General features: G+C 52.6%; 53 protein-coding genes, 5 tRNA genes and 1 other RNA gene (2 of these 59 cut by a window edge). 21 read left to right on the top strand and 38 right to left on the bottom strand.

Annotated elements, in window-relative coordinates; genetic code table 11:
* Positions 1–1,759 carry the 5' portion of an excinuclease ABC subunit UvrB gene (uvrB, locus tag OGY71_RS19325; RefSeq protein ID WP_003831523.1) on the bottom strand. It extends 263 nt beyond the left edge of the window, so the window shows 1,759 of its 2,022 coding nt (coding positions 1–1,759); its start codon is at positions 1,757–1,759; its stop codon lies beyond the left edge, outside the window.
* A gap of 768 nt (positions 1,760–2,527) precedes the next feature.
* On the opposite strand from uvrB, the gene OGY71_RS19320 reads away from it, so the two are divergent.
* Positions 2,528–3,250 (top strand): ABC transporter ATP-binding protein, encoded by a 723-nt coding sequence (locus tag OGY71_RS19320; protein WP_003831522.1) that lies wholly within the window; start codon positions 2,528–2,530, stop codon positions 3,248–3,250.
* Here OGY71_RS19320 and bioD read toward each other — a convergent pair.
* From bioD to bioB, 4 genes are read right to left on the bottom strand one after another with little or no spacing between them, the layout of a single operon-like run.
* Positions 3,216–3,914, bottom strand: a complete 699-nt coding sequence (bioD, locus tag OGY71_RS19315) for a dethiobiotin synthase (protein ID WP_063940666.1) — start codon at positions 3,912–3,914, stop codon at positions 3,216–3,218. The two genes, OGY71_RS19320 and bioD, sit on opposite strands and share 35 nt — an antisense overlap.
* Entirely contained in the window at positions 3,907–4,662 is a 756-nt protein-coding gene (gene bioC / locus OGY71_RS19310; protein ID WP_003831518.1) for a malonyl-ACP O-methyltransferase BioC, read from the bottom strand. The genes bioD and bioC overlap by 8 nt, the downstream gene beginning before the upstream one ends.
* Positions 4,646–5,803, bottom strand: coding sequence for an 8-amino-7-oxononanoate synthase (bioF, locus tag OGY71_RS19305; RefSeq protein WP_003831517.1), 1,158 nt, complete (start codon positions 5,801–5,803; stop codon positions 4,646–4,648). Before bioF ends, bioC begins: the two co-directional genes overlap by 17 nt.
* A complete protein-coding gene (bioB, locus tag OGY71_RS19300) occupies positions 5,800–6,840 on the bottom strand; it encodes a biotin synthase BioB (protein WP_008784180.1) in 1,041 nt (346 codons plus the stop codon). Before bioB ends, bioF begins: the two co-directional genes overlap by 4 nt.
* A 76-nt stretch (positions 6,841–6,916) precedes the next feature.
* Here bioB and bioA point away from each other — a divergent pair, with 76 nt between their 5' ends.
* Both bioA and OGY71_RS19290 read left to right on the top strand, forming a co-directional pair.
* Positions 6,917–8,206, top strand: coding sequence for an adenosylmethionine--8-amino-7-oxononanoate transaminase (gene bioA, locus OGY71_RS19295; RefSeq protein WP_175310245.1), 1,290 nt, complete (start codon positions 6,917–6,919; stop codon positions 8,204–8,206).
* Positions 8,207–8,263: 57 nt separating this feature from the next.
* Positions 8,264–8,740 carry a kinase inhibitor gene (locus OGY71_RS19290; RefSeq protein WP_286613556.1) on the top strand — a complete coding sequence of 159 codons (477 nt, stop codon included), beginning with the start codon at positions 8,264–8,266 and terminating at the stop codon, positions 8,738–8,740.
* Positions 8,741–8,835: 95 nt separating this feature from the next.
* On the opposite strand, the gene hutH is transcribed toward OGY71_RS19290, so the two are convergent.
* From hutH to hutI, 5 genes are all read right to left on the bottom strand, one after another.
* Positions 8,836–10,356, bottom strand: a complete 1,521-nt coding sequence (hutH, locus tag OGY71_RS19285; protein WP_149335601.1) for a histidine ammonia-lyase — start codon at positions 10,354–10,356, stop codon at positions 8,836–8,838.
* A 1-nt stretch (position 10,357) separates the two neighbouring features.
* Positions 10,358–12,043 carry a urocanate hydratase gene (gene hutU / locus OGY71_RS19280; RefSeq protein ID WP_164562989.1) on the bottom strand — a complete coding sequence of 562 codons (1,686 nt, stop codon included), beginning with the start codon at positions 12,041–12,043 and terminating at the stop codon, positions 10,358–10,360.
* A gap of 136 nt (positions 12,044–12,179) precedes the next feature.
* On the bottom strand, positions 12,180–12,899 hold the full coding sequence (locus OGY71_RS19275; RefSeq protein ID WP_003831502.1) for a histidine utilization repressor: 720 nt from the start codon (positions 12,897–12,899) through the stop codon (positions 12,180–12,182).
* 87 nt (positions 12,900–12,986) lie between these two features.
* Positions 12,987–13,928 (bottom strand): formimidoylglutamase, encoded by a 942-nt coding sequence (gene hutG, locus OGY71_RS19270; protein ID WP_126318775.1) that lies wholly within the window; start codon positions 13,926–13,928, stop codon positions 12,987–12,989.
* Entirely contained in the window at positions 13,925–15,148 is a 1,224-nt protein-coding gene (hutI, locus tag OGY71_RS19265) for an imidazolonepropionase (protein ID WP_286613555.1), read from the bottom strand. Before hutI ends, hutG begins: the two co-directional genes overlap by 4 nt.
* Positions 15,149–15,372: 224 nt before the next feature.
* Here hutI and OGY71_RS19260 point away from each other — a divergent pair, with 224 nt between their 5' ends.
* Positions 15,373–16,656, top strand: coding sequence for a putative acyl-CoA thioester hydrolase (locus tag OGY71_RS19260; protein WP_286613553.1), 1,284 nt, complete (start codon positions 15,373–15,375; stop codon positions 16,654–16,656).
* 95 nt (positions 16,657–16,751) lie between these two features.
* On the opposite strand, the gene OGY71_RS19255 is transcribed toward OGY71_RS19260, so the two are convergent.
* From OGY71_RS19255 to OGY71_RS19245, 3 genes are all read right to left on the bottom strand, one after another.
* Positions 16,752–19,016: a hydratase gene (locus OGY71_RS19255; RefSeq protein ID WP_267440463.1), complete on the bottom strand. Its 2,265-nt coding sequence runs from the start codon at positions 19,014–19,016 to the stop codon at positions 16,752–16,754.
* A gap of 69 nt (positions 19,017–19,085) precedes the next feature.
* On the bottom strand, positions 19,086–20,519 hold the full coding sequence (locus tag OGY71_RS19250; RefSeq protein WP_267440464.1) for an anion permease: 1,434 nt from the start codon (positions 20,517–20,519) through the stop codon (positions 19,086–19,088).
* Positions 20,520–20,599: 80 nt separating this feature from the next.
* Positions 20,600–21,652 (bottom strand): 4-oxalomesaconate tautomerase, encoded by a 1,053-nt coding sequence (locus tag OGY71_RS19245; protein WP_063940674.1) that lies wholly within the window; start codon positions 21,650–21,652, stop codon positions 20,600–20,602.
* 181 nt (positions 21,653–21,833) lie between these two features.
* Between OGY71_RS19245 and OGY71_RS19240 the strand changes: the two genes are divergently transcribed.
* Positions 21,834–22,784: a LysR family transcriptional regulator gene (locus tag OGY71_RS19240; RefSeq protein ID WP_149335605.1), complete on the top strand. Its 951-nt coding sequence runs from the start codon at positions 21,834–21,836 to the stop codon at positions 22,782–22,784.
* A gap of 56 nt (positions 22,785–22,840) precedes the next feature.
* Here the strand turns inward: OGY71_RS19240 and pgl are convergent, their stop codons facing one another.
* Positions 22,841–23,836, bottom strand: a complete 996-nt coding sequence (gene pgl / locus OGY71_RS19235) for a 6-phosphogluconolactonase (RefSeq protein ID WP_020996535.1) — start codon at positions 23,834–23,836, stop codon at positions 22,841–22,843.
* 165 nt (positions 23,837–24,001) lie between these two features.
* On the opposite strand from pgl, the gene OGY71_RS19230 reads away from it, so the two are divergent.
* Positions 24,002–24,820: a pyridoxal phosphatase gene (locus OGY71_RS19230; RefSeq protein ID WP_003831476.1), complete on the top strand. Its 819-nt coding sequence runs from the start codon at positions 24,002–24,004 to the stop codon at positions 24,818–24,820.
* Here the strand turns inward: OGY71_RS19230 and modC are convergent, their stop codons facing one another.
* From modC to OGY71_RS19210, 4 genes are all read right to left on the bottom strand, one after another.
* Complete coding sequence (gene modC, locus OGY71_RS19225; RefSeq protein ID WP_003831474.1) at positions 24,821–25,879, bottom strand: molybdenum ABC transporter ATP-binding protein ModC; 1,059 nt, start codon at positions 25,877–25,879, stop codon at positions 24,821–24,823.
* A gap of 2 nt (positions 25,880–25,881) precedes the next feature.
* Positions 25,882–26,571: a molybdate ABC transporter permease subunit gene (modB, locus tag OGY71_RS19220; RefSeq protein WP_008784169.1), complete on the bottom strand. Its 690-nt coding sequence runs from the start codon at positions 26,569–26,571 to the stop codon at positions 25,882–25,884.
* Entirely contained in the window at positions 26,571–27,344 is a 774-nt protein-coding gene (modA, locus tag OGY71_RS19215) for a molybdate ABC transporter substrate-binding protein (RefSeq protein ID WP_003831470.1), read from the bottom strand. Before modA ends, modB begins: the two co-directional genes overlap by 1 nt.
* A gap of 184 nt (positions 27,345–27,528) precedes the next feature.
* Complete coding sequence (locus OGY71_RS19210; protein WP_003023026.1) at positions 27,529–27,678, bottom strand: AcrZ family multidrug efflux pump-associated protein; 150 nt, start codon at positions 27,676–27,678, stop codon at positions 27,529–27,531.
* 129 nt (positions 27,679–27,807) lie between these two features.
* On the opposite strand from OGY71_RS19210, the gene modE reads away from it, so the two are divergent.
* The 7 genes from modE to gpmA all read left to right on the top strand — a co-directional run bounded on the left by modE (position 27,808) and on the right by gpmA (position 35,598).
* Positions 27,808–28,596, top strand: a complete 789-nt coding sequence (gene modE, locus OGY71_RS19205) for a molybdenum-dependent transcriptional regulator (RefSeq protein WP_003831465.1) — start codon at positions 27,808–27,810, stop codon at positions 28,594–28,596.
* A gap of 67 nt (positions 28,597–28,663) precedes the next feature.
* Entirely contained in the window at positions 28,664–30,136 is a 1,473-nt protein-coding gene (modF, locus tag OGY71_RS19200) for a molybdate ABC transporter ATP-binding protein ModF (protein WP_003831463.1), read from the top strand.
* 218 nt (positions 30,137–30,354) lie between these two features.
* Complete coding sequence (gene galE, locus OGY71_RS19195; protein ID WP_286613552.1) at positions 30,355–31,371, top strand: UDP-glucose 4-epimerase GalE; 1,017 nt, start codon at positions 30,355–30,357, stop codon at positions 31,369–31,371.
* 9 nt (positions 31,372–31,380) lie between these two features.
* Entirely contained in the window at positions 31,381–32,427 is a 1,047-nt protein-coding gene (galT, locus tag OGY71_RS19190) for a galactose-1-phosphate uridylyltransferase (protein WP_286613551.1), read from the top strand.
* A gap of 3 nt (positions 32,428–32,430) precedes the next feature.
* Complete coding sequence (galK, locus tag OGY71_RS19185; RefSeq protein ID WP_126318789.1) at positions 32,431–33,579, top strand: galactokinase; 1,149 nt, start codon at positions 32,431–32,433, stop codon at positions 33,577–33,579.
* Entirely contained in the window at positions 33,573–34,613 is a 1,041-nt protein-coding gene (gene galM / locus OGY71_RS19180) for a galactose-1-epimerase (protein ID WP_286613550.1), read from the top strand. Before galK ends, galM begins: the two co-directional genes overlap by 7 nt.
* 232 nt (positions 34,614–34,845) lie before the next feature.
* Entirely contained in the window at positions 34,846–35,598 is a 753-nt protein-coding gene (gene gpmA, locus OGY71_RS19175) for a 2,3-diphosphoglycerate-dependent phosphoglycerate mutase (protein WP_003022999.1), read from the top strand.
* 108 nt (positions 35,599–35,706) lie between these two features.
* On the opposite strand, the gene aroG is transcribed toward gpmA, so the two are convergent.
* Positions 35,707–36,759, bottom strand: a complete 1,053-nt coding sequence (gene aroG, locus OGY71_RS19170) for a 3-deoxy-7-phosphoheptulonate synthase AroG (RefSeq protein WP_003831449.1) — start codon at positions 36,757–36,759, stop codon at positions 35,707–35,709.
* A gap of 317 nt (positions 36,760–37,076) precedes the next feature.
* Between aroG and OGY71_RS19165 the strand changes: the two genes are divergently transcribed.
* Entirely contained in the window at positions 37,077–37,451 is a 375-nt protein-coding gene (locus tag OGY71_RS19165; RefSeq protein ID WP_003022994.1) for a YbgS-like family protein, read from the top strand.
* 113 nt (positions 37,452–37,564) lie between these two features.
* Positions 37,565–38,506: a CDF family zinc transporter ZitB gene (gene zitB, locus OGY71_RS19160; protein WP_063940679.1), complete on the top strand. Its 942-nt coding sequence runs from the start codon at positions 37,565–37,567 to the stop codon at positions 38,504–38,506.
* Here the strand turns inward: zitB and pnuC are convergent.
* From pnuC to cydA, 19 genes are all read right to left on the bottom strand, one after another.
* Positions 38,503–39,222, bottom strand: coding sequence for a nicotinamide riboside transporter PnuC (gene pnuC, locus OGY71_RS19155; RefSeq protein ID WP_003831446.1), 720 nt, complete (start codon positions 39,220–39,222; stop codon positions 38,503–38,505). The two genes, zitB and pnuC, sit on opposite strands and share 4 nt — an antisense overlap.
* Positions 39,223–39,248: 26 nt before the next feature.
* Positions 39,249–40,292 (bottom strand): quinolinate synthase NadA, encoded by a 1,044-nt coding sequence (nadA, locus tag OGY71_RS19150; RefSeq protein ID WP_286613549.1) that lies wholly within the window; start codon positions 40,290–40,292, stop codon positions 39,249–39,251.
* A 281-nt stretch (positions 40,293–40,573) separates the two neighbouring features.
* Positions 40,574–40,706, bottom strand: a non-coding RNA gene (locus OGY71_RS19145) — RtT sRNA.
* Positions 40,707–40,728: 22 nt separating this feature from the next.
* A tRNA-Lys gene (locus OGY71_RS19140) sits at positions 40,729–40,804 on the bottom strand.
* Between the two features lie 32 nt (positions 40,805–40,836).
* Positions 40,837–40,912: transfer RNA gene (locus OGY71_RS19135), tRNA-Lys, on the bottom strand.
* A gap of 45 nt (positions 40,913–40,957) precedes the next feature.
* Positions 40,958–41,033, bottom strand: a tRNA-Lys gene (locus tag OGY71_RS19130).
* Positions 41,034–41,036: 3 nt separating this feature from the next.
* Positions 41,037–41,112, bottom strand: a tRNA-Val gene (locus tag OGY71_RS19125).
* 36 nt (positions 41,113–41,148) lie between these two features.
* Positions 41,149–41,224, bottom strand: a tRNA-Lys gene (locus OGY71_RS19120).
* Positions 41,225–41,389: 165 nt separating this feature from the next.
* The gene (gene cpoB / locus OGY71_RS19115) at positions 41,390–42,181 is read right to left on the bottom strand and encodes a cell division protein CpoB (protein ID WP_003831441.1); all 792 of its coding nucleotides are present in this window, start codon (positions 42,179–42,181) and stop codon (positions 41,390–41,392) included.
* 9 nt (positions 42,182–42,190) lie between these two features.
* The gene (gene pal, locus OGY71_RS19110) at positions 42,191–42,709 is read right to left on the bottom strand and encodes a peptidoglycan-associated lipoprotein Pal (RefSeq protein WP_003022983.1); all 519 of its coding nucleotides are present in this window, start codon (positions 42,707–42,709) and stop codon (positions 42,191–42,193) included.
* Between the two features lie 34 nt (positions 42,710–42,743).
* Positions 42,744–44,036, bottom strand: a complete 1,293-nt coding sequence (gene tolB, locus OGY71_RS19105; RefSeq protein WP_003022981.1) for a Tol-Pal system beta propeller repeat protein TolB — start codon at positions 44,034–44,036, stop codon at positions 42,744–42,746.
* 128 nt (positions 44,037–44,164) lie between these two features.
* Positions 44,165–45,421 carry a cell envelope integrity protein TolA gene (tolA, locus tag OGY71_RS19100; protein WP_008784157.1) on the bottom strand — a complete coding sequence of 419 codons (1,257 nt, stop codon included), beginning with the start codon at positions 45,419–45,421 and terminating at the stop codon, positions 44,165–44,167.
* Between the two features lie 64 nt (positions 45,422–45,485).
* Entirely contained in the window at positions 45,486–45,914 is a 429-nt protein-coding gene (gene tolR, locus OGY71_RS19095; RefSeq protein ID WP_003022978.1) for a colicin uptake protein TolR, read from the bottom strand.
* A 3-nt stretch (positions 45,915–45,917) separates the two neighbouring features.
* A complete protein-coding gene (tolQ, locus tag OGY71_RS19090) occupies positions 45,918–46,610 on the bottom strand; it encodes a Tol-Pal system protein TolQ (RefSeq protein WP_003022976.1) in 693 nt (230 codons plus the stop codon).
* Positions 46,607–47,011 carry a tol-pal system-associated acyl-CoA thioesterase gene (gene ybgC, locus OGY71_RS19085; RefSeq protein ID WP_003831439.1) on the bottom strand — a complete coding sequence of 135 codons (405 nt, stop codon included), beginning with the start codon at positions 47,009–47,011 and terminating at the stop codon, positions 46,607–46,609. The genes tolQ and ybgC overlap by 4 nt, the downstream gene beginning before the upstream one ends.
* Positions 47,012–47,286: 275 nt before the next feature.
* Positions 47,287–47,580 (bottom strand): cyd operon protein YbgE, encoded by a 294-nt coding sequence (ybgE, locus tag OGY71_RS19080; RefSeq protein WP_003831434.1) that lies wholly within the window; start codon positions 47,578–47,580, stop codon positions 47,287–47,289.
* On the bottom strand, positions 47,580–47,693 hold the full coding sequence (gene cydX / locus OGY71_RS19075) for a cytochrome bd-I oxidase subunit CydX (protein ID WP_003022970.1): 114 nt from the start codon (positions 47,691–47,693) through the stop codon (positions 47,580–47,582). Before cydX ends, ybgE begins: the two co-directional genes overlap by 1 nt.
* A 14-nt stretch (positions 47,694–47,707) precedes the next feature.
* Positions 47,708–48,847 carry a cytochrome d ubiquinol oxidase subunit II gene (gene cydB / locus OGY71_RS19070; protein ID WP_003831431.1) on the bottom strand — a complete coding sequence of 380 codons (1,140 nt, stop codon included), beginning with the start codon at positions 48,845–48,847 and terminating at the stop codon, positions 47,708–47,710.
* Between the two features lie 15 nt (positions 48,848–48,862).
* Positions 48,863–50,431: a cytochrome ubiquinol oxidase subunit I gene (cydA, locus tag OGY71_RS19065; protein ID WP_003022965.1), complete on the bottom strand. Its 1,569-nt coding sequence runs from the start codon at positions 50,429–50,431 to the stop codon at positions 48,863–48,865.
* A gap of 1,217 nt (positions 50,432–51,648) precedes the next feature.
* Here cydA and glmS point away from each other — a divergent pair.
* The 6 genes in view from glmS to OGY71_RS19035 are tightly spaced (at most 18 nt apart) and all read left to right on the top strand, a layout consistent with a single transcriptional unit that may run on beyond the window.
* Positions 51,649–52,098: a methylaspartate mutase subunit S gene (glmS, locus tag OGY71_RS19060; protein WP_286613548.1), complete on the top strand. Its 450-nt coding sequence runs from the start codon at positions 51,649–51,651 to the stop codon at positions 52,096–52,098.
* The gene (gene glmL / locus OGY71_RS19055; protein ID WP_003831429.1) at positions 52,098–53,486 is read left to right on the top strand and encodes a methylaspartate mutase accessory protein GlmL; all 1,389 of its coding nucleotides are present in this window, start codon (positions 52,098–52,100) and stop codon (positions 53,484–53,486) included. Before glmS ends, glmL begins: the two co-directional genes overlap by 1 nt.
* 18 nt (positions 53,487–53,504) lie before the next feature.
* A complete protein-coding gene (locus OGY71_RS19050) occupies positions 53,505–54,950 on the top strand; it encodes a methylaspartate mutase subunit E (protein ID WP_003831428.1) in 1,446 nt (481 codons plus the stop codon).
* Positions 54,950–56,191 (top strand): methylaspartate ammonia-lyase, encoded by a 1,242-nt coding sequence (locus OGY71_RS19045; RefSeq protein ID WP_003831427.1) that lies wholly within the window; start codon positions 54,950–54,952, stop codon positions 56,189–56,191. The genes OGY71_RS19050 and OGY71_RS19045 overlap by 1 nt, the downstream gene beginning before the upstream one ends.
* A 3-nt stretch (positions 56,192–56,194) precedes the next feature.
* Positions 56,195–57,565, top strand: a complete 1,371-nt coding sequence (locus tag OGY71_RS19040; protein ID WP_003831426.1) for an acyclic terpene utilization AtuA family protein — start codon at positions 56,195–56,197, stop codon at positions 57,563–57,565.
* Positions 57,562–57,671 carry the 5' end (the start) of a DUF4387 domain-containing protein gene (locus tag OGY71_RS19035; RefSeq protein ID WP_003831425.1) on the top strand. The gene runs 208 nt beyond the window's last position, so the window shows 110 of its 318 coding nt (coding positions 1–110); its start codon is at positions 57,562–57,564; its stop codon lies off the right edge, out of view. Before OGY71_RS19040 ends, OGY71_RS19035 begins: the two co-directional genes overlap by 4 nt.

Raw genomic sequence — 57,671 nt, 5'->3', positions numbered from 1 at the left:
GCGGCGTAATACCGTGCTCTTCGTTGTAGAGCTGCTGTTTCTCACGACGACGTTCGGTTTCACCAATCGCTTTGGCCATTGAGGCGGTAATTTTATCACCGTAAAGAATCGCCTTACCGTTGATATTACGCGCCGCACGACCGATGGTCTGGATAAGCGAACGTTCAGAACGCAGGAACCCTTCTTTGTCTGCGTCCAGAATCGCCACCAGGGAGACCTCAGGCATGTCCAGGCCTTCACGTAACAGGTTGATACCCACCAGCACGTCAAACTCGCCCAGACGCAGGTCACGAATGATTTCCATACGTTCCACGGTATCGATGTCAGAGTGCAGATAACGCACCCGCTCGCCGTGTTCTTCGAGGTATTCTGTAAGGTCTTCCGCCATCCGTTTGGTGAGCGTGGTGACCAGCACACGTTCGTTAATCGCCGCACGGGTGCGGATCTCAGACAGCAAATCGTCAACCTGCGTCGCCACCGGGCGCACCTCAATGACCGGATCCAGCAGGCCGGTCGGTCTTACCACCTGATCGACCACTTCATCACCGGATTTCTCCAGCTCATAGTTGCCCGGCGTCGCCGAAACGTAGATGGTTTGCGGGGCCAGCGCTTCAAACTCTTCAAATTTAAGCGGACGGTTATCCAGCGCCGACGGCAGACGGAATCCGTATTCGACCAGGGTTTCTTTACGCGCCCGGTCACCGCGATACATGCCGCCAATTTGCGGAATAGTGACGTGGGATTCATCCACAACCAGCAGGCCATCGGCAGGCAGGTAATCAAACAGCGTCGGCGGCGGCTCGCCCGGACCACGCCCGGACAGATAGCGGGAATAGTTTTCAATCCCCGAGCAGTAACCCAGCTCGTTCATCATTTCCAGATCGAACTGGGTACGCTGACTTAAGCGCTGTTCTTCCAGAAGTTTGTTATTTGCCAACAGGACTTTTCGCCGCTCTGCAAGCTCAACCTTAATTTCTTCCATCGCCTGTACAATACGTTCGCGCGGCGTCACGTAGTGCGTTTTAGGGTAGATGGTAAAGCGCGAAATAGTGGATTCGACCTGCCCGGTAAGCGGGTCAAACAGCGACAAACGTTCGACCTCTTCATCAAACAGTTCCACGCGCAACGCGATGTCGTCAGATTCCGCCGGGAATATGTCGATCACTTCACCGCGCACGCGGAAGGTCCCGCGCTGGAATGCCTGATCGTTGCGGGTATATTGCAGCTCCGCCAGACGACGCAGGATCGCGCGCTGGTCGATAATCATCCCCACCGTCAGGTGCAGCATCATTTTCAGGTACAGATCCGGGTCACCCAGACCATAAATCGCGGAAACCGACGCCACGACAACGACATCCCGTCGCTCAAGCAACGCTTTGGTCGCTGACAGTCGCATCTGCTCAATGTGTTCGTTAACCGAGGCATCCTTCTCGATGAAGGTGTCAGAACTTGGCACGTAGGCTTCCGGCTGATAATAGTCGTAGTAGGAGACGAAATATTCCACCGCGTTATCCGGGAAAAACTCTTTCATCTCACCGTACAACTGTGCGGCAAGCGTCTTATTGGGGGCCAGCACCATGGTAGGTCGCTGTAAGTCCGCAATCACGTTCGCGATGGTGAATGTTTTCCCCGACCCCGTCACCCCCAGCAGCGTCTGATGCGCCAGTCCATCCTCCAGACCTTCTTCCAGGCGACGAATCGCCTCAGGCTGATCGCCAGAGGGTTTAAAAGCGGAATTTAGTTTGAACGGTTTACTCATGAGCAGCTACCTGAAGCAATGGGCGGGCAGGTGTGTAATTTTACTCGCAGCCGTATATTTTGCCAGTAAAATATACTGGATGGAAAAACAGTAACGCGCCAGAATATTTCTGTTACCCCAGCAAAATGGCCGTGACTACAGGCTAAAATTTGTCCGCAGGCAAGATAAAACACCAGCAAAAATGTGTTATCCCCAAACCAATGACTTTTTTAACATTTGTCAAGCTACCCGATGAAAGTTTTGTGGCAACACATGACACTTCTGCGACAGCCATTGCATTTATCTAACACACTGTAATTTAATGATTATTATCTCAAGCCGTCTTTCGCATCAATTTAGTCGCAGGCCGCGTCTTCTCTCGCTTACCTTGTGTTTTCTAACTCTAATACACAAGGTTATCCACAGGAATAGTGGATAACTGCCTCCAGCCCGTATGGACTGTAGCCTGGCAAAAACGTCCTGATGGTCTTTTCTGGTGGGATAAAAAAAAATTATCGCTATTTTTTGATATTTATCAGCTAACGAAGCGACCTGGAATGGCCGAGATCTTGCTCGCATTTTCATCATTTTCCTGCCTGCACCATCACAACGCCACCAGGCACTGACAATGTGCACACTGCGGCGCTCATCCACAACAAGCCAGATACCGCAACCCGCTCAATACACTATTCTGCTGTATTTTCCCCTCATTCCGCTTCTGGCAAGAGATTTGCAGTTTTCTCCCGACCATCAGCCCGCGAGGCGGATATCATCATGAGGGAGAAATCTATGTTGAGTCTTCGTGCAGTGAATCACTATTACGGTAATCAACACTCGCTTTGGGATGTCGATCTCGACCTGTTGCCCGGTAAATGTACCGCTGTGCTGGGTCTTCCAGGGATGGGAAAAACCACGCTGGCCAATTGCATCACAGGCAATTTACCGATTGAGAGCGGAACCATGTTCTGGCATCAGGCTGGCGCACCACCTTGCGATCTGCTTCAGATTCCGGCGGCAAAGCGCATTGCGCTGGGTATTAACTGTGTATCACAGGAACGGCGAATTTTTTCGCAGCTGACGGTAGAGGAAAATCTGCACATTGCGCGCCAGGCGGTTGAGAAAAGCGAAACGATGAACAGCAGCGATATTTACCGCCTGTTTCCACAGCTGTTTGTACTGCGTCAGGCCAAAGGGGTGGCATTGTCGGAGGAAAATCAGCACCAGCTTGCACTCGCCAGTGCGTTAGTCACTCGCCCGCGCCTGCTGATTCTCGATGAGCCGACGCGAGGAAGTGGCCAGGCATATATCCACAAACTGGGGAATCTGATAGTGAGGCTAAGCCAGGAGCTTGGCATCGCCATTATGCTCGCGGAGCAGAGCCTGCCGTTTATTCGTCGGGTCGCTGACTGCTATTGCTTGTTACATCGTGGACGCAACGTGGCTCAAGGGCAAATAACACAATTCAGCGACCCGCTAATCAACGACTGGTGGATGCCAGAGACAAAACGCTAAGATCGATATAACGACCTGTCGCTGCTCGTTCCGGCTCTTCTGCCAGCCAGGGAATTTCCCCCAGTAGCGGAGCCGCAAGCGCACGCTTTAGTGTCGCCATATATTCAGCATGACGCTTACCGGGTGGCTGCACATCATTGGCAACCCATCCGGCGAGCGTCAGCCCGGCCTGCTGCACCGCCTGGGCGGTCAAAATGGCATGATTGATACAGCCGAGCTTAACGCCAACCACCAGAATCACCGGCAGTTGTTCCGCTTTTACCCAGTCAGAAAAACTCAGCGTTGGCGAAAGTGGCGTAAACCATCCGCCTGCGCCTTCCACCAATACCCAGTCAGCCTGTTCTTCAAGCAAGCGTAAACCCGCAGACATCACTGAGGCCTGAATGGGGCGCCCTTCGTCAGCACTGATGATATGCGGTGAGGTAGGTTCGGCGAAGGTATACGGATTGATGGCCGCATAATCCACTGCCACAACGCTGTTGCGCTGTAGAGCCAGCGCATCGCTGTTTCGCAGACCTTCAGCCGTCATTTCACTGCCTGACGCCACCGGCTTATAGCCGACCGTTCGCAACCCCAGCTGTCCCGCCGCCTGAAGCAACGCACAGCTGGCGATAGTTTTACCTACTTCGGTGTCCGTCCCGGTGACAAAATAGGTGTTAGTCACGTTGAATCACTCCCAAAAAAAGATGATAGGTCAGCGGATATTTCCCCTGCTGACAGGGCCAGGCGAGTTGTAGCTGACGCAGTTGCGAACGGGTCAGCACACGCTGTTCGCGTCCGTCGTGCAAATGCGTCGCGCCAATACCCTTCAGCGAGCGCATGGCGCTCAGCGCATCGTCAAACCACAGCGTGACGGCATGAGACTGGTATTCAACGTCCCAGCCGCACAGCGCGTTTTCCAGTTGCTCCACCGGCAAAAAACGGTTGGCGTGCTCCCGATCATCAACTGCTCGCCACGCCTGACGAAGTTCAGGCATCGACCCTTGCGCCAGGGTACTAAACGCCACCGTCCCGCCAGGACGCACCACCCGATATAGCTCGCGTAACGCGCCGCGCAGGTCGTTGCACCACTGCACGGCCAGATTGCTCCAGGCCAGGTCGAAAGTGGCAGCGGCCTGCGGAATGGCTTCGATATCCGCCAGCAGATAGTGATGGGCAACATCGTGACGCTGCGCTTCGGTCAGCATTTGTGCCGACAGATCCAGCGCACAGACCTCGCTCCCCTGCTCCCGCCAGTAGCGACTCATACGCCCAGGCCCACAGCCCGCGTCCAAAACCCGTGAGAACGCCCGGCCATCGAGTCGTGCCAGTAACGCATCGGCGCTCTGACGCTGAAGCTCCGCATGTTGCTCATAGTGCGTGGCCGCGCGACCAAACGCAGCGGCAATCGCCTGCTTATTGACCTGCGCCATGCAGCACCTCCAGTAAGTTGTCGATATCCTGGACTTCATGCGCCTGGGTCAGCGTAATCCGCAGCCTGGCCGTCCCAACCGGCACCGTCGGTGGACGAATCGCCGTCACCCAGCATCCCTGTTGCCGTAACGTCTGTGCCAGTTGCAAGGCTTTATGATTGTCGCCAACGATCAGCGGTTGAATAGCGCTGTCTGAATGCGCCAGCGTCAAATCCGTGGTATTCAGCCCTGCGCGAAAACGCTGGATCAGCATCGCCAGCTTTTCTCTGCGCTCATCGCCTTCGCTGCTGCGGATCACCGCCAGCGCGGCGCGCAAGGCCTGAGCCTGGGCTGGCGGCATGCTGGTGCTGTAGATCAGATGACGGGCAAACTGCAGCAGATAATCGGCCACGCTATCAGAACACAGGATCGCCGCACCGCTGACGCCGAACCCTTTGCCAAATGTCACCACCAACAGCTCAGGTTTCACCTGCTGTCGAGAGCACGAACCACGTCCTTCCTCACCGCTTACGCCAATCCCATGCGCATCATCCACCAGCAGCCACGCGCCCTGCCGTTTCGCCACCACGTGGATTTCTGCCAGCGGCGCGCTGTCGCCATCCATGCTGAACACGCCTTCGGTGACCACCAGCTGCTGCCCCGGACAGGGGGCTGTCAGCAGACGATCCAGATGTTGCGAGTCGTTATGGGTAAAGCGACGTAACACGGCAGGGCTAAGACTGGCAGCCTCCAGCAGCGAGGCATGGCTGAGCCTGTCGGCAACAATCTTGTCATCTTTTCCCATCAGTGCGGCAATGACCGCCTGATTGGCGGCAAAACCAGAGATGAACAACAGCGCCCGGGAATAGCCGAGCCACTGCGCCAGCTCTTCTTCCAGCGCCTGATGAGCAACGGAATAACCGCTGACATGACCCGAGCCGCCGCTGCCGACGCCAAAACGCTCAGCGCCCTGCTGCCACGCGCAGATAATCTGCGGATGGTGGCTTAAGCCGAGGTAGTCGTTGCTGGAGAAATTCAGATACTGGCGACCATCGGCCTGCAGCCAGCGCCCGGCACCCTGCGTCACTGCATAGCGCTGACGCAGGGCATCAGCACGACGACGCGCTGTTAGCGCATCGTCAATTTTTTGCTGCCAGGTCATACGGTTGCCGCGTTGTAGTAATCGTCGGTATCCGGGGTACGCAGCGCCTGCTCCAGACGTTGTTGCTGTTCGTTATCGCCCGCTAGTACCGCAGTTTGCTGCGGGTTAAGACCCAGCTTGCGAAATAACAGCAAATCTTTGTCTTCGTTCGGGTTCGGGGTGGTCAGCAGTTTGCAGCCGTAGAAAATCGAGTTGGCCCCGGCCATAAAGCACATCGCCTGGGTTTGTTCGTTCATCTGCTCGCGCCCGGCAGAAAGACGCACGTATGAGGTCGGCATCATGATACGCGCCACGGCGATAGTACGAATAAAATCAAAAGCATCTACGTCGTCGTTATCGGCAAGCGGCGTGCCCTTCACTTTCACCAGCATGTTGATCGGCACGCTTTCCGGCGGCGTCGGCAGATTCGCTAATTGCAGCAGCAGACCCGCGCGATCGGTCACCGTTTCGCCCAGCCCAACAATCCCGCCGGAGCAAACTTTAATGCCCGCCTCGCGCACTTTATCCAGCGTGTCCAGGCGCTCCTGGTACGAGCGGGTGGTGATGATATTGCCGTAAAATTCCGGCGAGGTGTCGAGGTTGTGGTTGTAGTAGTCCAGACCCGCATTGGCCAGGCGCTGGGCCTGAGATTCGTCCAGCGTGCCCAGCGTCATACAGGCTTCCAGCCCCAGTTCTTTCACGCCCTGCACCATCTGCTCGAGGTACGGCATATCGCGCTCATGCGGGTTTTTCCACGCCGCGCCCATGCAAAACCGCGTTGAGCCGGCCTGCTTCGCCTTGCGTGCCGAGTCCAGTACCTGTTCAACCTCCATCAACCGTTCTGTTTCCAGACCGGTTTTATAGCGGGAGCTCTGCGGGCAGTATTTGCAATCTTCCGGGCAAGCACCGGTCTTAATCGACAGCAGCGTACTAACCTGTACCTGCTGCGGATCGAAATGCTGACGATGAACCTGCTGCGCTTCAAACAGCAGATCCAACAGCGGTTTTTCAAATAATTCGGTGACTTGCGACATTGTCCAGCGAGAAGAATGAGCCATATTGGTATACGTTTCGTTGTTAGTTTGGTGTAGACTCGTAAACCTAAATCTTTTTAATTTGGTTTACAAGTCGATTATGACAACGGACGATCTTGCGTTTGACCAACGCCATATCTGGCACCCATACACCTCCATGATCTCCCCGTTGCCGGTTTATCCGGTGGCGCGTGCCGAAGGTTGCGAACTGATCTTAGCCAGCGGTGAGAAGCTGATTGACGGCATGTCATCCTGGTGGGCGGCAATCCACGGTTACAATCACCCGCAACTGAACGCCGCGATGAAAACGCAGATTGATACCATGTCGCATGTGATGTTTGGCGGCATTACCCATGCCCCGGCCATTGCGTTGTGCCGCCAGTTGGTGGCGATGACCCCAGAGGCGCTGGAGTGCGTTTTTCTCGCGGATTCAGGGTCGGTCGCCGTAGAAGTCGCAATGAAAATGGCGCTGCAATACTGGCAGGCTAAAGGTGAATCCCGCCAGCGTTTCCTGACATTTCGTAACGGTTATCACGGTGATACCTTCGGCGCGATGTCGGTCTGCGATCCCGACAACTCAATGCACAGTCTGTGGAAGGGGTACCTGCCGGAGAACCTGTTTGCCCCAGCCCCACAAAGCCGCATGGGCGGCGAGTGGGACGAACTGGATATGGTGCCTTTTGCCCGTCTGATGGCCGCGCATCGCCACGAAATTGCGGCGGTGATCCTAGAGCCAATCGTACAGGGCGCTGGCGGTATGCGCATGTATCATCCCGAATGGTTAAAACGCATCCGTAAGATGTGCGACCGTGAAGGGATCCTGCTGATTGCCGATGAAATCGCCACCGGATTTGGTCGTACAGGCAAGCTGTTTGCCTGCGAACACGCCGACATAACCCCGGACATTTTGTGCCTGGGCAAAGCGTTAACCGGCGGTACGATGACCCTTTCTGCAACCCTGACCACACGTCAGGTCGCAGAAACCATCAGCAATGGTGAAGCCGGATGCTTCATGCACGGCCCAACCTTTATGGGCAATCCGCTGGCCTGCGCCGTCGCCTCCGCCAGCCTGTCGTTAATCGAAACCGGCGAGTGGCGCGCGCAGGTAGCGGCCATTGAAGCGCAACTGCGGGCAGAACTCGCCCCGGCGGCGGACTCCAGTTGGGTCGCGGACGTACGCATGCTCGGCGCCATTGGCGTAATCGAAACCACGCATCCGGTGAATATGGCAGCGTTACAGAAGTTCTTTGTCGAACAGGGCGTGTGGATAAGACCGTTTGGCAAGCTCATCTACCTGATGCCGCCGTACATCATTCAGCCCGATCAGTTGCGTCGTCTGACGCAGGCCGTGAACGAGGCTGTGCGCAATGCAACATTTTTTAGCGATTAATCAGCGGTAAGCTCTACGGTTTCTGGCTACACTTTTTGGCTAACGAGAGGAGTCAGCATGAAACTAATCAGTAACGATTTGCGCGATGGCGATAAGCTTGGGCATCGCCACGTCTTTAACGGCATGGGGTATGACGGGGATAATGTTTCCCCACATCTGGCGTGGGATGACGTACCCACAGGAACCAAAAGCTTTGTCGTGACCTGCTTTGATCCTGATGCGCCAACCGGCTCCGGCTGGTGGCATTGGGTGGTGGTAAATCTGCCGGCTGATACCCGCGTACTCCCACAAGGATTCGGCTCCGGGCTGGTTGCACAACCGGATGGGGTGATTCAGACCCGTACAGATTTTGGTAAAGCGGGTTATGGCGGCGCTGCGCCGCCGAAGGGGGAAACCCACCGCTATATCTTCACTGTTCACGCACTGAATGTGGAGCGTATTGATGTCGATGAAGGTGCCAGCGGCGCGATGGTTGGATTTAACGTCCATTTCCACTCGCTCGCCAGCGCCTCGATTACCGCGATGTTTAGTTAAGCTGTGTTGTGCCGGATGCCGGCTTAGCCTCATCCGGCCTACAAAGCAGACAGTAGGCCTGATAAGATGCGTCAGCGTCGCCATCAGGCAATTTTCTACAGAAATTCAGGCAACAATTTCAGCAACGTTCCTTGCGCTAACAATTCGGTCGCGCACTCAATATCCGGGGCAAAAAAGCGATCCTGCGTGTAGTGAGCAACCTGCTCGCGCAGCGCCTGTCGCGCCTGCTCCAGCAACGGGCTGGAGGTTAACCCTTCACGCAGGTCAATCCCCTGACACGCCGCCAGCCACTCCACGGCAATCACGCCGCGCGTATTTGCCGCCATCTCCCACAGTCTGCGCCCTGCCGCCGGAGCCATAGACACGTGATCTTCCTGGTTAGCAGATGTCGGCAAGCTGTCCACACTGTGCGGATGCGCCAGCGCTTTGTTCTCGCTCGCCAGCGCGGCGGCAGTTACCTGAGCAATCATAAAGCCGGAGTTAACCCCGCCATTTTTCACCAGGAACGGCGGCAACTGCGACATATGTTTGTCCATCATCAGCGCAATGCGCCGCTCTGATAACGAGCCGATTTCCGCAATCGCCAGCGCCAGATTATCTGCCGCCATCGCCACCGGTTCAGCATGGAAATTCCCACCGGAGATCACATCGCCCTCTTCGGCAAACACCAGCGGGTTGTCGGAAACCGCGTTGGCTTCAACCAGCAGAACATCCATCACCTGGCGCATTTGTGTCAGACATGCCCCCATCACCTGTGGCTGACAGCGCAGAGAATACGGGTCCTGCACCTTTTCACAGTTATGATGCGACTGCGAAAGCGCGCTGGAATCGGTCAACACATGACGGTACAGCGTTGCGGCATCAATCTGCCCACGCTGCCCTCGCGCGGCATGAATACGGGCGTCAAACGGACGACGGGAGCCCAGCACGGCTTCTGTGGTCAGCGCCCCGCACACCGTCGCAGACGCAAACAGTTCCTGAGCTTCAATTAACCCGCGCAATGCAAAGGCGGTGGAAGCCTGAGTGCCGTTAAGCAGCGCCAGTCCCTCTTTCGCCTCCAGCGTGATCGGCTCCAGTCCGGCCTTTTTCAGCGCGTCGGTCGCCGGGAGCCATTCTCCCTGCCAGCGCGCTTTCCCTTCGCCCAGCAGCGTCAGAGACATATGTGCCAGCGGCGCCAGGTCGCCCGATGCGCCCACCGACCCTTTCGCCGGGATCAGTGGATACACCTCGGCATTCACCAGCGCAATCAGCGCTTCAATCACGCTCAAGCGGATGCCGGAAAAACCGCGCGCCAGGCTGTTGATTTTCAGCACCATAATCAGGCGAACCATTGCGTCATCCAGCGCTTCGCCAACGCCTGCCGCATGGGAAAGCACCAGCGAACGCTGTAAATTCTGCAAATCTTCCGTGGCGATACGGGTCTGAGCCAACAGACCAAAGCCGGTATTAATGCCATACGCCGTACGGCCTTCAGCGACAATATTATTGACGCAGGCGACGCTGGCATTGATAGCATCAATCGCCCCGGCATCCAGACTCAGTTTGACCGGCTGCTGCCAGATTTCACGTAGCTGGGTAAAACTCAGATGGCCCGGCGTGAGTGTCATGGTGTTCATATCAGCGTTTCTCCTGCGTCGCGGCAACCATCGGCAAATTCAGCCCTTCTTCAACTGCGCACTCCACCGCAATGTCATACCCGGCATCAGCGTGACGCATCACCCCGGTAGCCGGATCGTTATGTAATACCCGGGCGATGCGCGCCGCGGCTTCATCGGTGCCATCGCAAACAATCACCATCCCGGCATGCTGGGAGAAGCCCATGCCAACCCCGCCGCCGTGATGAAGCGACACCCAGGTCGCGCCGCTGGCGGTGTTAAGCAGCGCGTTCAGCAGCGGCCAGTCGGATACGGCGTCTGAACCGTCGCGCATAGCTTCGGTTTCGCGGTTTGGGCTGGCAACAGAACCGGAGTCCAGATGGTCACGGCCAATAACAATCGGCGCGGATACTTCACCACGACGCACCATTTCATTAAACGCCAGCCCCAGCTTTTGTCGCCACTCCAGGCCGACCCAGCAGATACGCGCTGGTAAGCCCTGGAAGTTAATCCGCTCACGCGCCATATCCAGCCAGTGATGAAGGTGCTTATCATCAGCCACGATCTCTTTCACCTTGGCATCAGTCTTATAAATATCCTGCGGATCGCCCGACAGCGCCACCCAACGGAACGGGCCTATACCGCGACAGAACAGGGGGCGAATATAAGCAGGTACGAAGCCGGGGAAATCAAAGGCGTTTTCCACGCCCATCTCTTTGGCCATCTGGCGAATGTTGTTGCCGTAATCAAACGTCGGCACCCCCATTTTGCTAAACGCCAGCATCGCCTCAACGTGCGTTGCCATTGAACGTTTCGCCGCCTGCACAGTGCCCTGGGGATCGGACACCGCTTTTGCCTGATACTCTTCCCAACTCCAGCCGCACGGCAGATAACCATGCAGCGGATCGTGGGCGCTGGTCTGGTCGGTGACCATATCCGGGCGCACACCGCGCTTCACCAGTTCCGGCACAACGTCGGCGGCATTAGCACACAGCGCAATGGAGACCGTTTTACCCTCACGGGTGTATTTGTCGATACGCGCCAGCGCATCGTCAAGCGATGTCGCCTGCTCGTCGACGTAACGGGTACGCAGACGGAAATCAATTCGACTTTGCTGGCATTCAATGTTCAGCGAACACGCACCCGCAAGCGTAGCGGCTAGCGGTTGCGCTCCGCCCATGCCGCCCAGCCCGGCGGTCAGCACCCAGCGTCCGCTGAGGTTACCCTGATAATGCTGACGCCCGGCCTCAACGAAGGTTTCATAAGTCCCCTGCACGATGCCCTGGCTGCCGATGTAGATCCAGCTCCCGGCGGTCATCTGGCCGTACATCGCCAGACCTTTGGCGTCCAGTTCGTTGAAGTGTTCCCAGGTAGCCCAATGTGGCACCAGGTTGGAGTTGGCAATCAGCACGCGCGGCGCGTTGTCGTGAGTTTTGAATACGCCTACCGGTTTTCCGGACTGGACCAGCAGAGTTTCATCGGTTTCCAGTTTGGTCAGCGCGTTGACGATGGCGTCATAACATTCCCAGTCCCGCGCGGCGCGGCCAATCCCACCGTATACCACCAGCTCATGCGGATTTTCCGCCACATCGGGATCCAGATTATTCATTAGCATGCGCAGCGGCGCTTCGGTCAGCCAGCTTTTGGCCGTTAAGGTGGTGCCGCGCGGGGCACGAATATCCTGCTGACGATATTTGCTATGGGACATGACAGAAAACTCCTCGCGAACGTCGGATAGATAAGAAACATATACTTGTCTATACAAGTCATCGCAAGGGTGATTTTAACAATTAGGATACATTTTTATTATATTGCGTCAGCAATCACGGTTTTCATGTCCTGTATCAGGACATAAACCGCCCTTGCAGCCGATAGCGAGAACCTGGAAACAGCAAGCGGGCATGAGAGACTATGGACGACGCAGACCAGGTCTTACGACGAATCAGCAGGCAGGGATCGTGTTCTTTAATATTCAGCAGCGCGCACTCTTCAGCGCTGGCACGTACCGCTTCAACAATATGCTCACCTTCCGTTAAAGGGGCTATCAGCGACAGGTATGCGTGCGGCGTGGTCTGGCTGTAATCCTGCGCCAGATACTCCGGCACAATTTCGGCATTCACGCAGCGATCTTCAATCTGTACCGGCAGATCGTTCTCGTAGTGCACCATGACAGAGTGAAAAATGGAGGTGCCTTCTTTGACGTTTAACACCAAAGCCTGCTGCGCGTTGGCCTGGGTTTTTTCCAGCGTCAGCACTTCACACCGGTGCTGATGCTGACGGGCGTTGATTTCATCCGCGATGCTGCGGATTTCAAACAGCGCGGACTGGCCTTTTGGCTCGGCGACAAACGTCCCCACGCCCTGTAAACGCACCAGTAAACCTTCATCCGTTAACTCACGCAGCGCCCGGTTGATAGTCATGCGGCTGAAACCATATTGCGCCACCAGCTCTGCCTCAGAAGGAATGCGATCGTGAGGCTGCCAGATACCGCTGGCAATTTTTTCGCTGATCTCCTGTTTGACCTTTTCGTAAAAAGGAGCCGGAGCAGAACGGGATGGGAGCATGCGTGAGCCTTCCTTAAGCTGAAAATGTGAGTGGGTAGAGTTTACAGGCATTACCCGAACCTGATAAGCGCAACGCCATCAGGTATGTCAGTGCCACCAGTGGGCGATTTGCCAGCCTAATCGCGCCGCCACGCGTGCTGCTCTGCCATCATCGTCATAACGTGGATTAAATTCAACCATATCCACCGCCAGGAGTTTACCGCTACGACACAGAGGCTCAATCAGTCTCAGCAGCGTCGCCAACGGTACGCCAAGCGCGGCGGGGGCCGACACGCCGGGCATTTCCCACACAGGCAGCACGTCGAGGTCGATTGTCATATAGATGACATCCAGATTGGCAATGAACTGCGCTAACTGCGCCTGCGCCGTATCACGATGCAGATCCTCCACCACCGTAACACCGAGCCGCTGGGCCTCATCCCAAAGCGCCTGGGTGTTTGCCGCCCGACTGACGCCGATACAGGCATAGTGAAATTCACGCTGCTGTTCATCGCAAAGCTGCGCCAGCTGGCGAAACGGCGTACCGGACGTGGCCTGCCCGGCATGGCGTAAATCGAGATGCGCATCGAAGTTGACTATCCCCACTTTCGCCTGCGGGAACGCATCCAGTACGCCCGCGCCGTGCGCAAAGGCGGTTTCGTGTCCCCCGCCTAAAACAAAGGTACGCATGTTCTCGTGCTGACAGCGCTGTACTGCATTGCGTAACGCCTGCTGCGCGCCCTCAAGATCGGGAGCCTGCGCCACAATATTTCCCAGATCCACCAGTCGATTGTGCCCATCATGACTGGCTAAATTCGCCAACGCCTTGCGTAGCACATCGGGTGCTCCGGCAGCGCCCGTGCGCCCCTGATTACGTTTAACGCCTTCGTCACAGGCAAACCCGAGCAACGCTATCTGCTCGCGGTACATTTCTGGGCTAAACGTCGGGCTCAGGGTGATAGTCTGAAACAGGCGCAGCGCATTCGGCGATTCGGCGCGGTCATCACGTCCCTGCCACAGCGCAGGTGAGGCTGGTTGCCAGTTGGTCATGCTATTTGTCCTTTGAATACGCGTTGGTAGAGCGGATTGCGCCCGGGTTCATACAGGATCTCGACCGGGAGGGTTGCATCCCACACCACAAAATCGGCCACAAACCCGGCCTTCAATTGACCGTGGGTGGCATGACGCCCCAGTGCCCGGGCCGCATGACGGGTTACGCCCGCCCATGCTTCTTCCGGCGTTAGGCCAAACTGAACGCAGGCCATATTCATCGCCCAGTGCAGGCTGATAAACGGACTGGTACCGGGGTTAAAATCTGTCGCTACCGCCATCGGTACCTGATATTGACGCAGCAACGCTACCGGTGGGCGCTGCTCCTCTTTGAGGAAATAGAATGCGCCGGGCAGCAGCACGCCGACCGTACCGCTTTGGCTCATCGCCGCCACGCCCGCTTCATCGAGGTATTCAATATGATCGGCGGATAGCCCGTGGTAGCGGCTTACCAACTGTGCGCCGCCAAGCAATGACAGTTGTTCGACGTGGCCTTTAATCGGGATGCCCAGCGCCTGCGCAGCCTGAAACACCCGCTCACTCTGTGCCAACGAAAAACCAACGCTTTCACAGAACAGATCGACGGTCTCAAACAGCCCTTGTTCCCACAATTGCGGCAAAATGGTCTCACACACCAGCGTAATATAGTCGTCAGGATCATCCCGGTATTCCGCTGGAGTTGCATGCGCAGCCAACAGCGTCGGGCTGATTTCAACGATATTCTCTGCCGCCAGCGCTGCCACCACGCGCAATATTTTCTCTTCTGTCGGCAAATCCAGGCCGTAGCCGGATTTTATTTCCAGCAGCGTAACACCTTCTTTGATCAGCTGTTCCATCCGCTGATGGGCTACGTGTAAGAGTTGTTCATCCGTGGCGCTGCGGGTCGCCGATACGGTGGCATTGATCCCCCCACCCTGAGCGCTTATCTGCTGGTAGGAGACTCCATTTAGCCGCTGCTCCCACTCACCTGCGCGGTTTCCGCCAAAGACCAGATGCGTATGGCAATCAATCAGGCCAGGCGTAATCAGCCTGCCCTGCATATTAAAAGTATTGTCATGCGTGAGATATAACGATGATTCCGGGACGATATCGCGAATCTTGCCCTGGCGGACGATCAGCGCGTGACCGTCCAACAGCCCATATGGGGTACCACGTTCAGGGTCCATAGTCGCCAGACGAACATTGCGCCAGATAACATCATCAGGGAAGAATTGCTGCATTCGACTCACCACTTGTCATAGGTTGTATAGACATTTATTTTTGATTATAGGGATGTTGTCAACCTGAAGAACCATAATTGTTATCTATTTGTGATATAAAGACTCTCCGCGCCAGACATTGCTGCGATAAAAAACAACTTTTTACCTTTTCGCCTTCCCGTTTCGCTCAACTTAGTATAAAAAAGCAGGCTTTAATGGATAACTTTCAAAGCCCGGAGCAACCTGTGAACATATCATCAGTTTCCCGTCTGGCGCTGGCAATGGCTTTTGGCGTGACGCTGACCGCCTGTAGCTCTACGCCGCCCGATCAAATTCCTTCCGATCAAACCGCGCCAGGAACCTCTTCGCGCCCAATTTTGTCGGCCAATGAAGCGAAAAACTTCGTTACTGCGCACTATTTTTCCGCGCTGACGCCAAACACCTCGCCGTGGAGCCCTTCTTCTATTTCTCTGCCTGCACAGCCTGACTTCGTCGTTGGCCCGGCAGGGACTCAGGGCGTCACCCATACCAGCATTCAGGCCGCTGTTGATGCAGCAATCATCAAACGTACTAACAAACGTCAGTACATCGCGATTATGCCAGGCGAGTACCAGGGCACGGTATATATCCCGGCAGCAACAGGTAGCCTGACGCTGTACGGCATGGGCGAAAAACCGCTTGATGTGAAAATTGGCCAGGCCATTGACGGTGAAATGAGCACCGCTGACTGGCGTCGTACGGTGAACCCAGCCGGTAAATATATGCCGGGTAAACCTGCGTGGTATATGTTTGATAATTGTCAGAACAAACGCGGCACGAATATTGGCGTGATGTGTTCTGCTGTCGTCTGGTCGCAAAACAACGGGTTGCAATTGCAGAACCTGACCATCGAAAACAACCTGGGTGACAGCGTTGATGCGGGTAACCACCCGGCCGTTGCACTGCGTACTGATGGCGATAAAGTGCAGATCAACAAGGTCAATATCCTGGGCCGCCAGAATACCTTCTTCGTGACCAATAGCGGTGTACAAAACCGTCTGGAAAACGATCGTCAACCGCGTACGCTGGTTACCAACAGCTACATTGAGGGCGATGTGGATATCGTTTCCGGTCGCGGTGCCGTAGTGTTCGATAACACCGATTTCCGCGTAGTGAACTCCCGTACCCAGCAGGAAGCCTATGTGTTCGCACCGGCTACCCTGTCTAACATCTACTACGGTTTCCTGGCGATTAATAGCCGCTTCACGGCAAGTGGCGATGGCGTGGCGCAGTTAGGCCGCTCTCTGGATGTCGATTCCAACACTAACGGTCAGGTCGTGATTCGTGACAGCGTGATTAACGAAGGCTTTAACATGGCAAAACCATGGGCTGACAGCGTTATCGCAAAACGCCCGTTTGCCGGTAATACCGGTGCGGAAGATGACAAAGGTGAAATCCAGCGTAACCTAAACGACACCAACTTCAACCGTATGTGGGAATACAACAACCGCGGTATCGGTAGCAAAGTGGTTGCTGAACCTAAGCAGTAAACGTCATTCTCTGATGTAAGCCCGGCAGATTCATGCTCTGCCGGGCAATGTGCCGGATGGCGACGAAAATCGCCCTCTCCGGCATACAATTAGCGTTACACCAAACGCGACTTATTAAAGTTAATCAAACTCCCTGCCTTAATAATTTCACGCTCTTCTGCGGTCAGGCTTTCCATATACACTCTGATTTCACTCACCTCACCATCATCGTGAAGCACATACGCTTCGATTTCTTTACTGCACTCATCTAAGGCGCGGCGAATACCGGGAATATAGATATAGTCACCCACTTCAAATGAAGGTTGCTCTGCCATCTGGAGCGGTAGCATACCCCAGTTGATAACGTTGGAACGGTAACGCTTGGTGGCATATTCCTGGGCAATATTTGCCAGGCCACCAATCACTCGCTGACAGCTCGCCGCCTGCTCGCGCGCCGAGCCATCGCCAGGTTTGACGGCGTAAATCATGCTACCAATCTCAGTATCCAACGGTTGCACATTTTCCTGACCGGCAATCTGTTGGATGCGTTCGAAAACTGACGCCAGTTCGCTGACGTCGCCCCCCTCCACGCGCCTTTTTTCCAGCTCCGACGTCGCTTTACTTCTTCCCACATACCCGGGATCTCGTCGAGACAGCGTAAATTCCGCCAGTCCTAGTGGATTAGAGCGATACGACGAGGTTTCACCGGACGGGATAAGCTCATCCGTTGTTGTCACATCATCAAGGATCTTCGAGGCCACTTTTAGCAGAATATTTTCCGTTAATGCGCCCAGTTCCGGCCAGTCTTTAATGTTCGGGCCGTAAATGAGCGGCTGCTGCGTAGCCCCTTTCACGAACCCCTGGTATACGCGACTCTTATAAGGTGCAGGATTAAACGCATAGTCTGGCACCGTATCCCAGCAGTCCAGATCCGTCGCAGCAGTGAGGAATCCTCCGTTGGCTGCCGTAGCCGCAATTGATCGCGCATCCATCAGCGCAACGGCTGACATTTGACCATTGCCCGGTTTCGAGCCTTCACGGTTAGGGAAGTTGCGCGTGGTATGGCGGATGCTAAGACCATTGTTGATTGGCGTATCGCCCGCGCCAAAGCATGGACCGCAGAATGCGGTTCTGATGACAGCCCCCGCGCCCAGTAAATCTGTAACGACACCTTTCTGCGCTAAATCCATAAACACCGGTTGTGACGAGGGGTAGACAGCAAGCGAGAAAGCATCATTACCGCAGGATTGACCGCGTAATGCCTGCGCCGCAGCAATCACGTTTTCATAGTTGCCGCCCGAGCATCCAGCAATGATCCCCTGCTGTACTTTTAAGCGACCATTTTCTACTTTATCCAACAACGAGAGGCTGGCTTTACCCTGAGCGATACGTGCAGATTCAACTTCAATCTCCCGGAGAATGTCCGTCAGATTCTCATTGAGAGTATCAATCTCATAGACATTACTTGGATGGAATGGCAGCGCAATCATCGGCTTAATCGCACTCAAATCAACATAAATACAACCGTCGTACCAGGCCATCGACTGCGGACTGAGCTGGCGATAGTCTTGTTCACGTCCATGTAATGCCAGCCAACTACGAGTTTCATCATCCGTTTGCCAGACGGAACTCAGACAGGTGGTTTCGGTGGTCATCACATCAACGCTGTTGCGAAAATCCGTTGAGAGATGACGAATACCAGGGCCGACAAATTCCATGACCTTATTTTTGACGTAGCCATTTTTAAATACCGCGCCAATGATCGCTAACGCCACATCCTGTGGACCAACACCTGCCGCGGGTTTCCCGGTCAGATAAACGGCAACGACGTCAGGATAATCAATATCCCAGGTGTCGTTTAGCAGCTGCTTGACCAGCTCACCGCCCCCTTCTCCTACCGCCATCGTACCCAATGCGCCGTAACGTGTATGGCTGTCTGAGCCAAGGATCATTTTGCCGCCGCCCGCCATCATTTCACGCATGTATTGATGGATAACAGCAATATGTGGCGGCACAAAGATTCCGCCGTAACGCTGTGCCGCAGACAGACCAAACATATGATCGTCACCGTTAATAGTTCCCCCTACCGCACATAATGAGTTATGGCAGTTAGTCAGAACATACGGCAGCGGAAAACGTTCCATGCCAGAGGCTTTTGCAGTCTGAATAATACCGACAAAGGTAATATCGTGTGAGGCTAATGAATCAAACTTAATTTTAAGTTTATTCATATCACCGGACGTATTATGCGCGGAGAGAATCGACCACGCTATAGTTCCTTTTTTCGCATCCTCTTTGCAGATATGCCGAGGCAAAGAATCCTCAGCTACAATTTCATTATTATCGGAGAGATAAATTCCTTTTTCATACAGCTTAATCATTTGATACTCCGTAGTCCTGTGCTTACATAAGCGCACAGCCAATAAAAAGTTTTAAACCTGGTTTATGATTTACAGCATGTTCCAGTCAATCAACATGCTCCACCACCACACGCCGAGAGTGATATGGACAATAAAGGTCAGTAAGGTCAACATGCCCCCCACCAGCCACCACGATTTAATATCGTTATAGCCAACGCCAAAAATAACCGGACCCGCGGCACCGCCATAATGGGTGACCATTCCGCCATAGGAGTTAGAGAAGAGTAATGCCAGCGCGGTTAACATCAGTGGTGCGCCGGAGACATTCGCCAGCATGGCAAATACCGGCATCATTGCCACAATATATGCGCTGCCTGAGGCAAAGAAATATCGAACAATAATGCTCAGGAACAAAATAACGAAGAACGCCACGTTGCCGTGATTACCAAAGTCGAGATTGTTTTTGAACAGTTCGGCTAACCAGTCGAAGAATTTCACTTTCGATAATAACGAACTTAAACCGATAATACCGCCGTACCAGATTAATGTATTCCAGCCGCCCTTATTTTTAACCACATCATCCCAGGTGACTACGCCAAATAAAAGCATCGTACCCATGACGACAATCGCCACCGTTGATTCATCAACACCGAGGCTTTTACTGAAGATCCATCCCAATAATGCGAGAACGAAAATGCCCAGCAGCATTTTTTCGCGCCCTTTCATTGGTCCTAAATCCTGAAGGCCAGCTTTAGCGATGGTTTTGTTATCAACCTTTTTAATTTCAGGTGGATACATAAAATAGATAGCGAGCGGCGTCGCCAACAGCATGACCAGTCCTGGCAGACCTGCAGCAAGCGCCCATCCGCCCCAACTCAACTGCAAGTGACAGATATCGTTGATCATCTTCAACGCCAGAATGTTTCCCGCCATCGCGGTAAAAAACATATAGCTGGTTGTTTTAGTGACCATATAGACCGACATCATCAGGTAGTGACCGACACGGCGCGGGCTCTTATCCGGTTCAGAACCCAGCGCCACCGCCACACTATTGATGATGGGTAATACGATTCCTCCCGCTCGCGCGGTATTTGACGGTGTTGCCGGAGCTAATACCAGATCAAGGAATACGGTCACATAGCCAAGGCCAAGCGTGGTGTTACCAATTTTGCCGATCAGAATATAAGCAATGCGCTTACCCAGCCCCGTCGTCACAAAAGCAGCACTTAACGTAAACGCGGAGAAAACCAGCCATGTCGTACCGGAAGCATAACCGCTCAGTACGCTGCTGGTCTTCAGTACGCCATGGCCTAAATTTCCGACAACCACCATAGAGGCGGCAACGGCAATCAATAACACCACCGGTTCAGGAAACGGTTTAATCACCAGTCCGACAATGGCCGCAAGATAAATACCAAACAGCACCCACGCTAGTTCACTTAATCCCGCAGGGGCAGGAATCAAACCAATAATACAGGGGATCGCTAATATTAAAATTAGCTTCCATAATGATTTAACGTTCATTTATTAATCCTGAATAATCTGTACAGGCAATACAGTATTTTTCGTTTTTCTGCGATCGCAGAGAAATGAGGCCAATGCTGTCAGGGAAGGAAAACATCACCAGCAAATATTTTTCTGGCGGTACGAATAACCGAAGCTCTGATAGTTTCAGGTTCATCCCCTTTATTGGTTAAATGAATATCAAGAGTGCCTCCAGGATGTTCGATAGTGATATTCCCGTAATGCGCACCCGCCGTTACCTGACGCGAAACAGTACCGTTAATGACACAGCTGCTGGCGATAGCTATCGCCCCAGTAATCGCCAGCGCTTTATGGCAAGAGTGCGGCATAAAATAACGAACATTAATTTCGCCGTCGTGTTGAGGTGCAGAGATGAGAATCGGTTTTGGGAGAACCTTATTGCTGACATCACCCAGCCCCATAGCTTCACCGGCCTGTAAACGAATAGACTCAATGCGCGACAATAATTCGTTGTCTGCATCCAGTTCTTCCGCTGATTCATAGCCCGTTTTCCCAAGGTATTCGGCAGGAATAATTACGACAGGTGTCGCCATATCCATACAGGTCACCGGAACTGAGTTGATATAATCGATGTGTTGGCCCGTCGGAAAAATATGCCCGGTTTTAGAACCTGCGGCATTAAGAAACGTCAACGCAATAGGGGCCGATGTTCCCGGGACGCCGTCAATTCTTGCCGTTCCTTCATACTCAACAACACCATGCGGCGTCTGTATATCAGCTTCGATAAACGTGTTGGTGTTCACATTGCGAATGCGTACGCGGGTGGTCGGCGTAGAAGCAGCAATCAACCCCTTTTCAATAGCAAACGCCCCAACGGCGGAAAGCATATTGCCACAGTTGGGTGTGGTATCGACCCGTTGCTCATGTACCAGTACCTGAGCAAATAAATAATCGATATCAGCGTTGGGGTCGTTTGAAAGACTAATAATCGCGACTTTACTGGTTAACGGATTGCCACCGCCAATGCCATCTATTTCCAACGCATTGCCAGAACCCATAATCCCAATCAATATTTCATCACGCAATTTTTCTTCTTCTGGCAGGTCTTGAGCTAATAAAAACGCGCCTCTGGACGTTCCTCCACGCATCATAACGCAAGGTATTTTTTTCATGACAATGCTCTCTTCAATATTATTTCCACTATGTACATGGTTGCATGTCATGATTAGGGTGACTAATGACTTCATTTTCGTGATTAGTGATTTATTTTTATTAATTAAAAGTGATGAATTGCAGATACACTGAACACTTTCATCTTAGACAGGGTCTTCCCCGATTGAGTCCGGAGTCAAAATGAAACACGAGTTATCGAGCATGAAGGCGTTTGTCACACTGGCAGAGTCCGATTCTTTTAACAATGCCGCCAAGTTACTTAATATTACGCAACCTGCATTAACTCGCAGGATTAAAAAGATGGAAGAGTATTTACACACTCAACTCTTTGAAAGAACAACTCGCAAAGTGACATTAACAAAAGCGGGAAAAATGCTTTTACCTGAAGCCAGAGAATTAATTAGGGCATTAGATGAAACTATTTTTAATATTAGCGATGTGAATGTTCATCATCATGGCATAGTGACACTGTCCTGTATTCCTACCGCGGTTTTCTATTTCTTGCCGTTGGCAATAGGAAAATTTAATGAGCGGTATCCCAATATCAAAGTGCGAATTATTGAACAAGGGACGAATAATTGTATGGAATCCGTACTTTGCAATGAGGCTGATTTTGGAATAAACATGAACAACATCACAAATTCCTCTATCGAGTTCACTCCACTGGTTAATGAACCGTTTGTTCTGGCTTGTCGACGCGATCATCCGCTCGCTAATAAGCAGTTGGTTGAGTGGCAAGAATTGCTGAATTACAAACTGATAGGCGTTCGTTCCTCAAGCGGTAACCGATTATTGATTGAACAACATTTGGCCGATAAACCGTGGAAATTGAACTGGTTTTACGAGGTTCGTCATCTGTCCACTTCGCTGGGTCTGGTTGAAGCTGGACTAGGTGTTTCCGCATTACCAGGGTTAGCAATGCCGCAAACGCCGCATCCAACGCTGATAGGGATCCCACTGGTTGAGCCTGTGATTAGACGCACGCTGGGAGTTATTCGGCGTAAAGACGCTATCCTCTCCCCTCCCGCTGAACGTTTCTTCTCTCTTCTACTTAATTTATGGGCAGATGATACAGATAGCCTTTGGACATCTGTGGCTAAGTGTCAGGAAAACATGTCGTTTGCTAAATAAGCAAAAAAAATCCGCAATCTTCACAAGATTGCGGATCGTTTATAACGCCTGGCGTTTTAGTAAGCGTTAACCACCACCCACATCGGGCCTTGTCCGACCGCGTAACGACCTTTCTCCGTCAACAGTCCTTGTTCGCCAGCAATCTCGTATACCGCGATATGGTGCGATTTTTGCCCGGCTGCAATCAGGTATTTACCTCTGTTATCGATATTAAAACCGCGCGGCTGAGTTTCGGTAGGCTGGAAACCTTCTTTGGTCAGCACGCTGCCATCTTCAGAGACGCTAAAGACCGTAATCAGGCTGGCGGTACGATCACAGGCATACAGATGACGACCATCCGGTGTGATGTGAATATCTGCTGCCCAACGGGTATCCGCGAAATCAGCAGGCATCATATCCAGCGTCTGCACACACTCAATCTTGCCGTAAGGATCTTTCAGCTCCCAGACATCAACAGAGCTGTTCAGTTCATTCACGCAGTAGGCATATTGCTTATTCGGATGGAACGCCATATGACGCGGGCCCGCGCCTTCAACGGTAGTCACTTCAGCTGGTTCCTGCGCAACCAGATGGCCATCATCGCTAACGTCAAACAGGCAGATACGATCCTGTTTCAACGCCGGAACCCACAGGGTACGGTTATCCGGAGAGATGTTGGCTGAGTGGCAACCATCCAGACCTTCTACCACGTCAACCAGTTCCACCGGCAGGCCATCTTCCAGACGCGTGACGCTCACGCTACCCGCATTATAAGAGCCGACAAACACGAAACGTCCCTGATGATCGGTAGAAATATGCGTCGGGCTACCCGGCAGCGCAGACTCTGCCGCGAAGGTCAGCGCTCCGTCATCAGGCGCAATACGATAAGCCAACACGCGAAACTCCGGGCGCACACCAACATAGAGGTAACGCTTATCCGGGCTGACGACCATCGGCTGTACCTGACCCGGTACATCAACCACCTGCGTCAGCGTCAGAGAACCATCGTGATTCAGGCTCCAGACGTGGATTTGCTGACTTTCAGGGCTGGCGGTATAAACGGTTTGCTTCATGAATACTCCTTTGCTTTTTGGCAGGTGGCTGCAATTGCCTGACACACGCCTAAGGTAGACGCTTTTAACGGTGAATGCTTAATTAAGGCTCAGAATTTTGTCCGGCTCCCGTCTCGGTGTACCATTCCAGCAGACAAAATTCTCAACCTTAATCTGGAAAAAACTATGACCGCACGCGTGATTGCCCTGGATTTAGACGGTACCCTGCTGACCCCGAAAAAAACCTTGCTGCCATCCTCTCTCGAAGCGCTCTCGCGCGCCAGAGAAGCAGGCTACCAACTTATCATTGTCACAGGTCGTCATCACGTTGCTATTCATCCTTTTTATCAGGCACTGGCGCTGGATACACCTGCAATTTGCTGTAACGGTACCTACTTGTATGATTATCAGGCAAAAAAGGTACTGGAATCCGATCCCCTTCCAGTAGATCAGGCATTACAGCTGATCGAAATGCTGGATGAACATCAGATCCACGGGCTGATGTATGTGGATGAGGCCATGCTGTATGAGCGCCCAACCGGGCATGTGGTGCGTACCGCTAACTGGGCACAAACTCTGCCGCCGGAACAGCGCCCGACCTTCACTCAGGTACCTTCGCTGGCGCAGGCCGCACATGACGTCAACGCCGTCTGGAAATTTGCCCTGACCGACGAAGATATTCCGAAACTGCAGCAGTTTGGCCAGTACGTTGAGCAACAGCTGGGGCTGGAGTGTGAATGGTCCTGGCACGATCAGGTCGACATTGCCCGTAAAGGCAACAGCAAAGGACGACGCCTTACCCAGTGGATTGAAGCACAGGGAGGGTCAATGGAAAACGTGATTGCCTTTGGCGATAACTTTAACGATATCAGCATGCTGGAAGCCGCAGGTACCGGCGTGGCGATGGGCAACGCGGATGACGCGGTCAAAGCCCGCGCCAACATCGTGATTGGTGACAACACCACAGACAGCATCGCTAAATTTATCTACTCCCACCTGCTGTAATCAGGCGGTAATCGATACGCTCTTAATTTGCGCGTACAGCCACAGGCCAGGTTTGATACCCAGTTCATCCCTGGCCCATGGGCTGATCCTTGCCCACAGCGTCTTACCGCCCACCTCAAGCTGAACTTCCACCTGACCGTTATCGTCATAGCATTGCGCGACTTTTGCCCGCAGCACATTACGAATACTGGTCTGCTGGGGTGGTTGGAGCACCAGTGAAACATCAGATGCCTGAATACGAATACGCAGCGCGGTTTGCAGCGGTTGCTCCAGCTTATTGACCCACAGATGCTGATCGCCGAGCGCCAACGCGGTCATCGCATAGTGTGGATGATGTTCCAGCACGCTGACTTTCAGAATACTGCTTTGCTGTTCCTTAGGCAGCCAGGGGTGCATCACGCTGCTACCCCAGACATCTTCCAGCGAACCAAACGCTTTGACCTGCCCGTTCTCCAGCACCATCACTTTGTCTGCCAGGTGCAAAATCTCATCAAGCGAGTGGCTGACATACAGCATCGGAATATTGATTTCACGTGCAAGGCGTTGCAGGTAAGGCAGCAGTTCGCGTTTACGCGGTATATCCAGCGAGGCTAACGGCTCATCAAGCAACAATAACTCAGGCGCGGTCAGCAGCGCCCGACCGATGGCGACACGCTGCTTTTCACCGCCAGAAAGACCGCCTGGCAAACGGTCAAGCAGCGGTTCAATACCCAACAGCGCCACCAGCTTGTCAAACTGTCCGGCCATGCTTTTCGCCATTCCGTAACGCAGGTTGCCGCGCACTTTATAGTGCGGGAACAGGCGCGCATCCTGGAAAACATAGCCCACCCGGCGTTTTTCCGGCGTTAAACAGATACCGTTCTCGACGTCGTTTAAGACCCGACCGTTGAGCACGATACGCCCGGACTGCGGCTGGGTCAGACCGCTGATGGCGTTAATCAGTGAGGTTTTTCCCGCGCCGGAAACACCGAAAATAGCGGTGATGCCGCTGGCTGGCAGCGTTTCGTTGAGCGTCAGGCAATGCGTCCCCAGCGTCTGGGAGAAATTGAGTTCCAGCATAATTATCGCCCTGTCCGCTCACGGCTAATACGCGCCAGCCATTCAGAAATCAGCAGCGAAATCAGCGCTAAAACAATAGAAATGATACACAACCTCGCCGCCGCGCTTTCGCCGCCGGGAGTCTGGATCAGGGTATACATCGCCGAAGGAATGGTGCGGGTTTCGCCAGGAATGTTGGAAACAAAAGTAATGGTTGCGCCGAATTCCCCGAGGGAACGCGCGAACGCCAGCACCGTACCGACAATAATTCCGGGCAGCATCAGCGGTAGCGTAATGGTCATGAATACGCGCCAGCGTCCAGCTCCCAGCGTGCGGGCCGCCTGCTCCAGCTTGACGTCAACACCTTCCAGCGCCAGACGAATTGCCCGTACCATCAGAGGAAAAGACATCACCGCCGCAGCCAGTACCGCACCGCGCCAGCTAAAAGCAAAGGTAATGCCAAACCAGTCGTACAGCCATTCACCGATGAATCCACGCCGCCCCATGGCGACTAACAGCAGATAGCCCACTACGACCGGCGGCAGAACCAGTGGCAAATGCAGAACGCTGTCGAGCAGCGCTTTGCCCGGGAACTTGCATCGCACAAGCAGCCAGGCAAAGAAGATCCCAAACGGCAAACTAAACAACACAGCCAGGGAAGAAACTTTCAGGCTCAGGATGACGGCCTGCCATTCAGGATCGGTCAGTATCATTACTTGGTCGTAAATCCATAGCGTTTAAAGATTTCAGCAGCCTGCGGTCCTTTCAGGTAATCATAGAACGCGCTAACCGTTGCGTTTTTGTGTCCATCAACAATCGCGATAGGGTATTCCACTTTTTTGTGCGAATCTTCCGGGAAAGTCGCAACAACTTTTACGCCCTTACTGGCGACAGCATCGGAACCATAGACGATCCCCAGCGGCGCTTCGTTACGCTCTACCAGTGCCAGCGCACCGCGCACGTCTTCAGCAGGAGCCAGTTTCGGGGCCAGGGTATCCCATGCACCCAGTTTTTGCAGCGCTTCTTTGGCATAAATGCCCGCCGGAACATGTTCTGGATCGCCAACAGCCAGGCGTCCACCGTTCAACAGACTGGTCCAGTTGGTTTTGCTGTCAATGGTGAAGTCTTTCTGCGCGCTGGCTTTCGGCGCAACCACCACCAGACTGTTACCCAGCAGCGTTTCACGCGATGCGGTATCAATCGACTTCTTGTCTACCGCGTAGTCCATCCATTTCTGATCGGCAGAAATAAACAGATCGGCCGGAGCGCCTGCTTCAATCTGACGCGCCAGCGTGGAAGAAGAAGCAAAAGAGGAGACAACATCAACGTTCTTCTCTTTTTTATATTGCGTTGCAATGTCCTGCATCGCGTTGGTCAGCGAAGCAGCTGCAAAAACGGTAATCTTTCCTTCATCCGCCAGCGCATGTCCGGCAACGGTAAGAGAAAGTGTTGCCCCTGCAAACAAGCGTAACCATGTACGTGCCATCTGTAACTCCTTTGCGTTTCGTTATGTAGGCGCAAATATAGCGAGTAAATCAAGATTTTCCCAGTGGTTATTGATACCAATTAGAGGTTACACAAAGAAAATATCGGCAGGGAAAGCAAGATCTTGAGAAAACGAGTTGGCAGGCAAAAAATATAAACGCCCGACTGAGCGGGCGTTTGGGGAATCAATGATTCTGTCTGGACTGGTCTTTCTGACCGATACCGGAGAAAATGTTAAACACTTCACCCAGTCCGTAAATCAGACCCAGAATGATGGCCATTACCACAGGTACCATGATTACGGCGAATACCAGACTTTTCAATAACTCTAACATGGTCAACTCCAGATATAGTCCTTAGTTGTATTCTAACCACATAACACAGAAAAGCACTCCCCTTTTGTGCGGTTGGCTTTGCGCGCGCGCGGTTTTCCGTCACAATACCCCTTTTGCCAGGAGCTTGTGATGCAGGCCGAAATCCTTCTTACGCTGAAACTTCAGCAAAAACTGTTTGCCGATCCCCGTCGCATTTCTCTGCTTAAACACATTGCGCTTTCCGGCTCCATCAGTCAGGGCGCAAAGGATGCAGGTATCAGTTATAAAAGCGCCTGGGATGCGATTAACGAAATGAACCAGCTCAGTGAGCAAACGCTGGTTGAGCGCGCCACTGGCGGCAAAGGCGGCGGCGGCGCGGTGTTAACGCGCTATGGCCAACGCTTAATCCAGCTGTATGATTTATTAGCGCAAATCCAACAGAAAGCCTTCGATGTTTTGAGCGATGACGATGCCCTGCCACTCAATAGCCTGCTGGCGGCGATCTCTCGCTTTTCGCTGCAAACCAGCGCCCGTAACCAGTGGTTTGGCACCATTACCGCCCGCGACCACGATCAGGTCCAACAGCATGTCGACGTCCTGCTGGCGGATGGCGAAACGCGCCTGAAAGTGGCAATCACTGCGCAAAGCGGCGAGCGTCTCGGGCTTGAAGAAGGCAAAGAAGTCCTGATTCTGTTGAAAGCGCCGTGGGTGGGAATCACTCAGGACGACGCCATTGCCCAGGCCGCCGATAACCAGTTGCAGGGTACAATTAGCCATATCGAACGCGGAGCTGAGCAGTGTGAAGTGTTGATGACCTTGCCAGACGGCCAGACGCTGTGCGCGACGTTGCCGATAGAGCAGACCCACACATTAACGGAAGGCGCTAACGTCACAGCATATTTTAATGCGGACAGAGTGATTATCGCCACACTGTGCTGAGTTAATTGACATCAGCCTGAAGAACACGTATCCCTGTTATTCATCGCTGCAAATAATGGGATACAAAATGTCATCATTGCAAATTTCGCAAGGCACGTTTCGTCTTAGCGACACAAAAACGCTCCAGTTAGATGCGTTGACGTTAAACGCGGGTGATAGCTGGGCGTTTGTTGGCTCTAACGGCAGTGGGAAATCTGCGCTGGCCCGCGCGCTGGCGGGCGAGTTGCCGCTCCTGAAAGGCGAACGCCGCTGCCAGTTCACACGTATTACCCGACTCTCCTTTGAGCAGCTCCAAAAGCTGGTCAGCGACGAGTGGCAGCGAAACAACACCGATCTTCTTAGTCCCGGTGAAGACGACACCGGGCGCACCACCGCAGAAATCATTCAGGATGAGGTTCACGACCCCGCCCGCTGCGCTACGCTGGCGCAGCAGTTTGGCATTTCTGCCCTGCTCAACAGGCGTTTCAAATACCTTTCCACCGGTGAAACCCGCAAAACTCTGCTCTGCCAGGCATTAATGTCCACGCCAGATTTGCTGATCCTTGATGAACCCTTTGACGGGCTGGACGTCGCGTCCCGCCGCCAGTTAGCAGATTTGCTCGCTGAGTTGCACCAGGCCGGTTTAACGCTGGTGCTGGTGCTAAACCGCTTTGATGAAATTCCCGAGTTCGTGCAGTTTGCCGGCGTGCTTGCCGATTGCACGCTGACGGAAACCGGCGCAAAAACAGACCTTCTGCAACAGGCATTAATCGCTCAGCTTGCCCATAGCGAACGGCTGGAAGGCATCCAGTTACCCGAACCGGATGAGCCTTCGGTGCGCCACACGTTGTCAGATAACGAGCCGCGCATTGTGCTTAACGACGGCACCGTCTCGTATAACGATCGCCCTATCCTGCATCATCTGAGTTGGCGGGTAAATCCGGGGGAACACTGGCAAATCATCGGTCCCAACGGTGCGGGGAAATCAACCCTGCTCAGTTTAATCACCGGCGATCATCCCCAGGGATATAGCAACGACCTGACCCTGTTTGGCCGCCGCCGGGGCAGCGGTGAAACTATCTGGGATATCAAAAAACACATTGGCTATGTCAGCAGCAGCCTGCATCTGGATTACCGGGTAAGTACGACAGTTCGCAACGTTATTCTCTCCGGTTATTTCGATTCAATCGGCATTTATCAGGCCGTCTCCGACAGGCAGCACAAGCTGGTACAACAGTGGCTGGATATTCTGGGCATCGATAAACGTACCGCGGATGCGCCATTTCATAGTCTTTCCTGGGGGCAGCAGCGGCTGGCATTGATTGTTCGTGCACTGGTGAAACATCCTACGTTGCTGATCCTTGATGAACCGTTGCAAGGATTAGATCCGCTCAACCGTCAACTGATCCGTCGGTTTGTGGATGTCCTGATCGGTGAAGGTGAAACTCAGCTTTTGTTTGTCTCTCATCACGCCGAAGATGCCCCGGGCTGCATTACCCATCGGCTAGAGTTTGTACCCGAGGGTGATATCTACGCCTATCGACAAACCTCTCTGCGTTAATTTTCATGTCAGGGCGTTTATCACGCCCTGTTTTCTGCTTTTTTTTTCAGACAAGTGCTGAAATAACAACCTAACATAATGATTTATAATAAAGTAACTGGCAGCATCGAGTGAAAACACCGGAGTGTAAACGATTCCACTAATTTATTCCGTGTCACACTTTTCGCATCTTTGTTATGCTATGGTTATTGCATACCATAGGCTTAACGGAGCGAATTATGAGAGTATTGGTTACAGGTGGTAGCGGTTACATTGGAAGCCACACTTGCGTGCAGTTGCTGAAAAACGGTCACGAAGTGGTGATCCTGGACAATCTCTGCAACAGCAAGCGCAGCGTACTGCCCGTCATTGAGCGTTTAGGCGGCAAGCATCCGACCTTCGTGGAAGGAGACATCCGTAACGAAGCGCTGATAACCGAAATTCTGCACGATCATGCCATTGATACGGTCATCCATTTTGCCGGTTTAAAAGCCGTTGGAGAATCCGTTGCCAAGCCGCTGGAGTACTATGACAACAACGTCAACGGCACTCTGCGTCTGGTGAATGCAATGCGCGCTGCTAACGTGAAAAACTTCATTTTCAGCTCCTCCGCGACCGTCTATGGCGATCAGCCGCAAATTCCTTACGTTGAAAGCTTCCCCACCGGCACGCCGCAGAGTCCGTACGGCAAAAGCAAGCTGATGGTGGAACAAATCCTGACCGATCTGCAAAAAGCCCAGCCCGACTGGAGCATTGCCCTGCTGCGCTACTTTAACCCGGTTGGCGCTCATCCATCGGGAGATATGGGGGAAGATCCGCAAGGTATTCCAAACAACCTAATGCCTTACATCGCGCAGGTAGCCGTTGGCCGCCGCGAGTCTCTTGCCATATTTGGCAATGACTACCCTACTGAAGATGGCACCGGCGTACGCGACTATATCCACGTGATGGATCTCGCCGACGGCCACGTTGCCGCCATGGAAAAACTGGCAGGCAAACAGGGTGTGCATATTTATAACCTCGGTGCAGGCATCGGCAGCAGCGTGCTGGACGTGGTCAACGCCTTCAGCAAAGCTTGCGGTAGACCGGTGAATTACCATTTCGCCCCGCGCCGTGATGGCGATCTTCCGGCCTACTGGGCTGATGCCAGCAAAGCCGATCGCGAGCTCAACTGGCGCGTGACCCGCACACTGGATGAAATGGCGCAAGATACCTGGCACTGGCAGTCACGCCACCCGCAGGGATATTCGGATTAAGGACCAATCATGACGCAATTCAATCCTGTCGATCATCCACATCGCCGTTTTAACCCGCTCACCGGGCAGTGGATCCTCGTCTCACCGCATCGCGCCAAACGCCCGTGGCAAGGGGCGCAGGAAACTCCGTCTAAGCAGGTACTGCCTGCACATGACCCGGACTGCTTCCTGTGCGCTGGCAATACGCGAGTTACCGGCGACAAAAACCCGGATTACACCGGGACCTATGTCTTTACCAATGACTTTGCGGCGCTGATGTCCGATACCCCGGACGCACCGGACAGTCACGATCCGTTGATGCGCTGCCAGAGCGCACGCGGTACCAGCCGTGTGATTTGCTTCTCACCCGATCACAGCAAAACGTTGCCGGAACTCAGCGTCCCTGCACTGACAGAAATCGTAAAAACGTGGCAGGAACAGACCGAAGACTTAGGGAAAACCTACCCTTGGGTGCAGGTATTTGAGAATAAAGGCGCAGCGATGGGGTGCTCGAACCCGCACCCACACGGACAAATTTGGGCCAACAGCTTTTTGCCTAACGAAGCCGAACGTGAAGATCGCCTGCAGAAAGCGTACTTCGCCGAACAAGGCGCGCCGATGCTCGTTGATTACGTCCAGCGAGAACTGGCGGATGGCAGCCGTACGGTCGTTGAAACCGAGCACTGGCTGGCGGTTGTACCTTACTGGGCCGCGTGGCCGTTCGAAACGCTGCTGCTGCCGAAAGCGCATGTGCTGCGTATTACCGATTTGACCGACGAACAGCGTGCTGACCTGGCGCTGGCGTTGAAAAAACTGACCAGTCGTTATGACAACCTGTTCCAGTGCTCATTCCCCTATTCCATGGGCTGGCACGGCGCACCGTTCAACGGTGAAGTAAACCAACACTGGCAGTTGCATGCACACTTTTATCCGCCGCTGCTGCGTTCCGCGTCCGTGCGTAAATTTATGGTCGGATACGAAATGCTGGCAGAAACCCAGCGCGACCTGACGGCCGAACAAGCAGCTGAACGACTGCGTGCGGTCAGCGACATCCATTTTCGCGAATCCGGAGTTTAAATAATGAGTCTGAAAGAAAAAACACAATCTCTGTTTGCTGAAACATTTGGCTACCCTGCCACCCATACTATTCAGGCACCGGGTCGTGTGAACCTGATCGGTGAACATACCGATTATAACGACGGCTTCGTTCTGCCCTGCGCTATCGACTATCAAACCGTTATCAGCTGTGCGGCACGAGACGATCGAAAAGTCCGTGTGATCGCCGCTGATTACGAGAATCAGGTTGATGAGTTCTCGCTTGATGCGCCGATTATCGCTCATGACAGCCAACAGTGGTCAAACTACGTGCGTGGCGTAGTGAAACATCTGCAAAAGCGCAATAACGCCTTTGGCGGTGCTGATCTGGTGATCAGCGGTAATGTCCCGCAGGGTGCGGGCTTAAGTTCTTCTGCCTCGCTGGAAGTCGCTGTTGGTACGGTATTCCAGCAGCTCTATCATCTGCCGCTCGACGGCGCGCAAATTGCCCTGAATGGTCAGGAAGCTGAAAACCAGTTTGTCGGCTGTAACTGCGGCATTATGGATCAGTTGATCTCGGCACTTGGTAAGAAAGATCATGCGCTACTGATCGACTGCCGAACGCTGGGCACCAAAGCCGTTTCCATGCCTGAGGGCGTCGCGGTGGTGATCATCAACAGTAACTTTAAACGCACATTGGTCGGTAGCGAATACAACACCCGTCGCGAACAGTGTGAAACCGGCGCGCGCTTCTTCCAACAGCCAGCGCTGCGTGATGTCAGCCTTGAAGCGTTTAACGCCGTCGCCCACGAGCTGGATCCGATTGTCGCCAAACGCGTTCGCCACGTGATCACGGAAAATGCGCGTACCGTTGAAGCCGCGCAGGCGCTGGAAAAAGGCGACCTGCTGCGTATGGGCCAATTGATGGAGGAATCTCACGCCTCCATGCGCGATGACTTTGAAATTACCGTGCCGCAAATTGATACGCTGGTAGAGATTGTCAAAGCGACCATTGGCGATAAAGGCGGTGTCCGTATGACCGGTGGCGGCTTCGGCGGCTGCATCGTGGCGCTGATCCCGCAAGATTTGGTTCCTGCCGTACAGCAGGCCGTCGCGGAACAATACGAAGCGAAAACCGGTATCAAAGAAACATTCTACGTCTGCAAACCTTCACAAGGAGCAGGACAATGTTAAACGAAATCCCGGTGCAGGCTCCGGACGGTCAGCCGTTTCGCCTGCTCACCCTGCGCAATGACGCAGGGATGGTCGTCACGCTCATGGACTGGGGCGCGACACTGCTCTCTGCACGTATTCCGCTTAGCGATGGCAGCGTGCGCGAAGCATTGCTCGGGTGCGCCAGTCCGGAACAATACCCGGAGCAGGCTGCATTTCTGGGGGCTTCGATTGGTCGCTACGCCAACCGTATCGCCAACAGCCGCTATACCTTTGCCGGCGAAACCGTTGAATTAATACCAAGTCAGGGTGAAAACCAGCTGCATGGCGGGCCAGACGGTTTCGACAAACGTCGCTGGCAGATAGTCAATCAGAATGACCGTCAGGTGCTGTTCGCCTTAACATCTGACGATGGCGACCAGGGTTTCCCTGGCCATCTTTGCGCCACCGCGCAGTATCGCCTGACTGACGATAATCGTATTTCGATAACCTACCGCGCCACGGTCGATAAGCCCTGTCCGGTGAATCTGACGAATCACGTTTATTTTAACCTCGATGGTGACAAAACAGATGTGCGCCAGCATAAGCTGCAAATTATGGCAGACGAGTACTTGCCGGTTGATGAAATGGGCATCCCGCATGACGGGCTGAAATCCGTCGCTGGTAGCAGTTTCGATTTCCGCACGCCTAAAATCATCAGCAGTGAATTTCTTGCCGATGACGATCAGCGCAAGGTAAAAGGTTACGATCACGCCTTCCTGCTTCAGGCACAGGGCAATGCGCGTACGCCGGTCGCTCGACTGTGGTCCCAGGATGAAAAACTGCAGATGGTGGTATACACCTCCGCCCCGGCATTGCAGTTTTACTCCGGCAACTTCCTCGGCGGTACACCATCTCGCGGACCAGACGCCTACGAAGACTGGCAAGGTCTGGCGCTGGAAAGTGAGTTTCTCCCGGACAGCCCAAATCATCCTGAGTGGCAGCAGCCGGACTGCTTCCTGCGTCCGGGCGAAGAATATGCCATCGTGACGGAATATCAGTTTATTCCAGTCTGATCCTTTCCCCTCACAGGCCCGATGACGTAACGTAGCGGGCCTGTTATTTGTTTATCACAGTAGAACCGCTCAAATCCCCACCACTCAAAGACAAAATCGCAACCTTGAATTCACAAGAACCTTACACTGTGGCGCTATTTTCGCTATGGTTATGCGTAAGCATTGCCGCTGACGCTTTACGGCAATATAATGAGAATTATTATCATTCAATATGATTTATAGGAGTGAGTGTATGGCTGTAACTAAGCTGGTTCTGGTACGTCACGGTGAAAGTCAGTGGAACAACGAAAACCGTTTTACCGGTTGGTATGACGTTGATCTGTCAGAGAAAGGCGTGGGCGAAGCAAAAGCGGCAGGTAAACTGCTGAAAGAAGAAGGCTACAGCTTCGATTTTGCTTATACCTCTGTGCTGAAACGTGCCATCCACACCCTGTGGAACGTACTGGACGAACTGGATCAGGCCTGGCTGCCGGTTGAAAAATCCTGGAAACTGAACGAACGTCATTATGGCGCGCTGCAGGGTCTGAACAAAGCTGAAACCGCTGAAAAATACGGTGACGAGCAGGTTAAGCAATGGCGTCGCGGCTTTGCGGTAACACCACCGGAGCTGACCAAAGATGACGAGCGTTATCCAGGTCACGATCCGCGTTATGCGAAGTTGACCGACAAAGAGTTACCGGTTACCGAAAGCCTGGCGCTGACCATCGATCGCGTTATCCCCTACTGGAACGAAACCATTCTGCCGCGTATGAAAAGTGGTGAGCGCGTAATTATCGCCGCTCACGGTAACTCTCTGCGTGCGCTGGTTAAATACCTGGATAACATGGGCGAAGATGAGATCCTTGAACTGAACATCCCGACCGGCGTACCTCTGGTATATGAGTTCGACGAAAACTTCAAACCAATCAAACACTACTATCTGGGTAATGCTGACGAGATCGCAGCAAAAGCGGCAGCCGTTGCGAACCAGGGTAAAGCGAAGTAATTTTCATCCCGGGTCAAACGAAAAAAGCGTGGAATGCTCCACGCTTTTTTATTGCCGGATGACGGCGTTGCCTTATCCAGCCTACCGAGCGTAGCCCGGATGAATTTTTTAACCGCGGCGCGCTTTTACAGCATCCGCCAGCTGGCGCAACACCGCATCGGTATCTTCCCAACCAATGCAGGCGTCAGTGATACTTTTACCGTAGGTCAGCGGCTCACCGCTATCCGGGTTCTGATTACCTTCTACCAGATGGCTTTCGATCATCACGCCAATAATTGCTTTTTCGCCCCCAGCAACTTGTCCGCAAACATCTTTCGCGACATCCATCTGCTTTTTGAACTGCTTGCTGGAGTTGGCATGGCTAAAGTCGATCATCACCTGCGCTGAAAGCCCTGCTTTGATCAGACCTTCTTTCACGTCGGCAACGTGCTGAGCGCTGTAGTTCGGCTCTTTGCCGCCGCGCAAAATAATATGGCAATCGCCATTACCACTGGTATTTACGATCGCCGAATGGCCCCATTTGGTCACAGACAGGAAGCAGTGCGGTGCTCCCGCGGCGTTAATCGCATCAATCGCTACTTTTATCGTGCCATCAGTACCGTTTTTAAAGCCAACCGGGCAGGACAGACCAGACGCCAATTCGCGGTGCACTTGAGATTCTGTGGTACGTGCCCCAATCGCGCCCCAGCTCATCAGGTCGGCGAGGTATTGCGGCGTAATCATATCGAGGAATTCACCCGCAGCAGGCAATCCGCTGTCATTGATATCCAGCAGCAGTTTACGCGCAATGCGCAGCCCATCGTTGATCTGGAAGCTGTTGTCCATGTGCGGATCGTTGATAAGCCCTTTCCAGCCGACGGTAGTTCGCGGTTTTTCAAAATAGACGCGCATAACGATTTCAAGCTCGCCTTTTAACTCTTCACGCAGTGCCAGCAGGCGAGCGGCATACTCTTTGGCGGCTGCCGGATCATGAATAGAGCAAGGCCCAATCACTACCAGCAGGCGATCGTCACTCCCTTTCAGGATTTTATGAATTGCCTTACGGGCATGAGCTACCGTGTTTGCGGCATTTTCAGTAGCGGGGAATTTTTCCAACAATGCGACTGGCGGTAATAACTCGTTGATCTCTTTAATGCGTAAATCGTCGTTCTGATAATTCATGATTATTCCAGCGTTGCCATACTTATATAAATGAATGCAATCCCTCCAATCTATATCTTCAGTCATAAAGTGTAAACGGGGTTTTACACTTTGGACGGATTAATCCTGGAATTGGCCAAAAAAACGCAATAAAGTAGCGAAAAACGAGATCCAACCTACAATTTATAACTGTAACAGCTTTAATTTTCATAAATTTCAAGATTCTATGCTGGGTTTAATTTCTCTGGCAAAACTATTAACCACATATTGATGATGTAACTGGCACATGCACTGTTGGAAGACGTTATCCGACATATCGACCATAACAGGAGCATATTATGCATATGACAAAGCTGGCTTCACTCTTTCTTACCGCTACACTCAGCCTCGCCAGCGGCGCGGCGCTGGCAGCTGAAACCAATACGCAGTCCAATAACGGCCAGGCAAATTCCTCGGCGGATGCCGGTCAGGTCGCCCCAGACGCACGCGAAAACGTGGCACCAAATAATGTCGACAACAGTAACGTGAATTCGGGTGGCACAATGCTGCACCCGAACGGTTCATCAATGAACCATGAAGGGATGACCAAAGACGAGATGCACAAAAACACCATGTGTAAGGACGGTCGCTGCCCTGATGTGAATAAGAAGGTTGAGACCGGAAACGGCATTAACAATGATGCTGAGACAAAAACTGATGGCACTACGCAGTAACGCTGAAAATAAAGCTAATAATGGGAGAGCAATAGCTCTCCTTTTTAATTTTATCATCCCAAAAACGGTATGATGGCATACAGTAAAGATGAGAATAACAAAGGGATGGCATAATGGCGCACTCGCATACTCATACTTCTTCTGAGCAACCCAAGGACAATAATGCCCGCCGCTTGATGTTTGCATTCTGCATTACAGCCGGATTTATGTTGGTTGAAGTGGTGGGTGGATTACTTTCAGGTTCACTGGCCTTGTTGGCCGATGCCGGGCATATGCTCACTGATGCCGCAGCGCTCCTTTTTGCGCTGCTGGCCGTCCGGTTTTCCCAGCGCCCGCCCACAATACGACACACCTTCGGCTGGCTGAGGCTCACGACACTGGCCGCGTTTGTTAATGCCATCGCATTGGTCGTGATCACCATTTTAATCGTCTGGGAAGCCATTGAGCGTTTCCATACGCCCCGCCCCGTGGCTGGCGGCATGATGATGGTTATAGCTGTCGCGGGTTTACTGGCCAACGTGCTGGCTTTTTGGGTTCTACACCGCGGCAGTGAGGAGAAAAACCTGAACGTCCGCGCCGCGGCACTGCATGTGATGGGCGATTTACTCGGCTCGGTCGGGGCGATCATCGCTGCGCTGATTATTATCTGGACGGGCTGGACGCCTGCAGACCCGATTCTCTCGATTCTGGTTTCCGTGCTGGTACTGCGTAGCGCCTGGCGACTGTTAAAGGATAGCGTTAATGAATTACTGGAAGGCGCCCCGCTGACGCTGGATATCGCCGCACTGCAGCGCCATCTCAGCCGGGATATCCCTGAAGTCCGCAATGTACACCATGTCCATGTCTGGATGGTGGGTGAGAAACCGGTAATGACGCTGCATGTGCAGGTGGTTCCGCCGCACGATCACGACGCGCTGCTGGAGCGTATTCAGCACTTTCTTATCCATCACTACCAGATTGAACACGCCACGATCCAGATGGAGTATCAGCCGTGTAATGGGCCGGACTGCCACCTGTATCAGGGGGTATCCGGCCATTCACACCATCACCATTAATGGGACAGCGCGTGGGACCCCCGCTCACGCGCGCTGTTAATCCACATCCTGCTACCGTTCAGGGCGATAACAGTCAGGATCACATACTCCAGCGACATGGCATATACGCCTTGCAGGGCGAAAATCACTACGCTTATTACGTTAATGATCACCCACAGCAGCCAGTTTTCAACGTACTTACGCGTCATCAGGATCATCGCCGCAATCGACAACACCATCATGCAGGAGTCCCAGAATGGGAATGCATCGGGTTGCAACTCAGGCACAACAACCTGTAATCCCAATGCCTGCATAATGTTCACCGCAATGCGGGTCAGGAACGCAAAGACCGGATCGATATAGACCGACATCAGGCCGATCGCCACCACGCAAGCCGCCAGCCAGCCGATCGCTTTTGGTAACGGCAGCCAGCGAATTTTCAGTTCCGCTTCATGCTGGTTGGTTTGCCTGGACCAGGCATACCAGCCGTAGATGTTGGCGGCAAAAAAGAAAACTTGCAGCAACAGGCTTGCATAGAGCTGGATCTGAAAGAAGATAATCGCAAACAGCGTGACGTTTATCAGGCCGAAGAAGTAATTGCTGATTTTCTCAAGGCTCGCCAGGCCAATACACAGCAACCCGGCGATCGTCCCCACAGCTTCGATCCAAGACAGATCGTAACCGCCAGCGCCAATCGGAATATGTACCAGAATGTTCTGCGTGCTAAAAAAGTCCATCTTTTCCCCCAGAGCAAAAATATTAATTAAGCTCGAAGTGTAGCCGCAAATTCCAACATGCGGTTTAACGGCAACAACGCCCCTTCTCGCAGCCCAGCATCAACATGTATCTCATGAGCCGCTCCGCCTTGTTCCAGGCCCTCAGCAATCGCCTTGAGGCCGTTCATCGCCATCCACGGACAATGCGCACAGCTGCGACAGGTTGCCCCCTCACCAGCCGTCGGCGCTTCGAGTAACTCTTTATCCGGAACAGCCTGCTGCATTTTGTAAAAAATGCCCCGGTCAGTCGCCACAATCAGCTGTTGATGCGGTAACGATTTAGCTGCGTTGATTAACTGGCTGGTTGAGCCAACCGCATCGGCCATATCAACGATAGACTGGGGGGACTCCGGGTGCACCAACACCGCAGCATCAGGGTAAAGCCCCTTCATGCGTGTTAAAGCCTGAGTTTTAAATTCGTCGTGGACGATACAGGCCCCCTGCCAACAAAGAACGTCTGCACCGGTCTGTTTTTGTACGTAGTTGCCCAGATGTCTGTCCGGAGCCCAGATGATTTTTTCACCTAAACTATCAAGATGCTCAATAAGTTCTACCGCGATACTGGATGTGACGACCCAGTCCGCACGTGCTTTAACGGCGGCTGAGGTATTGGCGTAAACCACCACGGTACGATCCGGATGCGCATCGCAAAACGCGCTGAACGCATCAATCGGACAGCCCAGATCTAATGAGCATTCCGCCTGTAGGGTCGGCATCAGGATGGTCTTTTCCGGGCTGAGGATTTTGGCGGTTTCCCCCATAAATCTCACGCCTGCAACCAACAGCGTAGAGGCAGAATGCTTTGAGCCGAAACGCGCCATCTCCAGAGAATCAGAAATACAACCATCGGTCTCTTCGGCCAACTGCTGAATTTCGGGATCGGTGTAATAGTGCGCGACCATAACGGCATCACGCTCTTTCAGCAGGCGCTTGATTTTTTCACGATAAAATTGCTTTTCATCCACACTCAGCGGGGCTGGCTTCGGCGGAAACGGATAAATTGCTGCTTCTGGATCAAACATCACGCTCATCTTGCTTTCTCGTTTTACTGGCTTAACGAAATAACCGATTAAAAGCGTGACGCACGCCGTATTCGGTTAGATTTGTTTTATATGCTAAACAAGATAGCGGATTGGCGTAAGAAAGTCACAATAATTGCGTGTGATGAATACCGGAAGGCGACTGACGTCTTATCCGGCCTACGTGAATAGTGTCGTCTGTAGGACTGATAAGCGAAGCGCATCAGGCAAGCAGGTTCGAATCTTATAAATCGCAGATAGCAAAAAGGCGCCTTTAGGGCGCCTTTTTACACTGGTGGGGCGTGCAGGATGACTCGCTTTGCTCGCCCTCCGGGCCGTCGCCGTAAACGGCTCCGTTGTCTCACTACGTGAGACCCGAACCTGCTGCAGGTTCGAATCGTTAATTCTGCGCATAGCAAAAAGGCGCCTTTAGGGCGCCTTTTTACACTGGTGGGGCGTGCAGGATTCGAACCTGCGACCAATTGATTAAAAGTCAACTGCTCTACCAACTGAGCTAACGCCCCCTTATGGGGTTTACTTCTTTATACTTTCAGGATGGTGGGTCGTGCAGGATTCGAACCTGCGACCAATTGATTAAAAGTCAACTGCTCTACCAACTGAGCTAACGACCCGCTCGGGTATAACCTGAAAATTTTTACTCGGTACCACCAATAAATTGGTGGGGCGTGCAGGATTCGAACCTGCGACCAATTGATTAAAAGTCAACTGCTCTACCAACTGAGCTAACGCCCCGAGTGGTGGGTGATGACGGGATCGAACCGCCGACCCCCTCCTTGTAAGGGAGGTGCTCTCCCAGCTGAGCTAATCACCCGATACTGCGCTGGATACTACTTACTAACTAAGTTAGTGGTGGGTCGTGCAGGATTCGAACCTGCGACCAATTGATTAAAAGTCAACTGCTCTACCAACTGAGCTAACGACCCACTTTTTTTGCCGCTTTCGGGCTGTTTGATATCCCTTGGCAACGGCGGCATATATTACTGATTTCAGATTTTAGCGCAACAAAAATTTCGATGTAAATAACTCAACTGCTTAGGAATCACACGACGCGACCAGAATTAACACGATTTCTGGTCGCATGGTGTTCATTACATCGCGCCAAGGCGTTTTTGCGCTTGTTTCGCGCCATCAGTGCCAGGGTATTTAGTGATAACCTGCTGATAAACGGCTTTCGCTTTCTCTTTATCACCTTTGTCCTGCATGATGACACCGACTTTATACATCGCGTCTGCAGCCTTTGGTGATTTAGGGAAGTTTTTGACTACAGAAGCAAAATAGAACGCTGCATCATCTTTTTTCCCCTTGTTGTAATTCAACTGACCCAGCCAGTAATTCGCATTTGGCAGGTAAGTTGAGTCTGGGTACTTTTTAATGAAGTTCTGAAATGCTTCAATCGCGTCATCCTGGCGGGATTTATCCTGCACCAGAGCAATGGCCGCATTGTAATCGGTATTCGCATCGCCAGTTTGTACCGGAGCACCTGACGCTGCCGCTGCACCCGCATCAGGTGCAGGGGTTGCTGCTGCCCCACTCTGATCGCCGCCCGCTGATTGCGCCGCAGGTGCACTACCGCTGCCAAGATTATTCATCTGCAGCAATATCTGCTTCTGGCGTTCAACAACCTGATTCAGTTGATACTGATTTTCCTGAATTTGACCGCGCAGGGAATCAATATCGGACTGATTATCGGAGAGTTGTTGCTGGAGTTGGGTTAAAAGCTGACTGTGAGCGTTAGAAATACGCTCGAGTTGAGTGACACGGTCTTCGACCGAGCCAGAGCCGACACTACTGATTGGCGCCTGTGCAAAAGCGGCCCAGGGGGCCGCTATGCCAACCAGTAACGACAGACTCAACAGATGATGTCTGAAGTTACTGCTCATGCAATTCTCTTAGTAAACCAGTACGGCGCGACGGTTTTTGGCGTAAGCCGCTTCGTCATGACCCAGTACTGCAGGTTTTTCTTTACCGTAAGAAACGATGGAGATCTGGTCAGCAGAAACGCCTTTACCCTGCAGGTACATCTTAACGGCGTTCGCACGACGCTCACCCAGGGAGATGTTGTACTCAGGAGTACCACGTTCGTCCGCATGACCTTCTACGGTGACTTTGTAAGACGGGTTGCTACGCAGGAAGTTAGCGTGAGCATCCAGCATTGCAGCGAAGTCAGAACGGATATCGTACTTGTCCAGATCGAAGTAAACGATGTTGTTCTGCTGCAGCTGTTGCATCTGAAGACGCGCTTGCTCTTCAGAAGACATGTTGCCGCTGCCGTTTGCATCCATACCAGTGCCGGCACCCAGCATGCCTTCGCTGCCGTCATTGCTGGCGTTCTTGTTAGAAGAACACGCTGCAATAGCCATAACAGGCAGAGCAATCATCAGCCCTTTCAGCACTTTGTTCAGTTGCATTTCAATGATTCCTTTATTAATCAATTATTTATTATCACAGATACGGCGACCAGGCAGGGAATTTAACCTGTCCATCAGTTGCCGGAAGACGCGCTTTGAAACGCCCATCTGTAGAAACCAAATTCAGCACGGATCCCATCCCCTGAGAAGAGCTGTAGATTACCATAGTGCCGTTAGGTGCCAGACTTGGCGTTTCGTCCAGGAACGTTGACGACAGAACTTGTACGCCACCCGCTACCAGATCTTGTTTGGCAATGTGCTGCTGACCGTTGGCCGAGCTTACCATTACCATAAATTTACCGTCGCTGCTCACATCCGCATCCTGGTTTTGCGAACCTTCCCAGGTAATGCGCTGCGGAGCACCGCCGTTGACGTTAACTTTATAAACCTGCGGACGACCGGCCTGGTCAGAAGTAAAGGCCAGGTTTTGGCTGTCCGGGAACCAGGTAGGTTCCGTGTTGTTGCTACGACCATCCGTCACCTGACGGATCTGACCGGAACCAATGTCCATGACATACAGGTTCAGGCTACCGGTTTTAGACAGGGCAAACGCCAGTTTGCTGCCATCCGGAGAAAACGCAGGCGCACCGTTGTGACGTGGGAACGAGGCTACCTGACGAACCGCGCCGTTAGACAGTGTCTGAATAACCAGCGCAGAACGACCGCTTTCGAAGGTAACGTACGCCAGTTTTGAACCGTCCGGTGACCACGCCGGAGACATCAGCGGCTGCGGAGAACGGTGTACCACGAACTGGTTGTAACCATCGTAGTCGGACACACGTAATTCGTACGGGAACTGACCACCGTTGGTCTGAACAACATAAGCGATACGGGTACGGAATGCACCTTTAATGCCGGTCAGTTTTTCAAACACTTCGTCACTTGCAGTATGGCCCGCGTAACGCAGCCACTGCTTGTTCACTTTATAGGTGTTCTGTGCCAGTACGGTACCCGGTGCGCCACCGGTGTCAACCAGCTGATAGGCAACGCTGTAAGAACCATCCGGGTTCGGCGTAACCTGGCCGACGACTACGGCATCAATGCCCAGCGCAGACCAAGCGGCAGGTTGAACTTCCTGCGCGGTACCGGGCTGCTGAGGCAGACGAGAACGGTCTAACGGGTTAAATTTACCGCTGTTACGCAGGTCAGCACCTACGATACCACCGATATCTTCAGGTGCAGCACCCGGTCCTGCCCACTGGAAGGGGACAACACCAATCGGGCGCGCCGAGTCCACCCCCTGGGTAATCTCGATACGTACTTCTGCGTGCAGCACCGCTGCCCACAGCATCAGAAAACCAAATGCTACTCGTAATGCCTGCTTCATCATATCTCCCTTATCTGGACGGAAAGCCCACGATAATTTAGCAGAATGTTAACAAACTCAAATACACAAAACTACCAGAACTCTGTCTCAACCTTAGACCGTTTCCCCTGATTTCTCAGGGGTCGTTATTACAGTTTGAAGTCCAGTTTGGCATCTTTTACTTTTTCATAAACTGCCTGGCTAGGCGGTTTAGGAATTCTGGCGGTTTTCGCAGCCGTCAGCGCAGCCTGACACAATGCCGGATCCCCGCCCTCTTCGGTCACATCCAGTAACAGACCATCGGGTGCTAACTTGATATGTAATACGCAAGATTTACCTGCATACAAATCTGCACCATACAGACGGCTCTGGATCGCATTACGAATTTGAGATGCGTAAGCACTGATATCAGCGCCAGATGCACCGCCATTGGCACCACTTGTACCACTATCTTTCGCCGGTTGGCCGTTTCCTTTCGCTCCACCGCCCGATTTCGGTGCATTCTTACCGGAGCTCAGGTCGCCCAACAAGTCGTCAACGCCAGAGGCTGCAGCGGCTTTTTCGGCCGCAGCCTTTTTAGCAGCAGCTGCTTTATCTGCCGCAGCTTTCTTATCGGCAGCGGCTTTCTCAGCTGCAGCTTTTTTGTCTGCTGCTGCTTTTTCTGCAGCGGCTTTCTTATCAGCCGCCGCTTTTTCAGCAGCGGCAGCTTTCGCGGCAGCGGCTTTTTCTGCTTTCTCAGCAGCAGCTTTCTCGGCTGCAGCTTGCTTAGCGGCTTCAGCCTGTGCTTTCTTCGCAGCGTCCGCAGCTGCCTTAGCAGCTTGTGCTTCTGCAGCTTTCTTCGCATCAGCGGCGGCTTTAGCGGCTTCAGCCTCAGCTTTTTTCTGTGCGTCTGCAGCGGCTTTCTTCGCGGCATCTGCCGCTTGCTTAGCCTGAGCATCAGCTTTAGCCTTCGCGTCTGCAGCAGCCTTCGCCGCAGCCTCTTCAGCCTGTTTCTGTTGCTCTTGCGCTTTCGCTGCGGCGGCTTCAGCTTGCTTCTGCTGTTCCGCCTGTTCGCGCACTTTTTCCTGCGCGGCTAAACGTTCTTTTTCCAGCTGCTTCAGTCGCTCTTGCTCAGCTGCCTGCTTCTCGCGAAGTTCTTCAGCTTGCTGCTGCGCCTGCTTTTCACGCTGCTCTTCAGCACGTTTCGCACTTGCCTGCTGTTGCTGCTGCCTGTCGTACTGTTGCACAACGGCGCCAGGATCGACCATAACGGCGTCGATGGACGAACCGCCACCGCCGCCGGCTGAAGCATCAATGTGCTCATCGAACGAACTCCAGATCAGCGCTGCAAATAAAATGACATGCAGCACCGCTGAAATAATTATCGCCCTTTTGAGCTTGTCGTTTTGTTCGGTTGCCTTTGACACTCTCGGTTCCCAAAAAACTGTTCGCCTGTTACGTGCTATCTTTCAAGCCAGCAAAACGCAGTCATCAGATTGGCTGCGTCATCAAGCCAACCGATTTTACGCCTGCACTGTGTAACAAGTTCAGCGCTTTAATTATTTCATCATAAGGCACGTCTTTCGCACCACCGATTAAAAAGACCGTTTTCGGATTGGTCTGCAGGCGGCTTTTCGCTTCCGCGATAACCTGCTCCGGCGGCAGTTGATCCATACGATCTTTCTCAACCACCACGCTGTATTGCCCAATACCGGAAACTTCAATAATGACCGGGGGTTCGTCGTTACTGCTGACGGCTTGCGACTCGGTCGCATCCGGCAGGTCGACTTCCACACTCTGTGTAATGATCGGTGCGGTTGCCATAAAGATCAGCAACAGCACCAACAGTACGTCGAGCAGCGGTACAATATTGATTTCGGACTTGAGTTCGCGACGACCTCGTCCACGCGTTCTGGCCATGGCTTACCCCTTGTTGCTCTCGCTAACGGTAAACGCCTGGCGGTGCAGAATCGCGGTGAACTCTTCCATAAAGTTGTCGTAATTCAGTTCCAGTTTGTTCACGCGCTGGTTCAGACGGTTGTAGGCCATAACCGCCGGGATTGCCGCAAACAGACCGATAGCCGTTGCAATCAACGCTTCTGCGATACCCGGTGCGACCATTTGCAGCGTCGCCTGTTTTACCGCGCCCAGCGCGATAAATGCGTGCATGATCCCCCAAACGGTACCGAACAGACCGATATACGGGCTGATGGAGCCAACGGTGCCGAGGAATGGAATATGCGTTTCCAGCGTTTCCAGTTCACGGTTCATCGAGATACGCATCGCACGGGAAGCCCCCTCTACGACCGCTTCCGGCGCGTGGCTATTTGCCCGATGCAAACGCGCAAATTCTTTGAATCCGCTATAGAAAATTTGTTCCGAGCCCGCCAAATTATCACGACGCCCCTGGCTTTCCTGGTACAGGCGCGACAATTCAATGCCGGACCAGAACTTATCTTCAAATGCTTCGGCTTCACGCGAAGCAGCATTAAGAATACGGGTCCGTTGGATGATGATGGCCCAGGATGCGATTGAGAAACCAATCAAAATCAACATGATAAGTTTAACCAGAAGGCTTGCCTTCAGGAACAAATCAAGGATATTCATGTCAGTCACTGCTTAAACTCCGCGACAATAGACTTGGGAAGCGCACGAGGCTTCATTTTGAGTGGATCAACGCAAACAATCAGAACTTCGGCTTCATTCAGCACGGTGTTCTCTGCGTTGACAATGCGTTGCGTGAAAACCAATGAGGTGCCACGCATTGACGTAATTTCGGTTTGAACTTCGAGCATATCGTCGAGCCGGGCAGGCGCAAAATACTCGAGGGTCATCTTGCGCACCACAAAGGCTACACGTTCGGCCAACAGGACCTGCTGACTGAAGTGATGATGACGAAGCATTTCTGTGCGTGCTCTTTCATAAAAAGCGACGTAACTGGCGTGGTAAACCACCCCACCGGCATCGGTATCTTCATAATAGACACGAACCGGCCATCGAAACATATACTTATTCATTCCTACTGCCTCTTTGTTGGCTTCGCCCACTCGCACCAGTTACTTACCTTTGTAAGCGTCTGGTGATTCGCGTTCTTGCCGCCGCGATGCATCAAGAATGTCGTTGTATATCGCGCTGTCTTCACTGTACATCCCGGTAATGCAACAAAAGGTTAGTGCTTTCAAACTTCGCTACTATACGCGCGGGAATGGTGCTTTGGAATGGGGGAAAGTAAACGGAGAGTAAAAAATTATGGGCTTATGCAAGCCCATAAATATTTAAGGATGTTTCTTATTCAAAAGAAGAAGAAAATCAGACCAACAACGAGGACAATATCCGCGATCAGCGGGCAGAAGATGCCCTGCCAATGTACGGCGCGAGGACGGAAGCCAACGCCGTGAATAATGCCTGCGCAGACCGCCCACATCAGCAGGAAACCATGCCAGATTTCAAGCTCACTGGTTTTGGCCGCAAAACGTGACGGATCCCAGAATATACAGCCAGCCAACACGATTGCCAGCACAAATGAAAGCGCCCGCAAGGGGCGCTTGTCCATCGCGTTGTATACCATCGCGATAATGTTGGTCATTAGCTATCTTCTTGCCCGGCTTTGCCTGATTCAACGTGCTCAAGCGCCAGCGCAGTGATTATCCCAAATGCACAGGCAAGAAGCGTTCCCAAAATCCATGCGAAATACCACATTTTAAGCTCCTTACTTAGTACAGAGAGTGGGTGTTGCTTTCAATATCTTCTTTAGTGATGCGACCGAACATCTTCCAGTAACACCAGCTGGTGTACAGAAGAATGATCGGTACAAACACCGCCGCGACCCAGGTCATCAGATTCAATGTACGCTGGCTGGAGGTGGCATCCCACATGGTCAAACTTGCGTTCATCATGGTGCTGGATGGCATCACAAACGGGAACATTGCGATACCGGCAGTCAGGATGATGCAGGCTAACGTCAGTGAGGAGAAGACGAACGCCCATGCCCCTTTCTCCATACGAGAAGTCAGGATGGTCAACAGCGGCAGAACCACGCCCAGTGCAGGAACCAACCACAGGATAGGTGCATTGTTAAAGTTCACCATCCATGCGCCAGCCACACGAGCAACTTCTTTGGTCAGCGGGTTAGAGGCGGCATGATGATCCAGTGCAGAGGTCACAACATAACCGTCAATACCGTAAATCACCCACACACCGGCCAGCGCGAAGCAGACCAGAGTCACCAGCGCCGCAACCTGTGAAGTTGCACGAGCACGCAGATGCAGTTCACCTACCGTACGCATCTGCAGATAGGTCGCACCCTGGGTGATGATCATCCCAACGCTCACGACACCCGCCAGCAGACCAAACGGATTCAGCAACTGGAAGAAGTTACCGGTGTAGTACAAACGCATGTAGTCATCTACGTGGAACGGAACCCCTTGCAGCAGGTTGCCGAACGCCACGCCAATCACCAGCGGTGGCACGAAGCTACCAATGAAGATGCCCCAATCCCACATGTTGCGCCAGCGCATATCTTCAATCTTAGAGCGGTAGTCAAAACCGACCGGACGGAAGAACAAGGACGCCAGAACCAGAATCATCGCCACATAGAAACCGGAGAACGCAGCGGCATACACCATCGGCCAGGCAGCGAACAGTGCGCCACCCGCGGTGATGAGCCAAACCTGGTTACCGTCCCAGTGCGGGGCGATGGAGTTAATCATAATTCGACGCTCGGTATCATTACGACCGAGGAAACGGGTGAGCATGCCCACCCCCATGTCGAAGCCATCAGTGACCGCAAAACCAATCAGCAGAATGCCAACCAGCAGCCACCAGATAAAACGCAATACTTCATAATCGATCATTTGACGACTCCTGTCTTAGCGTGCCGGCTGAGAAGTCACAGTGGACTGCTCGTAGTGATAACGACCGGTTTTCAGGCTACTCGGCCCAAGGCGTGCGAACTTGAACATCAGATACAGTTCAGCCACCAGGAACAGGGTATACAGGCCGCAAATCAATAGCATCGAGAAGATGAGGTCGCCAGCAGTCAGCGAAGAGTTCGCTACGGCTGTTGGTAACACTTCACCAATCGCCCACGGTTGACGACCGTACTCTGCAACAAACCAACCGGATTCAATAGCAATCCACGGCAGAGGAATCGCATACAGCGCGGTGCGCAGCAGCCATTTTTTCTCACCGATACGGTTACGAAGCACGGTCCAGAAGGACACCGCAATGATTGCCAGCATCAGAATGCCGCATGCCACCATGATACGGAAAGCGAAGTACAGCGGCGCAACGCGAGGAATAGAATCTTTCGTTGCCTGCTGAATTTGCGCTTCGGTCGCGTCGGTGACGTTATCCGTATAGCGTTTCAACAGTAGACCATAACCCAGGTCTTTCTTCATGCTGTTGAACTGGTCGCGAACGGCCTGGTCGGTAGTACCAGCACGCAGTTCTTCCAGCAACTGATACGCTTTCATCCCGTTACGGATACGCTCTTCGTGCTGCACCATCAGGTCTTTTAGACCAATGACCGGTGTATCAACAGAGCGGGTGGCAATGATGCCCAGCGCATAAGGAATCTGAATCGCAAAATGGTTTTCCTGCGCATCCTGGTCCGGAATACCGAACAGCGTAAAGGAAGCTGGAGCAGGCTGAGTTTCCCATTCTGCTTCAATCGCAGCGAGTTTGGTTTTCTGCACGTCACCCATTTCGTAACCAGATTCATCACCCAGAACGATAACAGACAGAATAGCAGCCATACCAAAGCTGGCAGCGATAGCAAAAGAACGTTTAGCAAACGCGAAGTCACGACCGCGCAGCATATAGTAGGAGCTGATACCCAGAACGAACATCGCGCCACATACATAACCAGATGCCACAGTGTGAACAAATTTCACCTGTGCTACCGGGTTGAGCACCAGTTCAGAGAAGCTCAGCATCTCCATACGCATGGTTTCGAAGTTGAAATCCGCTGCGATTGGGTTCTGCATCCAGCCGTTCGCAACCAGAATCCACAACGCAGACAGGTTAGAACCCAGAGCCACCAGCCAGGTGACACACATATGCTGGACTTTACCCAAACGGTCCCAGCCGAAGAAGAACAGACCTACAAAGGTGGATTCGAGGAAGAAGGCCATCAAACCTTCGATCGCCAGCGGCGCACCGAAAATATCCCCTACATAGTGGGAGTAGTAAGACCAGTTAGTCCCGAACTGGAACTCCATGGTCAGACCGGTAGCCACACCCAGAGCGAAGTTGATACCAAACAACTTGCCCCAGAACTTGGTCATATCTTTATAAATCTGTTTGCCGGAAAGGACGTAGACCGTTTCCATAATGGCCAACAAGAACGCCATACCGAGCGTCAGTGGCACAAACAGGAAGTGGTACATCGCGGTCAAGGCAAACTGTAAGCGCGACAGTTCGACTATATCTAACATCATGACTCCTTGCTCATCGCATGAAGACTCCGAGAGTGAACCCCGTTAGAAAGGGTCACACGCATGCCCCAATACAAATTTATCTGCTTCCTTCCGCCGCTACCCTTCCCTCTCATTTGAAGAAAAGATAATGATGAAAAGTTACAAACATGTTAATAAAACACTCAAATTGATCCCGCAATTATATTACGCCGTAAAATCCTTACAATAAACAGGTTTTTATCGAGACAAATTTGCATTTTTCGATAGTGATCAATTTATAGCTAATTTACCACTTTCAGACCAATTTGATCTGAAGCAATTTAACCTCTTTTGATGCTGTTTTCCAAGTTTTAAACATTGATTTAAATCAATTTTCAAATTTAATGTTAATAGTGTTTAGCACTCACACTACTAGTAAACGCCATGTTAACAACATGTTTTTCAATGAGTAATTGCCGTTACTACAAATGATAGGATATTTATTTAAATGTACACGATCTTTTAACCAGCCCGGCTGACTAAATTGATAGCAGATAAAGAATCACTAATGCTGGGTAGCTCACAGTTTTTTGTTTAGCAAGTCATGGATTTGTTATTTCATACAAATTATTCATTTAAATTTTACTTATAATTAACACCGAGATGTAACTATCTCAACTGGAAGCGAAAACGTTCCACAATGACCGATGCATTGCGTTTGTCGTTCTGCGAGAGAATGCTGACGTTTCGCTTAAATCATCACTGAAAGTTATCATTAACACCCCCTCTTCTCTTATGTGGCAAAGATTAAATATGCCACAAACATTTCCTTATCATTTTTATCCTAAATTTAACAAAAATGAATTATGACATATAAGATTAAAAAATAAAAAACCGTTATGTCGTTCACAAGTTAATTAGTAATTGGGATTTTTGAAATTATTTAAAACACGTCATAAATGGCGCGCATAACAAAATAAGATTTCGATCACAAACATGGCAAGTAATTTATTACCCAATTCTCTAATAAATTAAAACCAGTTAAAAAAACACATCGCATCACATTGATCACAAAGGGATTTTACACCAACTAAATATAACAATCATTTTTCTCAGGATATTTTGAAAATAGATCAATTGCTTCCTTTTTCGCTTCCACAGAAACTCCAACCCTATTAAGAGGTTGTCACAATCCATGTTCTAAATATTAGAAAATAATTTCACTTATTGACCATCAGCCCTACAGAGGATTACCCATGAAGAAATCTACACTTGTTATTGGCGTCATCGGTGCTGACTGCCATGCAGTAGGTAATAAAGTTCTGGATCGCGTTTTTACTGCTCATGATTTTCACGTAATCAACCTCGGGGTGATGGTGAGCCAGGATGAATATATTGATGCTGCGATTGAAACAGGCGCCGATGCCATCGTGGTGTCCTCTATCTACGGTCATGGCGACATTGACTGCCTCGGGTTACGTGAGCGCTGCATCGAACGCGGCCTTGGCGACATTCTGCTGTACGTCGGCGGCAACCTGGTCGTCGGTAAACATGACTTCGCCGACGTGGAAGTGAAGTTTAAAGAGATGGGCTTTAACCGGGTCTTCGCCCCCAGCCACGATCTAGAAGATGTTTGCGCGCTTATCACTCATGATATTCACCAACACAATGGCCTCGAACAGCGTTGCCTGGAAGAGGCCATCTGATGCAAACAGTTTCTGTCGATATCGGCTCGACATGGACCAAGGCAGCCCTCTTCGCACATGAAGGCGAGGAATTAACCCTGGTAAACCATGTCCTGACCCCAACCACCACACATCATCTGGCAGACGGTTTTTTTGCCAGCCTGAATCAGGTGCTGAATGTTGCCGATGCTCGCCCGTTACTGAAAAGTGGTGAAGTGCAGTTGAAATACTCCTCCTCAGCGAAAGGTGGGCTCGCCGTTGCAGCAATGGGGCTGGTGCCTTCCATTACGCTGGAGTCGGCAAAAGTTACCGCCCATTCGGCAGGAGCGAAAATCGCGCAATATTATTCGTACAAGCTGAACCGTCATGACATCCAGGAGCTGGAATCATCACCACCAGACATTCTGTTGTTTACCGGCGGGACAGACGGTGGCGAAGAAAGTTACGGCCTGGCGAATGCACACGCGCTGGCAGGCTCAAAGCTTGATTGCGCCATTATCTACGCCGGAAACCGGGACATTCAGGACGAAATACAAACGATTCTGGGACATAAGGATCTGACCACGGTAGACAACATTCTGCCGGACCTCGATCACCCGAATCCGTTTGCCGCGCGCCAGGCGATTTGCGATGTGTTCTTGTCACGCATCGTCAAAGGCAAAGGTCTGGACGTTATCGTCGGCGAAACAGGCGAAGAGCCTATGCCGACGCCATGGACGGTATATGAGTTAGTCAAAGCCATTAGCGATTACGACAGCGCATGGAAGGAATTCATGCTGATTGATATGGGCGGAGCCACCACGGATGTCTATTCGGCCAGCGCGAATACCCTCTCCCCCGATACCGTCCTGCATGGTGTTCCTGAACCGTTCGTCAAACGTACCGTTGAAGGCGACCTTGGCATGCGCGTTTCCGCCGTTGTGGTGGGAGAAAGCACGCAGGATATGGTGAAAGTCATCTTCGCCCAGCAGCCACAGCGCGAGGAAGCGTTTTACCGCTATCTACGCCACTTGGTTGGGCAACCGGATTACCTGCCACTCAGCGAGGAAGAGAAATATTTCGACACCCTGCTGGCAGGTTTATGCGTGGGCTATGCCGCTGAGCGCCACGCGGGCACTAAAAAGCAGGTTTGCACCTGCGTGGGTAATGTGGATTTACAGATGGGTCGCGATCTCACCACCGTACGCAAAGTCGTCGGTTCAGGGGGATGGCTCTCTCGCGCCAGCCAGTTCGATATCCATAACTGGCTCAAATACAGGGAGCTGGACGACCAGGGTAAAAGAATTCTGTTACCGAATCAGTTTGAGTATTACCGCGATTCAAATGGCCTGCTCCCGCTACTGGCAAACGTCGCCAGGCTGTACCCGCAAGCCGCTGCTCGCACCAGCATTCAGTGTTTAACCCTATAAAACTTAAGGCAGCTACGAATGGAACTTCGAAATAAAAAATTGACCCATGACGAATTCATGACCGAAAGGCATCAGGTGTTACAAACCTGGGAAACCGGTAAAGACGTTGAGAACTTCGAAGATGGCGTGAAGTACCAGCAATCAATTCCAGAGAAAAAGCGTTTCTCCCTCGCCCTGCTGAAGGCCGATCAGGAGGGTAAAACTCTGAGCCAGCCGCGCGCAGGTGTGGCATTAATGGATGAGCATATTGCGCTGCTCAAAACATTGCAGGAAGAGTGCGACCTCCTGCCAAGTACTATCGATGCCTATACCCGTCTGAACCGCTATGAAGAAGCCGCTGTCGGGATCCAAAAATCCATCGAAGCAGGTACTTCCAAGCTGAATGGTTTACCGGTCGTCAATCACGGGGTTGCTGCCTGCCGTCGTATGACTGAATCGCTGGATAAACCAATCCAGGTTCGCCACGGTACACCGGATGCGCGTCTGCTGGCAGAAATCGCCATGGCCAGTGGCTTTACCAGCTACGAAGGCGGCGGTATCTCCTACAACATCCCTTACGCCAAACGCGTCACCCTGGAAAAATCTATCCGCGACTGGCAGTACTGCGACCGTCTGATGGGTCTGTACGAAGAGAACGGCATTCGCATCAACCGTGAGCCGTTTGGTCCGCTGACCGGCACGCTGATCCCGCCGTTCATGTCCCACTCAGTCGCGATTATCGAAGGTCTGCTGGCGCTGGAGCAGGGCGTGAAGTCTATTACCGTCGGTTACGGCCAGGTCGGTAGCCTGACACAGGATATCGCTGCTATTCAGGCACTGCGTGAACTGTCCCACGAATACTTCCATAACCATGGCTTCGACGATTACGAGCTGAGCACCGTTTTCCACCAGTGGATGGGCGGATTCCCGGAAGATGAAGCAAAAGCTTTCTCCGTTATCGCCTGGGGCGCAGCGGTTGCCGGTATGTCTGGTGCCACAAAAGTCATTACCAAAAGTCCGCACGAAGCATTCGGTATCCCAACCGCGGCAGCTAACGCCCAGGGCCTGAAAGCGTCACGCCAGATGCTCAACATGGTCAGCGATCAGAAATTCCCGCAGTGCGCTGCCGTGGAGCAGGAAGTTGACCTGATTAAGAGCGAAGTCCGCGCGGTATTGAAGAAAGTCTTCGAACTGGGCAATGGCGACATTGCGCGCGGTACGGTGCTGGCCTTTGAAGCTGGCGTGCTGGATGTGCCTTTCGCTCCTGCCGCCTGTAACGCCGGTAAGATCCTGCCTGTTCGCGATAACACAGGCGCAATCCGTATTCTTGAAGCCGGTGCAGTGCCGCTGCCGAAAGATATTCTCGCCCTGCACCACGACTACGTTGCAGAGCGCGCACATTTCGAAGGTCGCAAGCCTTCTTTCCAGATGGTCATTGATGACATCAACGCCGTATCCCACAGTAAATTAATAGGAAGACCATAATGAAAATTAAACAGGCCCTTTTCACAGCTGGCTACTCCTCATTTTATTTTGATGATCAGCAGGCCATCAAAAACGGCGCCGGTCATGACGGGTTTATCTATACCGGCGATCCGGTAACGCCTGGATTTACGTCTGTTCGTCAGGCGGGTGAATGTGTTTCCGTACAGCTGATTCTGGAAAACGGCGCGGTAGCTGTGGGCGATTGCGCAGCGGTGCAATATTCAGGTGCAGGCGGTCGTGACCCACTGTTCCTGGCTGAAAACTTCATTCCGTTCCTCAACGACCACATCAAGCCGTTACTGGAAGGTCGTGACGTTGATTCGTTCCTGCCGAACGCGCGTTTCTTTGACCAACTGCGTATTGACGGTCATCTGCTGCATACCGCCGTCCGCTATGGTTTGTCTCAGGCGCTGCTCGACGCTGCGGCGCTGGCTACCGGTCGTCTGAAAACTGAAGTGGTTTGCGATGAATGGCAACTGCCGTGCGTCCCGGAAGCCATTCCATTATTTGGTCAGAGCGGAGACGACCGTTATATCGCCGTTGATAAGATGATCCTCAAAGGTGTGGACGTCCTGCCGCATGCGCTGATCAACAACGTGGAAGAGAAGCTGGGCTTTAAAGGCGAAAAACTGCGTGAGTATGTACGTTGGTTATCCGACCGCATCTTAAGCCTGCGCACCAGCGAACGTTATCACCCGACGCTGCACATTGATGTGTACGGCACGATCGGTCTGATCTTCGATATGGATCCAGTGCGTTGCGCCGAATACATCGCCAGCCTGGAAGCCGAAGCCCAAGGTCTGCCGCTGTATATCGAAGGTCCGGTTGATGCCGGTAACAAGCCGGATCAGATCCGCATGTTGACCGCCATCACCAAAGAGCTGACTCGTCTGGGTTCCGGCGTGAAAATCGTTGCGGATGAATGGTGTAACACCTATCAGGATATCGTGGACTTTACCGATGCGGGCAGCTGCCACATGGTACAGATCAAGACTCCGGATCTGGGCGGTATTCACAACATCGTTGATGCGGTGCTGTATTGCAACAAACACGCGATGGAAGCCTATCAGGGCGGTACCTGTAACGAAACCGAGATCAGTGCCCGCACCTGCGTACACGTGGCACTTGCCGCGCGTCCAATGCGCATGCTGGTTAAACCGGGTATGGGTTTCGATGAAGGTCTCAACATCGTGTTTAACGAAATGAACCGCACCATCGCGTTGTTGCAAACTAAGGATTAAGAGATGGCACGCACATTTAAGATCTTATCGCCTACGGCTATCCTGGGTTATGGCTTCCCGGAAGAAAGTTTTCGTAAAGCCATGGAAGAGTCACCGGATCTTATTGCTGTTGACGCAGGTTCCTCCGATCCTGGCCCCCACTACCTGGGGGCAGGTAAACCCTTTACTGACAGGGCTGGTGTGAAACGCGATCTGCGCTATATGATTGTGGCAGGCGTTAAGAACAACATCCCGGTAGTAATCGGCACAGCTGGTGGTTCTGGCGCAGCTCCGCATCTGGAGTGGTGTCGCCAGATAATCCATGAGATCGCGCAGGAAGAAAAACTGTCTTTCTCAATGGCGCTAATTCCGTCTGATGTCGACAAAGAAATCGTTCATCAGGCGCTGGATAACGGCAAAATCACTGCGCTCGATTTTGTGCCGGAACTGACTCACGAGGCCATTGAAGAGAGCACCTACATTGTCGCACAAATGGGCATCGAGCCTTTCCAGCGTGCGCTGAAAGCCGGTGCACAGGTGGTCCTGGGCGGACGTGCCTACGATCCGGCCTGCTTCGCCGCGCTGCCGATTATGCAGGGCTTTGATGAAGGTCTGGCGCTTCATTGCGGTAAGATCCTTGAGTGTGCAGCCATTGCCGCCACCCCTGGTTCCGGCTCAGATTGTGCGATGGGAATCATTGACGATAACGGCTTTACGCTGAAGGCGTTCAATCCCAAGCGTAAGTTCACCGAGACTTCCGCAGCAGCACACACCCTGTACGAAAAGTCAGATCCGTACTTCCTGCCAGGGCCAGGCGGTGTGCTGAACCTGAAGGCATGCACTTTCACCCAAGTTAACGAGGGCGAAGTGTATGTCAGCGGTTCACGCCATGAAGAAACACCGTATGCGTTGAAACTGGAAGGTGCACGCCAGGTTGGCTTCCGTTGCCTGACCATCGCCGGAACACGTGACCCGATTATGATTGCCGGGATTGACACGATTCTTGAAGAGGTACAGGCAAGCGTGGCACGTAACCTCTCGCTGAATGACGACAGTATCCGCATGACGTTCCACCTGTACGGTAAGAACGGTGTGATGGGCAACCATGAGCCGATGAAAACTGCGGGCCATGAACTGGGAATTTTACTGGATGTCGTCGCGCCAACGCAGGATATCGCCAACAGCGTTTGCTCTCTGGTGCGCTCTACCCTGCTGCACTACGGCTATGAAAATCGCATTGCGACTGCGGGCAACCTCGCCTTCCCGTTCTCGCCATCTGATATTCAGAGTGGACCGGTGTATGAGTTCTCGATCTATCACCTGATTGAAGCGAGCGATGCGCTGCGTTTTGATTTCCACATTGAACAGGTGACGCCAGAAGGAGTTCAGGCATGAAACACTCAATTTGTTCACTGGCGCAAGTAATTCGTTCCAAAAACGCCGGACCGTACGAACTAGTTTTAGATATTTTATTTAAAACAAGGGAAGACTATCAGCGGGT

This window comes from Citrobacter sp. Cpo109, assembly GCF_030332565.1.
Taxonomy (GTDB): domain Bacteria; phylum Pseudomonadota; class Gammaproteobacteria; order Enterobacterales; family Enterobacteriaceae; genus Citrobacter; species Citrobacter portucalensis.
Note: the sequence above shows the minus strand (reverse complement) of the source record. Positions and strands in the feature narration are given on the sequence as shown.

What these genes read in the sequence shown, in the direction of transcription:
- OGY71_RS19320 (WP_003831522.1), top strand. Translation starts at nt 2,528, where the DNA reads ATGTTGAGTCTTCGTGCAGTGAATCACTATTACGGTAATCAACACTCG.
- bioC (WP_003831518.1), bottom strand. Translation starts at nt 4,662, where the DNA reads ATGGCGCAGGTCAATAAGCAGGCGATTGCCGCTGCGTTTGGTCGCGCG.
- bioF (WP_003831517.1), bottom strand. Translation starts at nt 5,803, where the DNA reads ATGACCTGGCAGCAAAAAATTGACGATGCGCTAACAGCGCGTCGTCGT.
- bioB (WP_008784180.1), bottom strand. Translation starts at nt 6,840, where the DNA reads ATGGCTCATTCTTCTCGCTGGACAATGTCGCAAGTCACCGAATTATTT.
- bioA (WP_175310245.1), top strand. Translation starts at nt 6,917, where the DNA reads ATGACAACGGACGATCTTGCGTTTGACCAACGCCATATCTGGCACCCA.
- OGY71_RS19290 (WP_286613556.1), top strand. Translation starts at nt 8,264, where the DNA reads ATGAAACTAATCAGTAACGATTTGCGCGATGGCGATAAGCTTGGGCAT.
- hutH (WP_149335601.1), bottom strand. Translation starts at nt 10,356, where the DNA reads ATGAACACCATGACACTCACGCCGGGCCATCTGAGTTTTACCCAGCTA.
- hutU (WP_164562989.1), bottom strand. Translation starts at nt 12,043, where the DNA reads ATGTCCCATAGCAAATATCGTCAGCAGGATATTCGTGCCCCGCGCGGC.
- OGY71_RS19275 (WP_003831502.1), bottom strand. Translation starts at nt 12,899, where the DNA reads ATGCTCCCATCCCGTTCTGCTCCGGCTCCTTTTTACGAAAAGGTCAAA.
- hutG (WP_126318775.1), bottom strand. Translation starts at nt 13,928, where the DNA reads ATGACCAACTGGCAACCAGCCTCACCTGCGCTGTGGCAGGGACGTGAT.
- hutI (WP_286613555.1), bottom strand. Translation starts at nt 15,148, where the DNA reads ATGCAGCAATTCTTCCCTGATGATGTTATCTGGCGCAATGTTCGTCTG.
- OGY71_RS19255 (WP_267440463.1), bottom strand. Translation starts at nt 19,016, where the DNA reads ATGATTAAGCTGTATGAAAAAGGAATTTATCTCTCCGATAATAATGAA.
- OGY71_RS19250 (WP_267440464.1), bottom strand. Translation starts at nt 20,519, where the DNA reads ATGAACGTTAAATCATTATGGAAGCTAATTTTAATATTAGCGATCCCC.
- OGY71_RS19245 (WP_063940674.1), bottom strand. Translation starts at nt 21,652, where the DNA reads ATGAAAAAAATACCTTGCGTTATGATGCGTGGAGGAACGTCCAGAGGC.
- OGY71_RS19240 (WP_149335605.1), top strand. Translation starts at nt 21,834, where the DNA reads ATGAAACACGAGTTATCGAGCATGAAGGCGTTTGTCACACTGGCAGAG.
- pgl (WP_020996535.1), bottom strand. Translation starts at nt 23,836, where the DNA reads ATGAAGCAAACCGTTTATACCGCCAGCCCTGAAAGTCAGCAAATCCAC.
- OGY71_RS19230 (WP_003831476.1), top strand. Translation starts at nt 24,002, where the DNA reads ATGACCGCACGCGTGATTGCCCTGGATTTAGACGGTACCCTGCTGACC.
- modC (WP_003831474.1), bottom strand. Translation starts at nt 25,879, where the DNA reads ATGCTGGAACTCAATTTCTCCCAGACGCTGGGGACGCATTGCCTGACG.
- modB (WP_008784169.1), bottom strand. Translation starts at nt 26,571, where the DNA reads ATGATACTGACCGATCCTGAATGGCAGGCCGTCATCCTGAGCCTGAAA.
- modA (WP_003831470.1), bottom strand. Translation starts at nt 27,344, where the DNA reads ATGGCACGTACATGGTTACGCTTGTTTGCAGGGGCAACACTTTCTCTT.
- OGY71_RS19210 (WP_003023026.1), bottom strand. Translation starts at nt 27,678, where the DNA reads ATGTTAGAGTTATTGAAAAGTCTGGTATTCGCCGTAATCATGGTACCT.
- modE (WP_003831465.1), top strand. Translation starts at nt 27,808, where the DNA reads ATGCAGGCCGAAATCCTTCTTACGCTGAAACTTCAGCAAAAACTGTTT.
- modF (WP_003831463.1), top strand. Translation starts at nt 28,664, where the DNA reads ATGTCATCATTGCAAATTTCGCAAGGCACGTTTCGTCTTAGCGACACA.
- galE (WP_286613552.1), top strand. Translation starts at nt 30,355, where the DNA reads ATGAGAGTATTGGTTACAGGTGGTAGCGGTTACATTGGAAGCCACACT.
- galT (WP_286613551.1), top strand. Translation starts at nt 31,381, where the DNA reads ATGACGCAATTCAATCCTGTCGATCATCCACATCGCCGTTTTAACCCG.
- galK (WP_126318789.1), top strand. Translation starts at nt 32,431, where the DNA reads ATGAGTCTGAAAGAAAAAACACAATCTCTGTTTGCTGAAACATTTGGC.
- galM (WP_286613550.1), top strand. Translation starts at nt 33,573, where the DNA reads ATGTTAAACGAAATCCCGGTGCAGGCTCCGGACGGTCAGCCGTTTCGC.
- gpmA (WP_003022999.1), top strand. Translation starts at nt 34,846, where the DNA reads ATGGCTGTAACTAAGCTGGTTCTGGTACGTCACGGTGAAAGTCAGTGG.
- aroG (WP_003831449.1), bottom strand. Translation starts at nt 36,759, where the DNA reads ATGAATTATCAGAACGACGATTTACGCATTAAAGAGATCAACGAGTTA.
- OGY71_RS19165 (WP_003022994.1), top strand. Translation starts at nt 37,077, where the DNA reads ATGCATATGACAAAGCTGGCTTCACTCTTTCTTACCGCTACACTCAGC.
- zitB (WP_063940679.1), top strand. Translation starts at nt 37,565, where the DNA reads ATGGCGCACTCGCATACTCATACTTCTTCTGAGCAACCCAAGGACAAT.
- pnuC (WP_003831446.1), bottom strand. Translation starts at nt 39,222, where the DNA reads ATGGACTTTTTTAGCACGCAGAACATTCTGGTACATATTCCGATTGGC.
- nadA (WP_286613549.1), bottom strand. Translation starts at nt 40,292, where the DNA reads ATGAGCGTGATGTTTGATCCAGAAGCAGCAATTTATCCGTTTCCGCCG.
- cpoB (WP_003831441.1), bottom strand. Translation starts at nt 42,181, where the DNA reads ATGAGCAGTAACTTCAGACATCATCTGTTGAGTCTGTCGTTACTGGTT.
- pal (WP_003022983.1), bottom strand. Translation starts at nt 42,709, where the DNA reads ATGCAACTGAACAAAGTGCTGAAAGGGCTGATGATTGCTCTGCCTGTT.
- tolB (WP_003022981.1), bottom strand. Translation starts at nt 44,036, where the DNA reads ATGAAGCAGGCATTACGAGTAGCATTTGGTTTTCTGATGCTGTGGGCA.
- tolR (WP_003022978.1), bottom strand. Translation starts at nt 45,914, where the DNA reads ATGGCCAGAACGCGTGGACGAGGTCGTCGCGAACTCAAGTCCGAAATC.
- ybgC (WP_003831439.1), bottom strand. Translation starts at nt 47,011, where the DNA reads ATGAATAAGTATATGTTTCGATGGCCGGTTCGTGTCTATTATGAAGAT.
- ybgE (WP_003831434.1), bottom strand. Translation starts at nt 47,580, where the DNA reads ATGACCAACATTATCGCGATGGTATACAACGCGATGGACAAGCGCCCC.
- cydX (WP_003022970.1), bottom strand. Translation starts at nt 47,693, where the DNA reads ATGTGGTATTTCGCATGGATTTTGGGAACGCTTCTTGCCTGTGCATTT.
- cydB (WP_003831431.1), bottom strand. Translation starts at nt 48,847, where the DNA reads ATGATCGATTATGAAGTATTGCGTTTTATCTGGTGGCTGCTGGTTGGC.
- cydA (WP_003022965.1), bottom strand. Translation starts at nt 50,431, where the DNA reads ATGTTAGATATAGTCGAACTGTCGCGCTTACAGTTTGCCTTGACCGCG.
- glmS (WP_286613548.1), top strand. Translation starts at nt 51,649, where the DNA reads ATGAAGAAATCTACACTTGTTATTGGCGTCATCGGTGCTGACTGCCAT.
- glmL (WP_003831429.1), top strand. Translation starts at nt 52,098, where the DNA reads ATGCAAACAGTTTCTGTCGATATCGGCTCGACATGGACCAAGGCAGCC.
- OGY71_RS19050 (WP_003831428.1), top strand. Translation starts at nt 53,505, where the DNA reads ATGGAACTTCGAAATAAAAAATTGACCCATGACGAATTCATGACCGAA.
- OGY71_RS19045 (WP_003831427.1), top strand. Translation starts at nt 54,950, where the DNA reads ATGAAAATTAAACAGGCCCTTTTCACAGCTGGCTACTCCTCATTTTAT.
- OGY71_RS19040 (WP_003831426.1), top strand. Translation starts at nt 56,195, where the DNA reads ATGGCACGCACATTTAAGATCTTATCGCCTACGGCTATCCTGGGTTAT.